54 protein-coding genes, 13 tRNA genes and 1 pseudogene (2 of these 68 cut by a window edge) are annotated in these 54,137 nt (G+C 72.3%); 25 read left to right on the top strand and 43 right to left on the bottom strand.

Going from position 1 to position 54,137, the window contains the following annotated elements; translation table 11 throughout:
* A protein-coding gene (locus ODJ79_RS27715; protein WP_263026520.1) for an MFS transporter crosses the window boundary here: on the bottom strand, positions 1-465 show its beginning. 753 nt of this gene lie to the left of the window's left edge; only the first 465 of its 1,218 coding nucleotides appear in the window; it begins with the start codon at positions 463-465; its stop codon lies beyond the left edge, outside the window.
* Between the two features lie 142 nt (positions 466-607).
* Between ODJ79_RS27715 and ODJ79_RS27710 the strand changes: the two genes are divergently transcribed.
* The 5 genes from ODJ79_RS27710 (at position 608) to ODJ79_RS27690 (ending at position 4,146) form a co-directional block, all read left to right on the top strand.
* On the top strand, positions 608-1,213 hold the full coding sequence (locus ODJ79_RS27710; RefSeq protein WP_263026519.1) for a flavodoxin family protein: 606 nt from the start codon (positions 608-610) through the stop codon (positions 1,211-1,213).
* 51 nt (positions 1,214-1,264) lie between these two features.
* A complete protein-coding gene (locus ODJ79_RS27705; protein WP_263026518.1) occupies positions 1,265-1,669 on the top strand; it encodes a hypothetical protein in 405 nt (134 codons plus the stop codon).
* Between the two features lie 85 nt (positions 1,670-1,754).
* Entirely contained in the window at positions 1,755-2,426 is a 672-nt protein-coding gene (locus ODJ79_RS27700) for a DUF6766 family protein (protein WP_263026517.1), read from the top strand.
* A 49-nt stretch (positions 2,427-2,475) separates the two neighbouring features.
* Positions 2,476-3,552 carry an NAD-dependent epimerase/dehydratase family protein gene (locus tag ODJ79_RS27695; RefSeq protein ID WP_263026516.1) on the top strand — a complete coding sequence of 359 codons (1,077 nt, stop codon included), beginning with the start codon at positions 2,476-2,478 and terminating at the stop codon, positions 3,550-3,552.
* Positions 3,553-3,621: 69 nt separating this feature from the next.
* Positions 3,622-4,146 (top strand): DUF6328 family protein, encoded by a 525-nt coding sequence (locus ODJ79_RS27690; protein ID WP_263026515.1) that lies wholly within the window; start codon positions 3,622-3,624, stop codon positions 4,144-4,146.
* Between the two features lie 4 nt (positions 4,147-4,150).
* On the opposite strand, the gene ODJ79_RS27685 is transcribed toward ODJ79_RS27690, so the two are convergent.
* The gene (locus ODJ79_RS27685; protein ID WP_263026514.1) at positions 4,151-4,462 is read right to left on the bottom strand and encodes a hypothetical protein; all 312 of its coding nucleotides are present in this window, start codon (positions 4,460-4,462) and stop codon (positions 4,151-4,153) included.
* Between the two features lie 60 nt (positions 4,463-4,522).
* On the opposite strand from ODJ79_RS27685, the gene ODJ79_RS27680 reads away from it, so the two are divergent.
* Together ODJ79_RS27680 and ODJ79_RS27675 are read left to right on the top strand one after the other, a co-directional pair.
* Positions 4,523-5,461, top strand: coding sequence for a TIGR03557 family F420-dependent LLM class oxidoreductase (locus ODJ79_RS27680; RefSeq protein ID WP_263026513.1), 939 nt, complete (start codon positions 4,523-4,525; stop codon positions 5,459-5,461).
* Positions 5,462-5,616: 155 nt separating this feature from the next.
* A complete protein-coding gene (locus ODJ79_RS27675) occupies positions 5,617-5,856 on the top strand; it encodes a hypothetical protein (protein WP_263026512.1) in 240 nt (79 codons plus the stop codon).
* Positions 5,857-5,908: 52 nt separating this feature from the next.
* On the opposite strand, the gene ODJ79_RS27670 is transcribed toward ODJ79_RS27675, so the two are convergent.
* The 3 genes from ODJ79_RS27670 to ODJ79_RS27660 form a co-directional block, all read right to left on the bottom strand.
* A complete protein-coding gene (locus ODJ79_RS27670) occupies positions 5,909-6,328 on the bottom strand; it encodes a VOC family protein (protein ID WP_263026511.1) in 420 nt (139 codons plus the stop codon).
* A gap of 623 nt (positions 6,329-6,951) precedes the next feature.
* Entirely contained in the window at positions 6,952-7,200 is a 249-nt protein-coding gene (locus ODJ79_RS27665; protein ID WP_263026510.1) for a hypothetical protein, read from the bottom strand.
* Positions 7,139-8,320 carry a hypothetical protein gene (locus ODJ79_RS27660; protein WP_263026509.1) on the bottom strand — a complete coding sequence of 394 codons (1,182 nt, stop codon included), beginning with the start codon at positions 8,318-8,320 and terminating at the stop codon, positions 7,139-7,141. Before ODJ79_RS27660 ends, ODJ79_RS27665 begins: the two co-directional genes overlap by 62 nt.
* 52 nt (positions 8,321-8,372) lie before the next feature.
* Here ODJ79_RS27660 and ODJ79_RS27655 point away from each other — a divergent pair, with 52 nt between their 5' ends.
* Positions 8,373-9,155, top strand: coding sequence for an alpha/beta fold hydrolase (locus ODJ79_RS27655; protein ID WP_263026508.1), 783 nt, complete (start codon positions 8,373-8,375; stop codon positions 9,153-9,155).
* Here the strand turns inward: ODJ79_RS27655 and ODJ79_RS27650 are convergent.
* The 3 genes from ODJ79_RS27650 to ODJ79_RS27640 all read right to left on the bottom strand — a co-directional run bounded on the left by ODJ79_RS27650 (position 9,128) and on the right by ODJ79_RS27640 (position 12,446).
* Positions 9,128-10,225 (bottom strand): magnesium transporter CorA family protein, encoded by a 1,098-nt coding sequence (locus ODJ79_RS27650; protein WP_263026507.1) that lies wholly within the window; start codon positions 10,223-10,225, stop codon positions 9,128-9,130. The genes ODJ79_RS27655 and ODJ79_RS27650 overlap by 28 nt on opposite strands.
* Positions 10,226-10,315: 90 nt before the next feature.
* On the bottom strand, positions 10,316-11,575 hold the full coding sequence (locus tag ODJ79_RS27645; protein ID WP_263026506.1) for an MFS transporter: 1,260 nt from the start codon (positions 11,573-11,575) through the stop codon (positions 10,316-10,318).
* Positions 11,532-12,446 carry an alpha/beta fold hydrolase gene (locus ODJ79_RS27640; protein ID WP_263026505.1) on the bottom strand — a complete coding sequence of 305 codons (915 nt, stop codon included), beginning with the start codon at positions 12,444-12,446 and terminating at the stop codon, positions 11,532-11,534. The genes ODJ79_RS27645 and ODJ79_RS27640 overlap by 44 nt, the downstream gene beginning before the upstream one ends.
* 52 nt (positions 12,447-12,498) lie before the next feature.
* On the opposite strand from ODJ79_RS27640, the gene ODJ79_RS27635 reads away from it, so the two are divergent.
* The gene (locus ODJ79_RS27635; RefSeq protein ID WP_263026504.1) at positions 12,499-13,461 is read left to right on the top strand and encodes an RNA polymerase sigma factor; all 963 of its coding nucleotides are present in this window, start codon (positions 12,499-12,501) and stop codon (positions 13,459-13,461) included.
* A gap of 14 nt (positions 13,462-13,475) precedes the next feature.
* On the opposite strand, the gene ODJ79_RS27630 is transcribed toward ODJ79_RS27635, so the two are convergent.
* Positions 13,476-13,934, bottom strand: a complete 459-nt coding sequence (locus ODJ79_RS27630; RefSeq protein ID WP_263026503.1) for a hypothetical protein — start codon at positions 13,932-13,934, stop codon at positions 13,476-13,478.
* Positions 13,935-13,936: 2 nt separating this feature from the next.
* Positions 13,937-16,192 carry a molybdopterin oxidoreductase family protein gene (locus ODJ79_RS27625; protein WP_263026502.1) on the bottom strand — a complete coding sequence of 752 codons (2,256 nt, stop codon included), beginning with the start codon at positions 16,190-16,192 and terminating at the stop codon, positions 13,937-13,939.
* 84 nt (positions 16,193-16,276) lie between these two features.
* On the opposite strand from ODJ79_RS27625, the gene ODJ79_RS27620 reads away from it, so the two are divergent.
* The 4 genes from ODJ79_RS27620 to ODJ79_RS27605 all read left to right on the top strand — a co-directional run bounded on the left by ODJ79_RS27620 (position 16,277) and on the right by ODJ79_RS27605 (position 19,952).
* Complete coding sequence (locus tag ODJ79_RS27620) at positions 16,277-16,735, top strand: SRPBCC family protein (protein ID WP_263026501.1); 459 nt, start codon at positions 16,277-16,279, stop codon at positions 16,733-16,735.
* Complete coding sequence (locus ODJ79_RS27615; protein WP_263026500.1) at positions 16,735-18,315, top strand: phytoene desaturase family protein; 1,581 nt, start codon at positions 16,735-16,737, stop codon at positions 18,313-18,315. The genes ODJ79_RS27620 and ODJ79_RS27615 overlap by 1 nt, the downstream gene beginning before the upstream one ends.
* A gap of 123 nt (positions 18,316-18,438) precedes the next feature.
* Positions 18,439-18,945, top strand: a complete 507-nt coding sequence (locus ODJ79_RS27610) for a SigE family RNA polymerase sigma factor (protein WP_263026499.1) — start codon at positions 18,439-18,441, stop codon at positions 18,943-18,945.
* The gene (locus ODJ79_RS27605; protein WP_263026498.1) at positions 18,942-19,952 is read left to right on the top strand and encodes a hypothetical protein; all 1,011 of its coding nucleotides are present in this window, start codon (positions 18,942-18,944) and stop codon (positions 19,950-19,952) included. Before ODJ79_RS27610 ends, ODJ79_RS27605 begins: the two co-directional genes overlap by 4 nt.
* Positions 19,953-19,956: 4 nt before the next feature.
* On the opposite strand, the gene ODJ79_RS27600 is transcribed toward ODJ79_RS27605, so the two are convergent.
* Positions 19,957-20,244: a hypothetical protein gene (locus ODJ79_RS27600; RefSeq protein ID WP_263026497.1), complete on the bottom strand. Its 288-nt coding sequence runs from the start codon at positions 20,242-20,244 to the stop codon at positions 19,957-19,959.
* A gap of 51 nt (positions 20,245-20,295) precedes the next feature.
* Positions 20,296-22,038: an FAD-dependent monooxygenase gene (locus tag ODJ79_RS27595; protein ID WP_263026496.1), complete on the bottom strand. Its 1,743-nt coding sequence runs from the start codon at positions 22,036-22,038 to the stop codon at positions 20,296-20,298.
* 78 nt (positions 22,039-22,116) lie between these two features.
* Here ODJ79_RS27595 and ODJ79_RS27590 point away from each other — a divergent pair, with 78 nt between their 5' ends.
* The 3 genes and pseudogenes from ODJ79_RS27590 (at position 22,117) to ODJ79_RS27580 (ending at position 23,083) form a co-directional block, all read left to right on the top strand.
* Positions 22,117-22,494: a hypothetical protein gene (locus ODJ79_RS27590; RefSeq protein ID WP_263026495.1), complete on the top strand. Its 378-nt coding sequence runs from the start codon at positions 22,117-22,119 to the stop codon at positions 22,492-22,494.
* A gap of 25 nt (positions 22,495-22,519) precedes the next feature.
* Positions 22,520-22,825: pseudogene (locus ODJ79_RS27585) on the top strand (zinc-binding dehydrogenase); the annotation flags it as partial.
* Positions 22,826-22,888: 63 nt separating this feature from the next.
* Positions 22,889-23,083: a hypothetical protein gene (locus tag ODJ79_RS27580; RefSeq protein WP_263026494.1), complete on the top strand. Its 195-nt coding sequence runs from the start codon at positions 22,889-22,891 to the stop codon at positions 23,081-23,083.
* Positions 23,084-23,245: 162 nt separating this feature from the next.
* On the opposite strand, the gene ODJ79_RS27575 is transcribed toward ODJ79_RS27580, so the two are convergent.
* From ODJ79_RS27575 to ODJ79_RS27535, 9 genes are all read right to left on the bottom strand, one after another.
* Complete coding sequence (locus ODJ79_RS27575) at positions 23,246-23,458, bottom strand: helix-turn-helix transcriptional regulator (protein ID WP_317620708.1); 213 nt, start codon at positions 23,456-23,458, stop codon at positions 23,246-23,248.
* A gap of 260 nt (positions 23,459-23,718) precedes the next feature.
* Positions 23,719-24,675 carry a threonine/serine dehydratase gene (locus tag ODJ79_RS27570; protein WP_263026493.1) on the bottom strand — a complete coding sequence of 319 codons (957 nt, stop codon included), beginning with the start codon at positions 24,673-24,675 and terminating at the stop codon, positions 23,719-23,721.
* Positions 24,676-24,705: 30 nt separating this feature from the next.
* Positions 24,706-26,355 (bottom strand): hypothetical protein, encoded by a 1,650-nt coding sequence (locus ODJ79_RS27565; protein WP_263026492.1) that lies wholly within the window; start codon positions 26,353-26,355, stop codon positions 24,706-24,708.
* Between the two features lie 54 nt (positions 26,356-26,409).
* Positions 26,410-26,757 (bottom strand): hypothetical protein, encoded by a 348-nt coding sequence (locus ODJ79_RS27560; RefSeq protein ID WP_263026491.1) that lies wholly within the window; start codon positions 26,755-26,757, stop codon positions 26,410-26,412.
* Positions 26,758-26,855: 98 nt separating this feature from the next.
* Entirely contained in the window at positions 26,856-27,431 is a 576-nt protein-coding gene (locus ODJ79_RS27555) for a hypothetical protein (protein ID WP_263026490.1), read from the bottom strand.
* Positions 27,432-27,559: 128 nt separating this feature from the next.
* Positions 27,560-28,228, bottom strand: a complete 669-nt coding sequence (locus tag ODJ79_RS27550) for a response regulator transcription factor (RefSeq protein ID WP_263026489.1) — start codon at positions 28,226-28,228, stop codon at positions 27,560-27,562.
* Complete coding sequence (locus ODJ79_RS27545) at positions 28,225-29,484, bottom strand: sensor histidine kinase (protein WP_263026488.1); 1,260 nt, start codon at positions 29,482-29,484, stop codon at positions 28,225-28,227. The genes ODJ79_RS27550 and ODJ79_RS27545 overlap by 4 nt, the downstream gene beginning before the upstream one ends.
* On the bottom strand, positions 29,481-31,661 hold the full coding sequence (locus ODJ79_RS27540; RefSeq protein WP_263026487.1) for a sensor histidine kinase: 2,181 nt from the start codon (positions 31,659-31,661) through the stop codon (positions 29,481-29,483). Before ODJ79_RS27540 ends, ODJ79_RS27545 begins: the two co-directional genes overlap by 4 nt.
* A gap of 53 nt (positions 31,662-31,714) precedes the next feature.
* Positions 31,715-32,344 (bottom strand): hypothetical protein, encoded by a 630-nt coding sequence (locus tag ODJ79_RS27535; protein ID WP_263026486.1) that lies wholly within the window; start codon positions 32,342-32,344, stop codon positions 31,715-31,717.
* Positions 32,345-32,459: 115 nt separating this feature from the next.
* Here ODJ79_RS27535 and ODJ79_RS27530 point away from each other — a divergent pair, with 115 nt between their 5' ends.
* Positions 32,460-33,602, top strand: a complete 1,143-nt coding sequence (locus ODJ79_RS27530; protein ID WP_263026485.1) for a hypothetical protein — start codon at positions 32,460-32,462, stop codon at positions 33,600-33,602.
* Positions 33,603-33,605: 3 nt separating this feature from the next.
* On the opposite strand, the gene ODJ79_RS27525 is transcribed toward ODJ79_RS27530, so the two are convergent.
* Positions 33,606-34,085 (bottom strand): DUF1772 domain-containing protein, encoded by a 480-nt coding sequence (locus tag ODJ79_RS27525; protein WP_263026484.1) that lies wholly within the window; start codon positions 34,083-34,085, stop codon positions 33,606-33,608.
* A gap of 53 nt (positions 34,086-34,138) precedes the next feature.
* On the opposite strand from ODJ79_RS27525, the gene ODJ79_RS27520 reads away from it, so the two are divergent.
* Positions 34,139-34,675 carry a TetR/AcrR family transcriptional regulator gene (locus ODJ79_RS27520; RefSeq protein ID WP_263026483.1) on the top strand — a complete coding sequence of 179 codons (537 nt, stop codon included), beginning with the start codon at positions 34,139-34,141 and terminating at the stop codon, positions 34,673-34,675.
* Between the two features lie 84 nt (positions 34,676-34,759).
* A complete protein-coding gene (locus tag ODJ79_RS27515) occupies positions 34,760-35,533 on the top strand; it encodes a hypothetical protein (protein WP_263026482.1) in 774 nt (257 codons plus the stop codon).
* On the opposite strand, the gene ODJ79_RS27510 is transcribed toward ODJ79_RS27515, so the two are convergent.
* Together ODJ79_RS27510 and ODJ79_RS27505 are read right to left on the bottom strand one after the other, a co-directional pair.
* A complete protein-coding gene (locus tag ODJ79_RS27510; RefSeq protein ID WP_263026481.1) occupies positions 35,517-36,992 on the bottom strand; it encodes a hypothetical protein in 1,476 nt (491 codons plus the stop codon). The two genes, ODJ79_RS27515 and ODJ79_RS27510, sit on opposite strands and share 17 nt — an antisense overlap.
* 141 nt (positions 36,993-37,133) lie before the next feature.
* Positions 37,134-38,771 (bottom strand): PAS domain-containing protein, encoded by a 1,638-nt coding sequence (locus ODJ79_RS27505; protein WP_263026480.1) that lies wholly within the window; start codon positions 38,769-38,771, stop codon positions 37,134-37,136.
* Between the two features lie 181 nt (positions 38,772-38,952).
* Here ODJ79_RS27505 and ODJ79_RS27500 point away from each other — a divergent pair, with 181 nt between their 5' ends.
* On the top strand, positions 38,953-39,555 hold the full coding sequence (locus ODJ79_RS27500; protein WP_263026565.1) for a DUF4360 domain-containing protein: 603 nt from the start codon (positions 38,953-38,955) through the stop codon (positions 39,553-39,555).
* 37 nt (positions 39,556-39,592) lie between these two features.
* Here the strand turns inward: ODJ79_RS27500 and ODJ79_RS27495 are convergent.
* The 19 genes from ODJ79_RS27495 to ODJ79_RS27405 all read right to left on the bottom strand — a co-directional run bounded on the left by ODJ79_RS27495 (position 39,593) and on the right by ODJ79_RS27405 (position 47,256).
* Positions 39,593-39,677, bottom strand: a tRNA-Cys gene (locus ODJ79_RS27495).
* Between the two features lie 5 nt (positions 39,678-39,682).
* Positions 39,683-39,755: transfer RNA gene (locus tag ODJ79_RS27490), tRNA-Arg, on the bottom strand.
* Position 39,756: 1 nt separating this feature from the next.
* Positions 39,757-39,840: transfer RNA gene (locus ODJ79_RS27485), tRNA-Tyr, on the bottom strand.
* Positions 39,841-39,842: 2 nt separating this feature from the next.
* Positions 39,843-39,913, bottom strand: a tRNA-His gene (locus tag ODJ79_RS27480).
* 2 nt (positions 39,914-39,915) lie between these two features.
* Positions 39,916-39,988 (bottom strand) — tRNA-Val (locus ODJ79_RS27475).
* A gap of 27 nt (positions 39,989-40,015) precedes the next feature.
* Positions 40,016-40,103: transfer RNA gene (locus ODJ79_RS27470), tRNA-Ser, on the bottom strand.
* 14 nt (positions 40,104-40,117) lie between these two features.
* Positions 40,118-40,191 (bottom strand) — tRNA-Pro (locus ODJ79_RS27465).
* A gap of 5 nt (positions 40,192-40,196) precedes the next feature.
* Positions 40,197-40,269: transfer RNA gene (locus ODJ79_RS27460), tRNA-Pro, on the bottom strand.
* A gap of 49 nt (positions 40,270-40,318) precedes the next feature.
* Positions 40,319-40,392 (bottom strand) — tRNA-Ile (locus ODJ79_RS27455).
* A 1-nt stretch (position 40,393) separates the two neighbouring features.
* Positions 40,394-40,482: transfer RNA gene (locus ODJ79_RS27450), tRNA-Ser, on the bottom strand.
* 6 nt (positions 40,483-40,488) lie between these two features.
* Positions 40,489-40,560: transfer RNA gene (locus tag ODJ79_RS27445), tRNA-Asp, on the bottom strand.
* 26 nt (positions 40,561-40,586) lie between these two features.
* Positions 40,587-40,657 (bottom strand) — tRNA-Gln (locus ODJ79_RS27440).
* A gap of 128 nt (positions 40,658-40,785) precedes the next feature.
* Positions 40,786-40,858, bottom strand: a tRNA-Trp gene (locus ODJ79_RS27435).
* 342 nt (positions 40,859-41,200) lie between these two features.
* Positions 41,201-41,662, bottom strand: coding sequence for a nitroreductase family deazaflavin-dependent oxidoreductase (locus ODJ79_RS27430; RefSeq protein WP_263026479.1), 462 nt, complete (start codon positions 41,660-41,662; stop codon positions 41,201-41,203).
* 100 nt (positions 41,663-41,762) lie between these two features.
* Entirely contained in the window at positions 41,763-42,248 is a 486-nt protein-coding gene (locus ODJ79_RS27425) for a hypothetical protein (protein WP_263026478.1), read from the bottom strand.
* Between the two features lie 251 nt (positions 42,249-42,499).
* Positions 42,500-44,317, bottom strand: coding sequence for an esterase-like activity of phytase family protein (locus ODJ79_RS27420; protein ID WP_263026477.1), 1,818 nt, complete (start codon positions 44,315-44,317; stop codon positions 42,500-42,502).
* Between the two features lie 155 nt (positions 44,318-44,472).
* The gene (locus tag ODJ79_RS27415) at positions 44,473-45,555 is read right to left on the bottom strand and encodes an acyl-CoA dehydrogenase family protein (RefSeq protein WP_263026476.1); all 1,083 of its coding nucleotides are present in this window, start codon (positions 45,553-45,555) and stop codon (positions 44,473-44,475) included.
* A 28-nt stretch (positions 45,556-45,583) separates the two neighbouring features.
* The gene (locus tag ODJ79_RS27410) at positions 45,584-46,456 is read right to left on the bottom strand and encodes an alpha/beta hydrolase (RefSeq protein WP_263026475.1); all 873 of its coding nucleotides are present in this window, start codon (positions 46,454-46,456) and stop codon (positions 45,584-45,586) included.
* A complete protein-coding gene (locus ODJ79_RS27405; RefSeq protein ID WP_263026474.1) occupies positions 46,453-47,256 on the bottom strand; it encodes an MBL fold metallo-hydrolase in 804 nt (267 codons plus the stop codon). Before ODJ79_RS27405 ends, ODJ79_RS27410 begins: the two co-directional genes overlap by 4 nt.
* A 104-nt stretch (positions 47,257-47,360) precedes the next feature.
* Between ODJ79_RS27405 and ODJ79_RS27400 the strand changes: the two genes are divergently transcribed.
* From ODJ79_RS27400 to ODJ79_RS47040, 5 genes are all read left to right on the top strand, one after another.
* Positions 47,361-47,693, top strand: coding sequence for a winged helix-turn-helix transcriptional regulator (locus ODJ79_RS27400; RefSeq protein WP_263026473.1), 333 nt, complete (start codon positions 47,361-47,363; stop codon positions 47,691-47,693).
* Positions 47,694-47,852: 159 nt separating this feature from the next.
* Positions 47,853-50,546, top strand: a complete 2,694-nt coding sequence (lanKC, locus tag ODJ79_RS27395; RefSeq protein ID WP_263026472.1) for a class III lanthionine synthetase LanKC — start codon at positions 47,853-47,855, stop codon at positions 50,544-50,546.
* The gene (locus tag ODJ79_RS27390) at positions 50,536-50,631 is read left to right on the top strand and encodes a SapB/AmfS family lanthipeptide (RefSeq protein WP_263026471.1); all 96 of its coding nucleotides are present in this window, start codon (positions 50,536-50,538) and stop codon (positions 50,629-50,631) included. Before lanKC ends, ODJ79_RS27390 begins: the two co-directional genes overlap by 11 nt.
* Before the next feature lie 84 nt (positions 50,632-50,715).
* Positions 50,716-52,545 (top strand): ABC transporter ATP-binding protein, encoded by a 1,830-nt coding sequence (locus ODJ79_RS27385; protein ID WP_263026470.1) that lies wholly within the window; start codon positions 50,716-50,718, stop codon positions 52,543-52,545.
* Positions 52,542-54,137: the 5' portion of an ABC transporter ATP-binding protein gene (locus ODJ79_RS47040; RefSeq protein ID WP_317620707.1), read on the top strand. 252 nt of this gene lie beyond the right edge of the window; the window shows 1,596 of its 1,848 coding nt (coding positions 1-1,596); the start codon lies at positions 52,542-52,544; its stop codon lies off the right edge, out of view. Before ODJ79_RS27385 ends, ODJ79_RS47040 begins: the two co-directional genes overlap by 4 nt.

Below are 54,137 nucleotides of genomic sequence, written 5' to 3'. Positions count from 1 at the left end.
CACGCCGCCCAGGGCCATGCCGCCGATCCGGCCGGCCGAGCTGAGCACCGACCCCAGGGCCAGCGCCGAGCCGAGCGCCCCCCGGGGCACCAGCGCCGCGCCGAAACGGCCGAGCATCGGACCCTCGAACGCGCTGATCACCCCGGAGGTCAGCGCGACCGCCACGATCAGCGCGTGGCTCGTGTTCGCGAGCAGGGCGAACGCCAGCGCCGCACGGATCGCCTGGCAGCCGATGAGCGCCGGGCGGGCGGGCAGCCGGTCGGCCAGCGCGCCGCCCCAGCTGCCCAGCAGCAACACCGGCAGCGACTGGAGCATCACGACCGCGCCCATCGTCGCGGCCGAGCCGGTGGTCGCCAGGATGACCCAGTTCAGGCCCAGCACCTGCATCCAGGTGCCGGCGGTCGACACCAGGTCGGCGCCGGCCCACAGCCGGTAGTTGCGCTCCCGAAGCGGCGCAAGCAGCACGCAGAACTCCCCACAAGCCCAAGCGCCGTCTCTCGGCGCGACAGCCTGTTCGGGAAGCGCACCGCCACCGCTTCGCCCACCCGGACACGAACTACCGAAACGCAACCGATTGAGGGGAGGAATCCGGGGCACCCGGGCTGCCATGCGAGCCGTGATTGTCAACTGCACCCTCAAGCCGTCCCCCGAGCCGTCCAACACCGAGGCCCTCGCCCAGGTGGTCGCGGACGCGCTGGAGAAGGACGGCGTGACCGTGGACTGGGTCCGGGCCGTCGACCACGACATCAAGCCCGGCGTCGAGAGCGACATGGGCGACGGCGACGCCTGGCCCGGCATCCGGCGGCAGATCCTGGCCGCCGAGATCCTGATCATCGCGACGCCGACCTGGGTGGGCCGGCCCTCCTCGGTCGCCCAGCGGGTGATCGAGCGGATGGACGCGATGATCTCCGAGACCGACCGGCAGGGCCGGCCCGTCGCGTACGACAAGGTCGCCGGGGTGGTGAACACCGGCAACGAGGACGGCGCCCACCACGTGATCAGCGAGATCGCCGGCGCGCTCGGCGACATCGGCTTCACCGTTCCCGGCCAGGCCTGGACGTACTGGCACCTCGGCCCCGGCGCCGGCCCGAACTATCTGGACGACCAGCGGGGCCACGACTGGGCCGCCAAGACCGGCCGGGCGATGGCCGCCAACCTCGCCACCGTCGCCCGGGCGCTGGCCGCGACCCCGATGCCGGCCCCACCCGACTGACCGGCTCGGGTGGCGTGCTTAGAAGGCGCCGAATCGGGGGAATCTTGGGACGTGCGACGCCTCATCCCGATTCTCGTGCTGCCCGCGCTACTGGCCGCCGTGGCCGCCTGTGGCGACGGCGGCCGCCGGGCGGCGGCCACCGCGGCGGCGGTGGCCATGCTGCGGGCGGTCGCCGACCACGACGGCGAGCAGGCCTGCGCGCTGCTGGCACCGCAGACCGCGAAAGCCGTGGCGCAGGAGCAGGAAGCGACCTGCGCCGACGGGGTGCTGAAGGAGAACCTGCCCGCGCCCGGCGCCGAGCAGGACACCCAGGTGTACGGGCAATGGGCGAAGGTCCGGCTCGACCACGACACGATCTTCCTGGCCACCTTCCCCGGCGGCTGGCGGGTCGTGGCGGCCGGCTGCCGGCCGCAGGAGCAGGACCGGCCGTACGACTGCACGGTGTCGGGGCGGTGAGCCGGGTGCGCTGGCTGTTCGTGCTGTTGCTGGTGGCGATCACCGTCGGGCTCGGCTACGTGATCACGATCGGGGCGCTGCACCGATGAGACGACTACGCGACCACTCCCTCGGCCTGGTCTTCGGCCTGCTGTTCCTGATCGTGCTCGTCGGGCAGGCGCTCTCCGGGCACGCCGACTTCAACCAGCAACAACTCACCGACGGCCTCGAGCCGATCTCGCTGGCCCGCTACGTGACCTCCGCGAGCTTCGCCGTCGACGTCGCCGAGAACTGGCAGTCCGAGTACTTGCAGTTCTTCCTCTACATCTTCCTGACCGTCTGGCTCGTCCAACGCGGCTCCCCCGAGTCCAAACCGGTCGGCGAAGAGGGCCTCGAATCCGATCAAAAACAGAAGATCGGCCCGTACGCCGACGACGACTCCCCGGCCTGGGCCCGCGCCCGCGGCATCCGCCTGTGGCTGTTCGGCAACTCCCTCGGCCTGACCATGGGCCTGATCTTCGTGGCCTGCTGGCTGGCCCAGTCGATCGCCGGCGTGGCCGCCTACAACGAACGCCAACTCGCCGACCTGGAAGACCCGATCAGCTGGGCGCAGTACCTGCGCGCCCCCGACTTCTGGAACCGCACCCTGCAGAACTGGCAGTCCGAGCTGCTCGCCGTGGCCTCGATGGCGATCCTCTCCATCTACCTGCGCCAACGCGGCTCTCCCCAGTCGAAGCCGGTCGGTACCGCACACACCGCCACCGGCGTCGAGGGCTGACCGCGAACCTACCCGGCGTGAACTCTCCGGACCGGGGTATGCGGCCGGCATGCGAGTAGTGATCGTCGGAGCATCCGGGAACGCCGGCACGGCCCTGCTGCGCCGCCTGCGGTCCGAGGCCGATGTCGAGATCGTCGGGGTGGCTCGCCGGCCGCCCGAGTGGGTGGGTGTGTATCGCAACGCCGAATGGCACGCGGTGGACGTCGCCGCGGAGGGGGCCGCCGACCGGCTCGCGGGGGTCTTCCGCGGTGCGGACGCCGTGGTCAACCTGGCCTGGCAGATCCAGCCCAGTCACGACCCGCGGCGGCTGTACCGGACCAACGTGCTCGGCGGTCGCGAGGTGGCCCGGGCCGCGGTGACCGCCCGCGTCGGCGCGCTGGTGCAGGCCTCGTCGGTCGGGGTTTACTCCCCCGGGCCCAAGGACCGGTTCGTCGCCGAGTGCCACCCGCGCCTCGGGGTCCGGGAGTCGTCGTACAGCCGGCACAAGGCACTCGTCGAGCGGATGCTGGACGAGGTCGAGGCGGACCGGCCGGAGCTGCGGGTGGTGCGGGTTCGGCCCGGGCTGATCTTCCAGCGGGCGGCCGGCACCGAGATCGGGCGGTACTTCGCCGGACCGCTGCTGCCCGCCCGGCTGCTGCGCTTTCAGCGGATACCGGTCGTCCCCGCGCACCGGCGACTGCGGCTGCAGGCGGTGCACGCCGACGACGTGGCCGAGGCGTACACGAAAATCCTGCGAAGCGAGGTGCGGGGACCGTTCAACCTGGCGGCCGGACCCGTGCTCGACGCGCGGGTCGCGGCGAGCGTCTTCCACGGCGTGCCGCTGACGCTGCCCTCGGCGGCGCTGCTCGGCGGCGCCGCGCTCAGCTGGTGGCTGCGCCTGCAGCCGGTGGACGCCGGCTGGGTGCACCTGGCGCTGGCGGCGCCGCTGATGTCCTGCGATCGGGCGGAGCGGGAACTGGGCTGGACACCCCGGACGGACGCGGTGTCGGCGCTGCGCGAACTGGTCGCCGGGATGGCCGATCGGGCGCACGCGCCGAGCCCGCCGCTGTCCGGCGATCCCGACCTGCCCGGCCGATTCGCGGGCCTGGCCCACGGCCGGCTGCCCGGAACCGGCGACCCCTACTGAGAGGCCGCATCCAGGCGAGCTTTGACCTGGCCGTTTCGATGATCGCCAGGTGGGGCATTCCGGGAGGTCATGACGTCCGAGAAGCGCCACATCCGCCACGAGGACGAGAAGCACCGCTGGGACCGGAACTTCGGTGACCTGCTGCAAGAGCTACGCGTGGCGCAGACCGGCATCCAGATCCTGTTCGCCTTCCTGCTGACCCTGCCGTTCAGCAACGGTTTCCCCCGCACCACGGCGTTCCAGAAAGACGTCTACATCGTCGCGCTGCTCGCCGCCGCGGCCTCCACCGCGATGATCATCTCGCCGGTCGCGTTCCACCGGGCGCTGTTCCGCCAGGGCCGCAAGCCCGAGCTGGTCCGCTACGCCCATCGGATGGCCACCGGCGGCCTCGCCTTCCTGCTGATCTCCATGGTCAGCAGCGTCTTCCTCATCGTCGACTACCTGCTGTCGCGCCCGATGGCCCTGCTGCTGGGCGGCGCGACCGCCCTCTTCTTCCTCGCGTTCTGGGCCGCCATCCCGTGGTACCGGCACAACTGGATCGACGAGGACGACGAGGAGGAGGACGAACAGGTCAGCGACGGCGAACCCGGCTGACCGGTCAGACCAGCTGCGCCGCCTGCTGGGTGGTGGCGAACCCGTCCCGGCAGGCCTGCTCGTCGCGATACACCGGCGGCGACTCGGCGAGAAGAACACCCTCCGTGCTGACGAACCGCCAGCGGAAGTGCCCGTCCCCGCTCCCGTCGACCACCAGGTGCCCGTCGCCTTCGACGAGCCGCCGGACGGCCAGCCGCAAGGTGGGAGTTTTCTCGCCGGCGACGATCCTCGCCAGCAGGTCGGCGCTCCCGGCGCTCCGGCCGATCAGCCGCCAATCCCGCTCGTGGCCGGCCGGCCCGTCCAACACGGCAATCATGGCTTTACGGATGCCCGCCGCCGGAGGCGTTAACCCTCGAATGCGGGGTAACCGTCGGGCATGCGCATCGGATATTTCCTCTCCAGCGAGGAGTTCACCCCGGCCCAGCTGATCGAGCAGGCGCGCCTGGCGCAGGACGCCGGGTTCCACGGCTTGTGGATCTCCGACCACTACCATCCGTGGAATGACGCCCAGGGGCAGAGCCCGTTCGTCTGGTCGATGATCGGCGCGCTCGCCCAGGCCGTCACGATTCCGGTGACCACCGCGGTGACCTGCCCGATCATGCGGATCCACCCGGCCGTGACCGCCCAGGCCGCGGCCACCAGCGCGGTCTTGCACTCCGGCCGGTTCGTGCTCGGCGTGGGCACCGGCGAGGCGCTCAACGAGCACATCCTCGGTGACCGCTGGCCGTTCGCCGAGGAACGCCTCGAGATGCTCGAGGAGGCCGTCGACGTGCTGCGCAAGCTCTGGGCGGGCGACTACGTCACCCACCACGGCAAGCACTACACCGTCGACCAGGCGAAGATCTACACCCGGCCGGCGCAACCACCGCCGGTGTACGTGTCCGCGTTCGGCCCGAAGGCGATCGAGGTCGCGGCCCGCATCGGCGACGGCTACATCTCCACCTTCCCCGACGGGGACCTGGTCGCCGAGTTCCGCCGGCGCGGCGGCGACGGCAAGACCGTGCAGGGCGGCTTCAAGGGCTGCTGGGCGCCGGACGAGGACCGGGGCGTCGAGATCGCCCACCGGCTCTGGGGCACCTCCGGCATCCCCGGCGAACTGTCCCAGGTGCTGCCCTCGCCGAAACACTTCGAGCAGGCCGCGCAGCTGGTCACCCCGGAGATGACCCGGCAGGCACTGCCCTGCGGCCCCGACCCGGCCGGGCACGCCGAGCAGCTGAAGAAGTACGAGGCCGCGGGCTTCGACGAGGTGTACGTGTCGAACATCGGCCCGCACTACCGGGAACTCATCGACCTCTATCGGCGCGAGTTCCTCTGATCGGCCGCGCTCCGGACGTCCGCGACGGGCAACGGTTCGGGTACCGCCCTTTTCAGTCGAGGTCCGCGACGGCCGCCGGGCGGCTGAGGTTGATCAGGTGGGTGTTCCGAGTCGGCAGCCGGTTTCGGTTGGCCCACGCGGGGCAGTCGGGATACATGGCGGACGACGATCCCAACGCGGCTGCCCAGATCAACCGGGCGGCGAGGCTACGGAACGAGGCGGCCAGACTCGCTCGCGCCATTGTGGCCACCGAGGAGCGGGTGGCGGCGGTCCGGCGGCAGATGGCTGCCGATCAGCCGGAACGCGCCGTAGAGCATCTGGCGGCCGCCGCCCATGCGGAAGAGTTCGCCGCCCGGGAACGCCGCGAGCAGGCCCGCCGATGTCCGGACGGGTAGTACACGACGCCAATAGCGGCGGTCGTCGCCGCGGCTGGTCTGGCCACGGTCGTCAGAGCACCAGGTCATCGTTTGCGTCGAAGATCCAGCCGTCCTCGTACAGCACCTCGAACAGGTGACCGTCCGCGTCGGTGAAATAGCCGCTGTGACCCCATGGGTTGGGGCTCGCCGAGCGTGTGACGGTGGCGCCCAGCTCCGCAGCCTTGGTCATGACTTGATACACCTCATCGGCACTGCGAGCCACATACGCAAGCGCGAAACCGGCGAAACCGCCCGGTCCACGGTCCGGCAGACCGGCGTCTGCCGCGAACGCCGCCCGGGACTGAACGGCCACCGCGACCCCACCCAGCTCGAACAGTGCGAACTCGTCCGAACCCGCTGCTGCCTTCCGCCAGCCCAGCGCCTCATAGAACGCGACAGACGCGGCCACATCGCGCACGCCGAGCAGAATCAGATTGAGCCTTTGTCGCACGGCAGGTCTCCTGAGTAAAGCCGGACCACCAGTCGGCAGAAGGGACACGTAGCCAGCCGGTGCGTGGTTGGACACGGCACCCCCGGTGGCCCTAGGCGAACAGGAAGGGAGCGCCCCACTTTAGCTTTCTGACCGGGTACTGATGAGGCCGGCGTAGGTGCGATGCCGTCAGCCGGCGGCGGATCCGCTGGCGCTGGCCCAGCCCCACCGGCGCGCCACCTCGGCCACGGTGACGCCGGCCGGGTCGGCCGCGCGCAACTGTTACGCGGCCCGATCGAGCCGGACCCGGCGCAGATACTCCATCGGCGTGGTCTGCAGGTAGCGGCGAAACGCCGACTACAACGTCCGCCCACTCGTACCGGCCGCCGCGGCGATCTGCTCCAGCGAGAGCGGCCGCGGCCACCCGGGTCACCGGCAGTTGTACGGCCGGCACACCCAACACCGGGTCGCAGTGGCTCACGACCTGGCGGCGCAAGCCGCCGCCCGAGCCCGAGCCATACGTGACCGTCGGCAACGGCCGGCTTGCACTCAACCATCACCCGCAGCCGGCGACGATCTCACCATCGGAACCGACGCCGACCCTCGCCAAGCGCCCCCGTGAACCTGTTGGAAGTCAGGCACCTCTACCGGCGCGAGTTCCTCTGGTCGGCCGCGCTCAGGAAGTCCCCGAGCGGCAACGGTTCGGGCATCGGCCGGCGTGGCTCGATCCGGCGCAGAGCGTGCTGGAAGAAGAACGAACCGAAGTCCCGCGGATAGCGGCGTGGCGATACGCCGGCGAACTCGCCGCTCGCCTTGGCCCGGTGCAGCAGCTCACGCCACTGCGCGGCGGTGGCGATGCCGACCGACGCGACCCCGTGGCAGAACAGCGCCACCTGCAGATGGTCGTAGGCCTCGACCCCGTCCAAATATCGGTGCAGCTTCTCCAGGGACGGCTGCACCGGAAAGACGCTCCAGTAGGGCACCACACCCGCCCGCAGCGTCCACCACGGATCGAGCAGCATGAACGAGTCCACGAACAGCCGGTTGCCGGGCAGCCCTCGCCGGCGGGTACCAGTCCCGGTACAGGTCGGCGACCGGCGGGCTGAGGTCCTCGGGTTCATCGAACGTGAGCCGGTGCACCCGGAAACCGTGCCGCTCGGCGAAGCCGGCGACGTCCTCGCCCAGCGCCGGCTCGAAGCCCCACTCCGCCTCGGGCGCGTCGCCGTCCGGCTCCGGCGCGTCCCACCGGGTCCGGTCGACACCGTACCGATGCAGGTAAGCGACCAACTCGTCGCCGCCCTCGCGGTACTGCGCCGGTGACATCCCGCCGACCGCGCCGAACTGGAACAGATGCCGCTCCCCCAACCGCGTCACCGGCCATCGTTTGCCGCATTCAGCCACGACGATCAGCCCGCCCGGTTCGAGGCGTTCGGCCAGGAACCGCTCGTAGGCCGGCCCGAGCGTGCGCCGCTTGACCCGGAAGTAGGCGATCCGCCGCAGGGTGAGCCGATCCTGGTTGGGGTCGTGCATGTGGTGCAGCACGTGATCCGGGTTGCGGTCCAGGAAGGCTCGGGCGGTGCCGGCGAGCGCTGCTGCGGCCCGTCGCGGTTCGTCCGGCGGCAAACCCCGTTGCCGTACCGGCAACAGCAAGGTCTGCGGCAACCACGGCACCCCGAGGGCGGCGCACAGGTGCACCAGCGCCCCACCCGACGACCCGATCACGACGGCCGGATACCGCCGCCGTGGATAGGCCCCGGCGATCCCCGCGGAGACCGCATCCATGTCCAGCCGGCCGATCTCGTCCGGCCGGCGACCCTCCGCACCGCTGAAGACGCTGTACAGCGTCTCCTGCGCCGGCGGGGGCAGCCGGGACGCCACCGCGGCGACCGGCCGTAGCGCACGGAACAGCGGCTTGCCGAGCGGCGGCGTGTCCCTCCCGTGCAGGAACCGGGCGAGCGCGACGACCATCGCCGACGCCGAGTCGAACCCGGCGACCTCGGGTGGCAGCTTCATTCCCTTCGGATTCCCGGTATCGGCGCAGCCGAATCCGGGTACCGCTCTGTTCATGACCGAGGTCGAGACCCGGCAGCACGACGGGGTGCTGGGCCGGATCCGCAGCCGCAGCGCCGGTGCCCCGCGCGCCGGCGTCCCCGAGGTGATCCTGGTGCACGGGATGACCGCCTGCGACTACCTGCTGCCCAGCCTCGCGGCAATGTCCGGCTGGACCCGGGCCCACCTGATCGACCTGCCCGGCTGCGGTGGCAGCGGCGACCCGCCGCACGAGCTGAGCGTCGCCGAGTTCGCCGCCGCGCTCGGCGACTGGCTCGACCGGCACGGGCCCGGCCGGGTCATTCTCGCCGGGCACTCCAGCGGCACCCAGGTCGCCACCGCCACCGCGCCGAGCCGCGACGACGTGGCCGCCGTCGTGCTGGGCTCGCCGGTCTTCGACCCCGCCTGGCGAACCCTGCCCGGCGTCCTCACGCGTTGGGCGCTCGATCTGACCCGGGAGCCGAGCGGGCTCGAGCGAGTCAACCGCCGCGAGCGCAAACGGGCCGGCCTCCGGCGGCTCCGGCACGTGCTGCACGAACACCGCGGCTACGACCTCACCTCGGCGGTCGCGGCCCTGCCCGTACCCACGCTGGTAGTTCGCGGCCGCGAGGACGCACTCAGCACGCGCCGATGGACGCGGCGCTTGGCCACCCTCGCTGCCGCAGGCAGCCACGTCGACGTGCCCGGACCGCACACGTTCTGCTGGCCGGACCCACGGGCCTGGTCCGAGCCCGTCCGGGAGTTCGCGCTCAGCCTCGGCACGCGGCGGGGTCAGAGCCACCCGTTGCGGCGCAGGTAGAAGTAGAGGCCGCCGGCGAGGACGACCATCACGACGGTGCTGACGAGAAAGCCGGTGTGGTGGCCGAATCCCGGATACGGCACGTTCTGGCCGTAGAAGCCGGTGACCGCCGTCGGCACGGCGATGATGGCGGCCCACGCCGCCAGCTTCTTGGTGATCTCGTTGAGCTGGGCGCTCTGCTCGTTGAGCTGGGTGGCGGCGATCCGGTCGACCCGGTCGCTCGCCGCGTCCACGGTCTCGCTGGTGCGCAGCGTGTGATCGTGGACGTCCTGGTAGTACGCCCCCAGCTCGGCGTCGACCAGATGACTGTCGGTGCGCATCAGCCGGCCGACCACCTCCTGCATCGGCCCGACGACCCGGCGCAGCGCGGCCAGGTCGGCGCCCAGCTCATACGCCCGGCGGCGGATGTCGATGGCCGTGCGCTGCCGGAACAGGTTGGTCTGCACCTCGTCGATGGCGTCGTCGAGCCGCTCGACGGCCAGGTAGTGTCCGTCTACGACGGCGTCGAGCAGGCCGTACACCAGGATGCTGATCTGGTTGTCGGCGGTGATCAGGTCGGTGTTGAGGTCCCACCGGGCGATCAGCGCGTCGATGTCGAAGTCGTCCTTGCGTACGGTGACCAACGCGCGCGGCGTGATGAACATGCTGATCTCACCGGTGGTCAACCCGTGCGGGTCCCGGCTCGCCGCGACGGCGTACAGGTTGGCGAACAGGTGCGTGCGGTAGCGGTCGACCTTGGGACGCTGGTGGGCGCTGATGGCGTCCTCGACGGCGAGCGGGTGCAACCCGAACTCGTGCGTGACGATGCCGAGATCGGCCTGGGTGGGGTCGTACAGGTCGAGCCAGACGACCGCGGCGGGGTCGGCCGCGAGCCGTTCGCTCATCTGCTCGGCCGGGAACCCTTCCTCGAGCAGTCTGCCGGCGCGGTACAGCCGCGTCCGGGTCGGACACCGCGGCGGGACGGCGGTGGAGACGCTCGGCGCGGACGGGCCCGGCGTCTGCGGGTCGCCGCCGGCGGTGACCGGCTGAGCGAGCAGGTCGTCGGCGTTCGGATCGTCGAGATCGGGCAACGGTTCACATCCCCTGCGGCGGACGAATGCTTCGTGCCCCCTCCCGCGTCCGGTCAAACTCGTACGCTCCGATGTCGACAGCACGCCGCTCTACCCAGCCGGCCGGCTCTCGGCGAAACGCCCGGCGAACGCGACGATCAGCAGCGGGAGGGCCAGCGTCCCGAGGGCGGCGATGGCGAGCGGCAGCGTCGCCAGCGCGCTCAGCCCGGCCACCACCAGGGGGCTTGCGACGAAGCCGGAGTAGGACGTGGTCGTGGCCGTGGCGACCACCGCGCCGTCGCTGTCGCGGGTCGCGGCGTAGCTGAGCAGCGCGGGTATCACCGGCCCGAACGCGAACCCGGTGAGCGCGAACGCGGCCAGGCCGAGCGGCGCGTGCGGCGCGATCCCGGCGACCACGATGCCCACCCCGCCGCCGACCGCGCCGAAAGCCAGGATGCCCCTGGTCCGAAGGCGCGGCACGGCCTGCGCGGCCAATCGGCCCAGCGAGAGCGCCAGGTAGTAGACCGCCGGCGCCGAGCTTGCCAGCAAGGGCGAGGCGTGCCGGTAGTCCTCGAGCAGCAGGGCGGACCACTGCTCCACCGCGTTCTCCATGATCAGCATGCAGGCGCCCAGCGCTCCGACGCCGATACCCACCCACCGCAGACGCCTCCGGTGGCGGGCCGCCCGCTCGGCCCGGTCGTCGCCGCCGGTCGGGTGGGCGAGGTTCAGCCCGGCCGGCGCCAGCGCCCCGACGCCGGCCACCAGGAGCCCGACGATCAGCAGGAGGACCGGCAGCGGCACGCCGAGTTGCCGGGTCAGCCCGGCCAGCGGTGCCGCGACGACCACCAGCAGCGGGAACGCCGCGTGCACCGGCTGGAACAGCCGCGCACCGGTGGACCGCTCGGCCCGGGCGATCGCCAGGCTCAGGCACACGTCCAGCATGCCGCTGGTCATGCCGACCGCGACCAGGCAGAGGCCGAGCAGGACCGGCGAGGACGCCGCGGCCAGCGCCGCGATCGTCACGCCGAACGCCATCGTGCCGGCCGCCAGCGCGGCGGGCTCGCGGCCGCGGGCAAGCCGGCCGGTGAGTGCCATGGCCGGAATCGCGCCGACCGCGACGAAGGTCAGCAGCAGGCCCAGCGTTCCGGCGGTGACGCCGACGCGCTGCTGCACCGCCGGGATGAGCCCGCTCCAGGCGCCCCAGAACAGGCCCCATGCCGCGCAGACCGCGGTCAGCCGCCACCGGGCCGAGCGCGCCCGCGCAGCGGCAACCGGCCCGACGGCCGTCAGCAGATCGATTTCCCGGACCGCAGTTGCCGTTCGTCGGTCATTCGCATCCTCCCGCGCCGGCCGCGTACCCGAGCCGCGCACCGGCAAACGCCGGATTGCTCATGAGAAACCTACCGACGGCGGCCCGGAACGCCGCCGGCTCCTCGGTGAACGGGAAGTGCCCGGACTCCGCGAACTCGACCAACTCGGCGTCCGGGATGCCGGCGGCCAGGACGCGGCTGCCGGCCGGCGGGCACACCCAGTCGTACCGGCCGACGACGACCAGCGTGGGCACGCCGATCCGGGCGAGGCCGGGCCGCAGGTCGTAGTCCGGGGCGAGAGTGCCGAAGAAGTGCTGGGCGACCTCCCCGGCGAAGCTGCTGAGCGGGAACAACCGGCCGGGGACGTCCATGTGCCCCGGCCCGGCGTACGCGGGCGCAACGTGTTCCGCGAAGGCGCGCATCGTCCCCGCGGAGAAGTCCCCACCGAACATCCGCGCGGCGAGTGCGGCCGTCTCGGGCGAGGTCCGTTCCGCCAGGCTGGGCGGTGGGTCGTCGTCGGTGAGCGGCCGCAGCGTCGCGGTGGTGTCGCAGAGAATCAGGCCGCCTGCCACGCCGGGGTGGCGCAACGCCAGGTGCAGCGCCACGAACCCGCCGCCGGAGTGACCGAACACCACCGGTCGGGCGATGCCGAGCCCGTCGCAGAGGCCGGCCACGTCGTCGGCCATCCGTTCCAGCGTGCAGGTCTCCACCGGCGGCCGCCCCGAACGGCCCTGTCCTCGCAGATCGATGAAGATCAGTTGAGCGTACGCGCTGAGCGCTCCCAGTCCGGGCCGCAGATAGCCCTGGTCGAAGCCGGGGCCGCCGTGCAACACGACGACGGTCGGCCGTTCGGCCAGCCGGGCGCCATCCACCGCCAACTGCGCGCCCTCGACGTCGAAGTAGAGACTGACGCCGTCCACGATCATTCGCATCGGGTCCTCCGATCGTCCGCCCCGCCGGGTCGGCGGGCGTGTCGGTTACCCGATGCTCGGGCTCGTTGGAAAGTTCGAGGTCCGGCTCGAGAATGTGGTCGTGGACGACGGCGAGCTCGTGGCCGCGGCCCGCGGCGGTGAGCCGGCCGCTCTCGGCCTGCTGCTGGAGCGGCACCGGGCGGCGATGCGGGCTGTGGCGGTCAGCCTGCTCGGCTGGGGTCCGGACGCCGAGGACGCGGTGCAGGACGCCATGCTGGTGGCCGTGCGCCGGATCGGCGACCTGCGCGACCCGGCGGCGGCCGGCCCGTGGCTGCGGGCGGTGACCCGGAACGAGTGCCGTGCCCGGCTGCGCCGGCATCGCGAGGTCGGGTGGGGCGACCTCGACGCCCTGCCGGCCCGGTCGGCCTCACCGGAGCAGACGATCGAGGAGAACGCGCTGCGTGACTGGGTGTGGTCGGCGATCGACTCCCTGTCGGAGCCATTGCAGGTCGCGGTGCTGTTGCGATATTTCACCGAGGCCCACTCGTACGAGCAGATCGCGGCCGCGTGCGACGTACCGGTGGGCACCGTCCGCAGCCGGCTGCACGAGGCGCGCCGCCGGCTCACCGGCCGGCTGCTGGCCGAGCGGCCGGCTGCGGATTCCGCGGCGTGGGCGGCCCGGCGCCGCCGCGAAGCCGAGGATCTGCTGGCCGCCGCGCCGCGCGGCGGCTTTCGCCGGGCGTTGGCCGCGCTGGCGGTGCCGGACCTGCGGTTGATCGGCCCGCAGGGTCAGGAGGCGTACGGGCACGACCTGCTCGTCCACATCATGGAGAGCGACCTGCGGGCCGGCGTGAGCCAGCGGCTGACCGCGGTGACCGCCGGCCGGCGAGTGACCATCCTGGAGTGCGACCTGCACAGCCCGCCAGGGGATCCGGGGCATTGCCCGCCGGGCGTGCTGTGGTTGATGCGGATGTCCGGAAGCGGCATCGAACAGATCCGCCTGTTCCATCCTCAGCCCCACACCGAGCCCGCCTAGCGGCTCCGCCTCGGTCATTCGGCGACCACCAGGGCCTGGGGTGCGGCCTGCTTCATCCGGGTACGCAGCCAGGCCTGCTGGACGGTCGTGGCCGCGGCGGCCTCGTCGACGAGGTCGACCAGGTCGGTGTCGCGCACGGCCTCGGCGGCCTGGCGGACCAGGGTCCAGCAGATGTCGCACTCGGCGGCCATCAGGTAGAGGTCCTGCAGGTCGCGGAGCAGGCCGAGGCCGCCGGTGCGGGCGCCGCGGAACAGTTCGGAGTGCAGCCGTTCCGGCTCGTCGGGGGCGTCCTCGGCGTACCGGTCGGCGAACGGGCGCAGCGCGGCGGCGCGCCGGTCGCACTGGCCGGCCTGCTGGTCGCAGAGGTGGGCGACGTCGGCCTCGTCGGCGTGCGCGGCGCCGACCTCCCGCAACGCGTTCGCCAGGGTGTCCTGGGCGCGGTGCAGCAGGCCGAGGTAGTGGGCCAGGTGCATGGTCAGGCCTCGATTCGGCGTACGCGGACGGCGGCGAGCTTGAACAGCGGCTGCTTGGAGACGGGGTCCCAGGCGGTGATGGTGAGCTCGTTGGCCGCCTGATCGGCGTAGTGGAACGGGACGAACACCGTGCCCGGCCGGATGTCCTCGATCCGGGCCGGCGCCTCGATCCCGCCGCGCGGCGACTCGATGCGGACCAGGTCGCCGTCGCCGATCCGGTACGTCTTGGCGTCGTCGGGGTTGAGCTCGACCCACACCTGCGGCGCGGCGTCGTCGAGCTGCCGGACCCGGCCGGTCTTGGTGCGCGTGTGGAACTGGTAGATGGTGCGCCCGGTGACCAGCCGCAACGGGTAGTCGTCGCCGGGCTCCTCGGGCGGTGGCTGGAAGTGCGCGGCGAGCAGGAACGCCCGGCCGTCCGGCCGCTTCGCGCGGTGGCTCTCCGCGGTGAGCTCGGCGCCGGTGGTCAGGTCCTGACCGTACGTCTCGCAGTAGTCCGAGTCGGTGTGGAACCGGCCGTCGGGGTAGAGCCGCTCGCCGCCCCACTGCACGCCGCCGTCGTGGCGCAGCCGCTCGTACGAGATGGCGGTGTAGTCGCACGGCCGGCCGGCGGAGCAGCGCTGCCACTCGCGATACGCCGACTCGGGGTCCGTCCAGGTGATCAGCGGTTTGCCGTCCCGGTCGCGAAAGCCCATCCGGCGCGCGTAGTCGAGGAAGATGTCCAGGTCGGCGCGGGCCTCGCCGGGCGGGTCGACGGCCTTCTCGCAGAGGTGGACGGTGCGGTCGGCGTTGGTGCAGGTGCCGGTCTTCTCGCCCCACGTCGCGGCCGGCAGCACCACGTCGGCGAGCTCGGCGGTCTCGGTACGGAAGATGTCCTGCACGATCACGTACAGGTCACGCCGGGCCAGGATGCGGCGGATGCGGGCCAGGTCGGGCAGGGACACGGCCGGGTTGGTGCCGCTGATCCAGAGCAGCTTGATCGAGCCCTGCTCGGCGTACCGCCAGATCTGCATGGCGTGCGTCGGCGGTGACCAGTGCGGAATGGTGGCGGCGTCGACGTTCCACAGCTCGGCCAGCTCGCGTACGTGATCGGGGTTGTCCCAGTTGCGGAAGCCCGGCAGGTCGCCGTCGGCGCCGGTCTCCCGGGTGTTCTGCGCGGTCGGCTGGCCGTTCATCTGCAGCACGCCGGCGCCCGGCCGGCCGATCATGCCGCGCAGCAGGTGCAGGTTGTTGACCGCCACCGCGGCCGCGGTCGCCTGGTTCGACTGGTAGAAGCCCTGCAGCACGGTGGAGAGCAGTCGATGCGAGGTGCCCAGCAGCTCGGCGGCCCGCTCGATGTCGGCCGGCTTCAGATCACACACTTCGGCCACCCGGTCCACCGGATAGTCGGCCACCACCTTCTCGAGGTTCTCCCGGCCGAGCGTGTGCGCGGCGACGTACGCCTCGTCGGCCCAGCCGTTCTCCAGGATCAACCGCAGCAGGCCGTTCATCAGCGCCAGGTTGGTGCCCGGCCGGATCGGCAGGTGCACGTCGGCCTCCCGGGCCACCGGCGTGGGCCGCGGGTCGACCGCGAGCATCGCCGGCGGGTTCGGGCCGCGGCGCCGGTCCAGCATCCGCATCCAGAGCACGGCCTGCGTCTCGGCGACGTTGTGCCCCCACAACGCGATCGCGTCGCAATGATCAACATCGGCGTACGAGGCGGGCTGCCCGTCGGTGCCGAAGCTCGCCTTGAGCGCCGAGCCGGAGGTCGCCGTGCACAGCCGGGTGTTGCCGTCCATGTGCGGCGTGCCGAGGCCGGCCTTCCCGATCACGCCGAGCGTGTAGTACTCCTCGAGGAACAGCTGGCCGGTGGTGTAGAAGCCGAAGTGCCCCCAGCCGCCGGGACCGGACCGCAGCTTCCGCGAGCGGGTCACGATCCGCTTCATCGCGTCGTCCCAGCCGGTCTCGACGAGCTTGCCCCGCTTGCGCACCAGCGGAACGGTGAGCCGGTCCGGGCTCAGGCCGGCCTGCCAGCCGTACACGTCCTTGGGGTCGAGCCGGCCCCGGTTGACCCGATCGGTGGCCCGGCCACGCACCCCGACCATGCGCCCGCCGCGCACCCCGATGTCGATGGCGTCGCCGTTGGAGTGCAGCAGCGAGGCCGACCGTACCCACCGCTCGGGTTCCTCGACGGTGTACTCGTCCACCCGCGCCGGCCACCGGTCACCGCGGGCGTAGGGCGTCCGAGCTCCCCACGGGTCGCCGATCCGGTCCTGATCCATGCCTCACCAATACCGCTCCCACCGGCGCATCAAACAGTTTTCGGCCGCGCGTTAGCCCGGATGCGGTGCGGGTATTCGCAGGTCATGGCAACCGTGACCCGCACGATGCGAGCCCCCGCCAAGCAGGTGTACGCGATCCTGGCCGACGGCTGGACCTACAGCGACTGGGTGGTGGGCACCGCGCACATCCGCGACGTCGACGCGTCCTGGCCAGCGGTCGGATCCCGGCTGCACCACAAGATCGGCCCGTGGCCCCTCTCGCTGCGGGACACCTCGACCGTCGTCGCCGCCGACCCCGCCCGTTCCCTCACCCTGCGCGCCGGCCTCTGGCCGCTCGGCGAGGCAACGGTCCGCTTCGACCTCTCGCCGGTCGACGACGAGAACACCCGGGTGACCATGTACGAGGACTTCCACGCCGGACCGCTGCACTGGATCAAAAACAAGATCAACGACCTGATGCTGCACGGCCGCAACACCGAGGCGCTGCGCCGCCTGGCCGAACTCGCCGAGAACGCCCGGCTGCCCGGCTCCGTCGCCCGCTGATGGCCGCATCCGACGCGATCGTCATCGGGGCCGGACACAACGGCCTGGTCGCCGCGAACCTGCTCGCCGACGCCGGCTGGTCGGTCGTGGTGCTGGAGGCGACCGCGCACCCCGGCGGCGCGGTCCGCTCGGGCCACATCACCGCCCCCGGTTACCTCAGCGACCTCTTCAGCGCCTTCTACCCCCTCGCGTACGCCTCCCCCGTCCTGGGCGCGCTGGACCTGCCGATCGAGTGGACGCACGCGCCCGCCGTCTTCGCGCACCTGCTGCCGGACGGGCGGGCCGCCACCGTCAGCCGTGACCTCGCGACGACGATGGCCTCGATGGAGCAGTTCGCGCCCGGCGACGGCGAGCGGTGGAAGGCCGTCTACGACGAGTGGGCCGCGCTGTCGCGCCCGCTCCTGGGCGCCCTGCTGACCCCTTTCCCGCCGGTACGGCACGGACTGCGCCTGCTCCGCGGACTGGGTACGGCAGGAGCCCTGCGCTTCGTCCGCCGCCTGCTGCTGCCCGCCCGCGAGCTGGGCCAGGAGTGGTTCGACGGTGAGGGCGCGCCCCTCGCCCTGGCCGGCTGCGCCCTGCACACCGACCTGTCGCCGGAGCAGGCCGGCGGTGGCGTCTACGGCTGGCTGCTCGCCATGCTGGGCCAGCAGGTCGGCTGGCCGGTCCCCCGCGGCGGGGCGCAGAGCATCACCGACGCGCTCGTCCGGCGCCTGGAGTCCCGCGGCGGCCAGATCCGGTACAAGGAGCCGGCCGAGCGGATCCTGATCGCCCGCGGCCGGGCCATGGGCGTACGGACCGCCGGCGGAACCGACCATCGAGCCCGGCGCGCCGTCATCGCCGACGTGCCCGCGCCTGCTCTCTTCCTCGACCTGGTCGGACCGCGGTGGCTGCCGCCCCGGATGATCGAGGACCTGGACCACTTCCGCTGGGACGGGGCCACCGTGAAGATCGACTGGGCGGTCGACTCGAAGATCCCGTGGAGCAACCCGGCCGCCGCCGGCGCGGGCACCGTGCACCTGGGCGCCGACCTCGACGGGCTGACCCGGTACGCCACCCACCTGGCCCTCGGCGAGGTTCCGCCGCAGCCGTTCCTGCTGCTCGGCCAGATGACCACCGCGGACAGCACCCGCTCGCCGGCCGGTACCGAGTCGGCCTGGGCGTACACCCACCTGCCGCGGCGGTCGAGCTGGCCGGCCGACGAGATCGCCGAGCACGTCGAACGGATGCAGGCAACGGTGGAAAGGCACGCGCCCGGCTTCGGCAAGGCCGTTGTCGCCCGCCACGTGATGTCCCCGGCCGATCTCGAGGACGCCAACCCGTCGCTGTCCGGCGGCGCGCTCAGCGGCGGCACGGCGGCCGCGTTCCAGCAGCTCGTCTTCCGCCCGATCCCGGGGCTGGGCCGGCCGGACACCCCGATCGACCGGCTCTACCTGGCCAGCTCGGCCGCCCACCCCGGCGGCGGCGTGCACGGCGCACCGGGCGGCAACGCCGCCCACGCCGCCCTGACCCGCGACGGTGGCCTGACCGGCGAGGCCTACCGGGCGGCGATCACCGCGGCCCACCGGGCGATCTACCGCTGAACGGAGGTGGCGTCCCGCCGCTACCTTCGCTGTCGCGCCGGGAAAGTCGTCTCGTCCTCAGGTACGCGGATCGGCCCGCTCACGGCGTCCTTATGAGCAGGACTGCCGGGACGGGGGGACGCAGTGCACATCGGGTTCGAGGAGTACGTCCGCGCCCGCGGGGACACCCTGCGGCGGTTCGCCTACCTGCTCTGCGGCGACCAGCACCTCGGTGAGGACCTCGTCCAGGAAGTGTTGATCAAGGCGTACCGGAGATGGCCGCGGATCGAGCTCGAGCAGCCGGACAGCTACCTGCGGACGGCGCTGGTCCGGTCGCACGTCTCCTGGCTGCGCCGGCGGGCCAGCCGGGAACAGGTCGGCGTCCCGGCCGACGCCGGCACCGGCCAGACCGCGGACTTCGCCGTCCGGCACGCGATGCGCGACGACCTCTGGACCCGGCTGGGCCGGCTCACCCGGGCGCAGCGCGCGGTGCTGGTGCTCCGCTATTACGAGGATCTCGACGACCGGCAGATCGCCGAGGTGCTGCGGTGCAATCCCAGCACCGTACGCGTGCACGCCGCCCGCGGCCTGGGTCGCCTCCGGGCCGATCTCGCGTCGCCCACCACGAACGTGTCGGGAGCAGCACAATGACGCTCGAAGAAGACCTGCAGCGGACTTTGCGGGAAGAAGCGGCAAAGCCGGCAATCCGGCCGGACCTGCTGGACCGCGTACGTGTGGGGGTGCGCCGCGACAAGCGCAGGCGAACCGCGATGCTGGGTGCCGCGGCTCTGCTGACGGCCGCGGTGGCCGTGCCGGTGGTGCTGGTCGGGCGTTCACCGTCGGGGCCCGCGCGGATTCCCGCCCCGCCGAGCTCCGCGATCGCCAGTCCGCCCACGCCGTCGCCGTCGGTCACGCTGCCGTCCACGGTCGTCTGGGAGAAGCCACGGCTGGCGATGCCCGCCTTTCCCCTGACCCCCGGCTGGCTGCCGGCCGGGCTCGGCCCCCGGCGGGTCGACCAGCTCGGCCGCAACGTCCTGCTGATGTACGAGGACGGCCGCGGGGACGTCCTCTCCGTCGAGGTGGGACCGGTTCCCGGGGACTGGGAGGTGGAGGGCGAGGGTGACCACCGGTCGACCGTCGGCTCGGCATCCGCGACGGTCCGCACGACGAGCAGCTACGACGGCGCACGCCCCGGCGACCGCTATGTGGGTGTCCGCTGGAAACTGGCCGACGGGCAGTGGGCTCAGGTGCTCAGCTTCGGCCCGCGCACGGAGTCCCAGGTGCTGCGGTTCGCCCGCGGCCTGCACCGGCAGACGCTGCCGGCCTCACCGGCGCCGTTCCGCATCGCGGAGGTGCCGCACGGCCTGACCCTCGGGCAGGTGTCGGGGCAGTTCCTGTGCCTGGTGCCGCCGCCGGTCACCCGCGACACGATGCAGCAGGGCCTGTGCGTGCACGTGGAAGCGGCGCCGGCGGAGAAGCCGTCCGGGGTGAGCGTCACGGTCGCCGGCCGTCCGGCGACCTTCACGGGCGACTCTCAGCTGCAGATCGATCTGGGACAGAAGCGAGTGCTGATCGTCGAGTCGGACCGCAGCGCGGTCGGGCTCACCGCCGACGAGCTGGTCCACTTCGCGTCCGGGATAGAGGTCGCCGGCCCCTGAGCCGTCACAGGCACGTCAGGTCGATCGTCGGCTCAGCGTTGCAGTCGTGGAAGCCACCTCCGACATTTCGCCGGTCACCGCCGTGCTCGCTCATGACCTCCTTCCACGCCACCCCGATCGCGGAGCCCACGATGCCGAGCGTGCCGCCGACCACCACGCCGACGCCGATCACTCCTTTGACGGTGCCCGGCTCGACGAGCAGGGCAATCGCCATCGCGACGAGTACCGTCAGGACGAGCGCCCCGTAGTAGATCAGCCATCGGCGGGCGAGCACCGGCTTTTTGCGGGGCATGGCGGCCTCCTCACGTCCTCCTCGTAGTGTCCGTTTACTTCAGACGGCGCCTCAACGCCGCTCGCCGATGCTGCGAAAACCAACGAGCACTCCGCTCAGGAAGACATCGAGTTCCTCGTACGCGTCGAGCGGGAGCACGTTCGCGACGTACTGGTCCGGGCGCACCACCACGACGCAGCCCTGCTCCCGGTCCACGCCGCGGGCCGTGAAGATGTCGTCGCCGGCGAAGACCTTCTCGTAGTCGACGAGCCGGTACGGGCCCTTCCGGGGTTGCAGGACCGGCGGCAGTTCGTCGACCGCCACCTCCCGATGCGGCTGCTGGAGTATCGCCCGGACGTCGATCACCGCGTCCGGGTCGGCGTCCGGCGGCGTGAACCGGGTCAGCGGCGACCCGTCGGAGGTCAGGAAGTCGCAGAACCCCAGGAACCGGGCACGGGACCGGTCGGCGAAGGCGTAGAGCCGCCAGGCGCCGTCCGCGCGGGCGGCATGCCCGAGGTGCATCGGCTTGGCGTCGGCGACGCGGACGACCGGGGCGGAGTGGAAGCGCATGCCGATCGGGAAGCCCGAGGCGAGGTGCTGGTGGGCCGGCGGCGCGGTGAGCATCGACGGCTCGTAGCGGACCGAGAGGCCGGCGGTGAAGCGGCCCTGCTCCCGGAAGTACTCCTGGAAATCGTCCGGCCGGGCGCTGAAGCTGCCGGCGAACTCGCGGTCGAAGTCGATGAGCTGCCGGGCGACCCGCTGCCGTTCCGCCGAGTACGTGCGCAGGATCGCGGGCGGGGCGGTGCCGCGCAACACCGCGCCCAGCTTCCAGCCGAGGTTGAAGGCGTCGGCCATCGACACGTTCATGCCCTGGCCGGCCTTGGCGCTGTGGGTGTGGCAGGCATCCCCGGCGATGAAAACCCGCGGCTGCTCGCCCCCGTCGTCGAAGCCGTCGCAGAGGCGCTGGCCGATCTCGTACACGGTCCACCAGCCGACGTTCTTCACTTCGATCGCGTACGGCTGCAGGATGCGGTTCGCCACCTCGAGGAGCGTCTCGGGTGACGGGTTCGGCGGGCGCTCGGCACCCAGTTCGATGTAGAGCCGGACCAGGTAGCCGCCCTCGCGCGGGATGACCAGGATGCTGCCCCGCGAGGACTGGATCACGGACTTGAGCCGGATGTCCGGGAAATCGGTGACCGCGAGGACGTCGAGCACCCCCCAGTACTGGTCGGCCGAGTCGCCGACCAGCCGCCGGCCGATCGCCTCCCGGACCGTGCTGTGCGCCCCGTCGCAGCCGACGACGTACGAGGCCCGGATCTGCCGGCCCGGCTCGACCGTGACGGTGACACCGCCGGGGTCGATGTCGACGCCGGTCGCCCGCAATCCGTAGAAGAGGTCGCCGGGCCGCAGGCGATCGCGCAGGTATCCCAGCATCCGCGCCTGGTTGACGATCATGTGGGGCATCTCGGAGATGCCCTCCTCGACGTCGTCGATCCGCCCGGTCCGCACGATCCGCGCCGGGTCCTTCGGGTCCGGCCGCCAGAACGCCACCTCGTTGACCCGGTATCCCTCGTGGATCAGCCGCTGCGCCAGCCCGAACGTCTCGAACATCTCCACCGTGCGGCAGGCCACCCCGTCGGCCTGCCCGACCTCCAGGGGACCGTCCCGACGGTCGATCACGACGCAGCGGACGTCCGGGAAGGTGGCCAGCTGGGCCGCGAGGAGCAGGCCGGCCGGCCCGGCGCCGACGATCAGCACGTCCGTCGTCGCGGGCAGGCGAGGTGGCTCCGGATAGCCGTTCAAGTAGAACTGCACTACCTCATCGTGCCCGCCTGACGAGCCGGCAAGAAACGCGACTGACGGGGTGAACCGTCGCGGGGAGAATCGGCGGCTGTGGGGATTCGGCAGGGAGGCGGGTGCGGGCTCGCCGTACTCGGGGTGATGGTCGTTCCGCTCGGACTGCTGTGGCTGGTTCTGCATGGGGCCGGCGTCGACGGGTGGCTGCCGCTCAGCACCGCGGCGACCGTGGTGGTACTTCTCGCCGCGCTCGGGCTGGGCGTGGTCGCGCTCCTCACCGACCAGGTTCCGCGGCCGCTGCCCCGCCGGGTCTACCTGGCCTGGCTGCTGCCCGTCATTCCGGTCGTGGCCCTGGCGTCGACCGTTGCCGCCTGGATCACCCGGGACTCGGACCTGGCCTGGATACCGTGGCTGTCCGGGGCGGTCCTGGTGGTCACGGCCGCGATCGTGCTGAGCGGTCTCGCCACCGAATGACCCGCTCTCAGGAGTCGGCAACCATTCACTGGCGCGATGCCGCCGGGTTCTCACCCCGAACGGCCGGCTCGTGCTCTCCGCCGGGCCGCCCGCACCGTGGCTACGCCGCCGGCTCACCGCGCTCGCCCTGTCACCACTCATGAGCCGCACGATGGTGGCGCTCGACGCGCGGCCGAACGCCGCCGACCTCGACACCCTCCGCGCGATGACCGAGGCGGGACAGGTCACCCCCGTGCTCGACCGGGTCTTCCCGCTGGCGGCCGCCGCCGACGCCCTGCGTCACTACGGCTCCGGCCACGCCCGCGGCAAGACGGTGCTGACGATCCCGTAGAGGGCGGCGGCTCCCGCCGTCCTCTGCGACAATGACAAACTCGCTCTACTCAGGAGAACACGCATGGCCACAGGCAGCATGACGGTTGCTGAGCTGCGCCGGATCCTGATCGCGGCCGGTCTCGCGGCCGCCACGGTGCTGTCGCTGGCCGGGTGCCCGTCGTCCAGCGAGTCGGACCCGGCGTGTGCGCAACCCACGGCCGGCAGCACCGCGTCCCCCGACGACTGCGCGGACACCGACACGGTGGTCTACCCGTAGTCACGGCAGACGTCCGCGCGGAGCGCCCCACCCAGCACCGTCTCCCCCGACCGGTCCGGGTGGGACACCACCGTTGATGTCAGCCGAGTCTGTCGCGATCGGTCACCCGGCCTCGCCACCCCGGTTGAGCAAACCGGTCAAGGGGAACCGGTCGCGCGCCGGTCACCGGAGGTCACCCGCCCGGAACCCGGCCGCCACCGCCTGCGCCCTGCTGTTCACCCCGTAGCGGGCGAAGATTGCCTTGACGTGCGATTTCGCCGTCGCCGGTGAGATGTAGAGCGCCGCGCCGATCTCGCCGTTCGACATGCCATCTGCGATCAAGGCGAGAATCTGCCGTTCCCGCCCCGTCAACACGGACCTTGCCGCTTCTGTCATGGCCGTCCTCCCTCGAGTCGAGTGCCGATCGGCTCCGGACCGCGCGTCAGCCAACGGTGCAGGCAGGTGCGTGCAGCAGCACCTCCGGAGCCTTGACACGGACGCGAGCCGCACACCGTTCCGATGCGCGTCCCGGTCCTCCTATCAGTGCAGGATCAGGCCATCCCCATCCTTCTGCCGAGCGACGCGGATCGATCGGCATCCCGGTGGGTCAGGTGCCCTCGGCCGGCGCCACCGGCACCGAGCGGACCGGTCGAATGTCAGTTCTGCCCGATTTGGGCGAGCGTGGCGGAGGCGACGTTCCCGCCGGACAGGACGAGCGCAACCCGCGCCTCGGGGACCGTCTCGACCAGACCCAGGCGCAGGGCGGCAAGCCCGACCGCAGCGGACGGTTCGACCAGCAGTTTGGTCGCGTCCAGCAGCTCCCACCAGGCCCGCGCGATGACCTGTTCCGGCACCTCGACGATGACGTCGACATGCGCCTCGATGTGCGCCAGGGTGTGCTCGCCGGCGTACGGCGCGGTCAGCCCATCGGCCAGTGAGACCGGGCGTCGCGGCAGCGGAACCAACGCGCCGTGCCGCAGGCCGTGGGTGACCGCGTTGGCGGTGACCGGCTCGACGCCGACCACCCGGGTAGCCGGCGACACCGCCTTCACCGCGGCGGCGATCCCACTGATCAACCCACCGCCTCCGACCGGTACCAGCACCAGCTCCAGCGAGCCGGCGTCGGCCGCCAACTCGGCGCCGACGGTACCGGCGCCGGCAATGACGTCCAGATCATCGAACGGGTGCAGCAGCGCGTACCCGCGCTCGGCGGCCACCGCGTGGCACGTGCCCGCCAGATCGTCGGTGAAGACCACCTCGCCGCCGTACCGCTTGACCGCGGCCACCTTCACGTCGACCGCGCCGGGCGGCATGCACACCACCGTCGGCAGCCCCAGCACCCAGCCGGCGTACGCGGCCGCGGCGGCGTGGTTGCCCGCCGAGAAGGTCGCTATGCCGGCGGGGAGTTGCCCGCGCTCGGCACGGGCGAGCAACGCATTCTGCGCACCGCGGACCTTGAAACTGCCGGCGTGCTGGAGATTCTCCGCCTTCACCAGGACGTCCAGACCAAGGTCGTCGGAAAGCCGCCGGCAGGACAGCAGAGGCGTACGCACGATCCGCCCGGCCAGGCGTCCCGCGGCGGCGGAAATGTCGTCACCTGTCACCAGCGACATGGTCGTACCTTACGACCGAGCCGCCCGCCGTCAGCCTCTGGCGGGGCAGACGGTGAACGGGGGCGGGGCCGGTATCCGGGCCGCCGGGGAGCAGTCGAAACGTTCGGCGACCAGGGACTGCACCTCGGGCGACAAGTACTTGAGATTGAACCAGTCGTTCTGCACGATCACGTACCTGGCGTCGCGGTTGTCGCTCAGGCAGCGCAAGTTGTCGGCGTAGCTGGGGCGGGTGCGCACCCGCAGGGCGGCCGAGCGCTGCAACCACAGCGGCGAGGGGTATCGGCAGGTCGTCGGATTGCCCATGTCGTGGTTGACCGTGCCGTACGTCAGGTACAGCACCGGGGTGTCCGCGCCGAGCCGCTTACCGAGCTCGACCAGGGCCGGATTGTCCGATCGGCCGTTGTGGACGTTGTAGTCGTAGGCGCTGAACGCGTACGGTGCGCCTTGCAGCACGGGCGGCAGCAGCGCGAAGCAGAGCACGACCACGCCGGCCGACCACGGCAGAGGCAGCCTCGTCCGGCCGGCCAGGAACCAGGCGGGGACGGCGAGGACGACCGCGGTGATCTCGTACGCCCAGATCACCGGCGTGGCGTTCGCCAGTCGCCAGTCGGCGGGCTGGCGCAGCAGCACGAGGCTGGCAACGGTGACGAGCACCGCGGTGACGGCCAGCGGGAGCCGGAACCCCGGCGTGAGCGCGAAGGCAGCGCCGCACACCCCCGCGGCGAGCACCACGCCGGCCGCGAAGTGGTACAGGTAGAACTCGGCCTGCCCGTACGCGGGAGCCACCGCCATCCCGATCGCGGCCACCGCGACCCCCGCGCCCGCCCATCGCCGGCGGCCCGTGCAGCGGCGGATGAGCACCGCCGCCGCGGCCGGCGCCAGCACCACGACCGGGCTGAGCACCGCCACGTCGCCGACCGTGGCGCGCAGCCTGAGCAGGTCGCCGGTCCGGATTCCCTGCGGCGCTTCGTGCACGAGGTTCGCCAGGTCCCGCAGCCACGTCCATTCCCAGGGCACGTAGTGCTTGGTCAGCACGTACCAGAGCGCGACGCAGAGCACCGTGGACAGGGTGGCCCACGCGGCGCGGCGCCGGTCGAACACGCCGACGACGAGCAGGGCCAGCAGCGCGATCGGGAAGGTGGAGAGCTTGACCGCCACGATCAGCATCGCGGCCGGGCCAGCCAGCAGCGCGCCGAGCCACGGGCGCCGGGGCAGGCACGCGACGCCGACCGCCAGCGCGGCGGCGAGCGCGGCGACCCAGTCGGGCTCGAGGAAGTGCCAGGGCGGCGCGACGATCAGCGCCAATCCGGTGGCGATCGCGATCCCGGCCGCCGCGAGCGGCCCGCCTACCCGCCGGACACCCAGGTACAGCACGACGGTCACGGCGACGACCAGGACGTCCGTCTCGATCCGGATCACCAGGTGGCTCGTGTCCAGCGAGGAGTCCCCGACGAGCCGGGCACGGCCCGCGTCCAGCCCCGCCATCAACAGTTTGTAGGCGAGCGGCCGGGAGACGAAGATGTCCCAGATGCTGACGCCGCCCTTGCCGGCCGTCTCGAGGCAGCCGAGGGCGTACCACACATCGCCGTTCAGGTTGGACAGACTGGCCACCACGATCGTGGCCAGCGCCGCAAGTGCGGCCACCGCCACGCCGACCGTCCGCCCTATTCCCCCGCGCATGCTCAAGACCCTAGCCGGGGCGTGCACGGCCGAGGGCGCCTCGACCGCGGGTGATCACTTTCGAGGTCGGCGGCCCAGCAACGCGTCACGGTAGACGAGGCGGTTGACCGCCCTCGAGAGGTGTGCCCGTTCGAAGAACCCCTGAATTTCCAGGAACCGCCTCAACTGGTTGAGCACGATCGTGTACAGGACGCCGCCGACCAGAGTCAGCGGAAGGTAGAGCAGGAGTGCCGCCGCCATCAGCGGCAGGCTCGAGCCGGTGGCGAACAGCGCGAACATGCACGCGAAAACGCCCAGGTTGAGACGGTAGGTCCACACCGCCCACGGATACAGCGGCAGGCCGCGCAGATAGGTGCGCTGCCCATCGGTCAACTCGCGGTCGGCGGTCATGCGTCCTCGCATCAGTCTCCTCGTGGTTCACGAGGATAAAGACCGCTATCAAATCAGGGCCGCGCCTCGGTGAGCTCCGAAGCGCGGCCGTGGCCTTCCGGGCCGTCGCGTCACCCCATGTTGCGCTGGACCTGCACCGGTGCGGTGTTGGTGACCTGCTGCAGCGTCACCGGGTGGGCGGGCGAGCCGGTGGCGCCCGGGTTGACCGCGGTGACCACGAATGCGGTTCCCAGCGAGGCGCCGGGGAAGGCGCCGCTGGTGATCGAACCGCCGGCGGTGTAGTGGCCGGCCGCGTCCGGGCCGGTCAGGGTGAGCGTGCCGTTGGACGGGTTGAGTCCCGAGCCGGCCGGCCAGTTGATCGTGAAGGTGCCGCGCTGCGAGACCCCAGCGGTACTGGACGTACCGGACAGGGAGGCGGTAAGCAGACCCGTTCCGGGAGTGCTGCCGGAGTACAGACTGCTGCAGCCGGCGAGTGTCACCGACAGGGTTCCGGTCTCGGACCGGGCCACGTTGGTGAGCCCGGGCTGGTAGCTCACCGAGCCCATGGCCGAGGTGCAGCCCTCGACCGTGCTCCAGCCGAGTGTGGCGGCCTTCGCCGGCGACCCGATGGCGACTGCGGTGGCGGCGGCCGCGAACGCGACGGCGGCGGCAGCGTGGATCATGCGCTGGGTGGTGTACGTCTGCATGGCTCTGCTCCTTGGTCCTCGGGCCGCCCGATGCGGCCTCGCACCACCAACGATCGCGGAACGGGCGGCCCGGTACGAGGGTGCACGCCTGCCTCCTGGGCAGGTGGTGCAGGCACCACCTGCCCAGCTCAGGGTGCGTCGCCGGCCAGGTACGTGAGCACCGCCTGCACCCGCGGGTGCAGGCCGCCGTCCTGTCCCAGCTGAAGCTTCGCGAAGATCGAGTTGATGTGCTTCTCCACCGCCCGCTGCGTGATGACCAGGGCGTCGGCGATCGCGGCGTTGTTCAGGCCGTGTGCCATCTCGGCGAGGACCTCACGCTCGCGCGTGGACAGTCGGGCCAGGCCGACATTGCCCCGCCGGTCCCGGCCGCGGACCAGAGCCTCGACGACCTTCGGGTCGAAGACCGAGCCGCCGCCGGCCACCGCACGGATGGCCGAGACCAGTTCGCCCACGTCGGCGACCCGTTCCTTGAGCAGATAGCCGCGGCCGTCGGTGCCCTGGCCGAGCAGGGCGCGCACGTACCGGGCATCGACGTACTGGCTCAGCAGCAGCACCCCGATGGCGGGATGGTTCACGCGGCAGTGCTCCGCGGCCTGGATCCCCTCGTCCGTCCGGCTCGGCGGCATCCGGATGTCGGTGAGCACGACGTCGGGCCGATGGTCGCCGATGGCCGTCAGCAGCTCCGGCAGGTCCGCGCAGGACGCGACAACCTCCAGGTCCGTCTCGTTGCGGATGAGGCCGGCCACCCCTTGGCGGAGCAGGACGCTGTCCTCGGCCAGCACGACCCGGATGCTCATCGGCGCGGCCCGGCCCCGACGGGAATCGGCAGCTCGGCCGGCGCCACCAGCGGCAGCACCGCGCTCACGACGGTCCACTGCGCCGGTCCCCCGACCTCCAGGGCGCCACCGAAGGCTTCCACCCGGTCCCGGATGATCTGCTCGGTGTCCGCGGTGGGCCGCCCGGGCGCGCGGACCTGAAGCCGCATCCGACCACCGTCCTGGTGCAGCCACACCCCCACCGGCCCGTAGTGGGCCAGGTCGTCCACCAGACCCACCACGCAGAAGTACGCCGCCGCCCGCAACGCCGGCGCGAGCGAAGCCTCGTCGATAGTGTGGTCGAGCGCGACCGGCGCCACCGCGGCGTCGAGGTGATGCTCCAGCGCGTCGATCAGGCCGCCGTCGGCCAGCGCGGGCGGGTAGAGCCCGGTGGCGAGCTCGCGCAGGGCCTCCAGCGCGGCCAGCACCCGGGTCCGTGCCTGCTCGAGCCCCGCCGACGGTGGTCGCCCGCCGTCCGGCAGTCGCTCCAGGGCCTCGAGGACCGCCGCGAGGTGCGGGTCCACCCGCTCGTGGAGCTCGGCGGCGAACCGGCGCCGCTGCGCGTCCCGGGCCCCGATCAGCCGCTCGCGGGACCGGCGCAGTTGCTCGGCCAGTTCGGTGGCCTGCCGCAGGCGATCACGCAGCTCGTAGGTCAGCCGTACGTTGGCCAGGGCCAACCCGGCCGGTCCGGCCAGCCGGTCCAGCAGCTCGCGGTCCGCCGCGCTGAGATGGTCCTCGGCCACCTCCACCGCCAGCTGGCCCACCGGGTCGGTGCCGCACTGCAGGTCCAGCCGGTACCGGGCCTGCACGTCGGCGCGGTCGGGCGGCCAGGTCTGGCGCCACTCGGCGCCGTCGGCGAGCCAGAGCCGCACCTCCGTCCCCGGGCTGTGCGCCACGCGTGAGGCCGTACGGGCGAGGTCGGGCAGGACCTCGTCGACCGCGAGGGTGTCCGAGATGCGCTGCACGAACCGGGTCATGGCGGCATGCGGGTCCCCGTCCGGGCCGTACGCGACGCGGTCGGCGTACCGCTCGGCGCGGCGGCGCGCGGCGGGGGCCAGCGCGGCGACGACCGCGGTGACCGCGAGCCAGACCCCGAGCCCCGGGTCGCCGCGGCCGGCGACCGCCGAGGCCGCCCGCACGAAGCCGTACACCGCGGCCACGAACAAGGCCATCGCGGCCAGGACCGTCACCGCGCGCAGCCGGTCCGGCGTCAGCCAACGGATCAGGCGCCGACTCATGCCGGTACCGCCGCCGGCTCGTCGCTCGCGGGGACCCGGCAGGTCAGCGCGGTGCCGCTCGCCGGGGCGGAGGCGATCTGGGCGGTGCCGCCCAGCACCGCGAGCCGGTCGATGAGATTCGACAGTCCGGAGCCGCGGGCGACGCGCGCCGGGTCGAAGCCCGTACCGTCGTCGATCACCACCAGCACGGCGTCGCCGCCGTCGCGCTCCACCCGTACGGTGATCTCCTGGGCCTGCGCGTGTTTGGTCGCGTTCTGGACCGCCTCGAGGGCGCAGAAGTAGAGTGCGGTCTCCACCTCGGGATCCAGCCGGCCCACCGGCCGGACGTCCACGCCGACGCGCAGCCCGGAAAGACGGGCCGAGGCGGTCGCCGCCTCCAGCGCTGCGGCCAGGCCCTCGGTGGCCAGCAGCGCGGGCGGGTTGCCGGTGCAGATCCCCTCCAGGGTGGCCCGGGTCGCCGCGAGTGCCCGCCGCAGCGGCCCGACCTGGTCGGCGGACGGCATCGTGGTGCGCTGCAGGGTCCGCAGCTGGAGCAGCAGCGCGACGAGTTCCTGCTGCGCGCCGTCGTGCAGGTCGCGTTCCAGGCGGCGGCGTTCGTCGTCGTGGGCGCCCACCACCTGCAGGCGGGACCGGCGCAGGTCGGCCGCCTGCCGGGTGACCTGCTCGACCTGCCGGGTCAGGTTTGCGGTCAGCCGGGCGTTGGCCACCAGCAGGCCGGCGTGACCGGCGAGGTCACCGATCAGCCGCAGGTCCGCGCGGGGCAGGGTGACTCCGGCCGGCAGCCGCAGGGCCAGGACGGCGAGCAGGTCCCCCTCGTGCGTGACCGGGAAGCACAGGTCCGCACCGATGATCGAGCGGTACTCGGCCATGGTCGCGGCCGGCTCGGTCCCGGGACGGCTCGTGGCACCGACGGGCCCGGCGGCGCCGGCCGGGGTGGCGGGCCCGGCCGCGCCGGCAGGGGCGACGGCGCCGACGGGCCCGGCCGCGCCGGTGGGGGCGGCGGCGGCCAGCAGCAGTCGGCCGGACGTGATCAGCCACAGTTGCGCGCCGGAGCACCGGGTGCCGCTGACGACCACGTCGGTCAGCTCGGCGAGCTCGTCGGTGGAAGCCGCATGGTCGAGCCGGTCCGCCAGGGTTCGCATCGCCTCGCGAGGGGTGAGCCGCTGGCCGAAGACGACCCGGTTGGCGAGAGCGCGGAGCCGCCCGCGAACCGGCTCGGCGACCGCGGCGACCACCGCCAGCGCCACGATCGCGGACCAGCCGCGGGGTGCGGCGAGCAACGCGGTGGCCGCGAGCGCCGCCAGGTAGACCAGCCCGATGAACGCGGCCAGCAGGCTGTAGGCGAGCGCCCGGGTGACCACGTGGTCGATGTCCCACAGCCGGTACCGCAGGATCGCGACGAACAGCATCACCGGCACGACGGCGAAGACCACGGGAAAGGCCCGTTCGACTCCGACGGCGAGGCGGGCGGCGTCGGCACCCGGGATCAGCCGGGCAGCCGACCACAGCAGCGCCACCGCCAGCGCGGGGGCGAGCGCCCAGCACAGCAGCCGGGACTGCTGGCGGACCTGCGGCGACTCGGAACCGTAGCGCAGCCGGATGCCTTGCGCGCCCATGCCGAGCACCGGCACGAGGATGCCGAAGAACGCGACGAAGAACGGCGGGTGCGCGACGAAGCTGCTGCGGTAGCACACGAAGGTGATCACGGCGGTGCTCGCGACGGCCGCGACCGCGGTCGCCCGCCGCCCGGCGCCCAGCGGCAGCCGCCCGTCGGGAAAGAGCAACACCGCCCAGACGTACGCGACGCCGGAGACCACGTGGAACGCGAAGTGGAAGCCCGTGATCCCCGGATCCGCCCCGATGAGGTGGAACACCGCGTGGCTCGGGGCGTTGAAGGTCGCCGCGGTGCCGACGAACGCGACCGCCAGCAGCCGAGGCGTCAGGTCATCCGGGCGCCGCAGCACCAGGAACACGCCGAGGGCGATGTTGAGCAGGCTGAAGACGTAGTCCAGGGCCGCCGGGCCGGGGCCGTGCGGCAGCGGCGGCATGGCAGCGCTCAGCAGCCCGACCAGCCCGAGCGACAGCCAGAGCAGCGCACCGCCGAGGTAGACCACGAACGCGGCGAGGAACAGGCGCGTCCCCCACCTGGACCCCGCAGACCTCGCATTCCGGGTCATAGAACCAGTCTGACCTGCCGGGTTCGCTCCCGAAGCCGGCTTGCCGCAGGACGCTACGAAACGCCGGGCGACTCGCCGACCTGCGGCAGGTGCCCGCCATGGGAGGTGACCAGGGCGCCCGCCACGATCGCGGCATCCGCCTCGGCGACGTCCGCCGGGTACTCCGGCAGCAGGTCGTCCCAGACGACCAGCCACGACCCGTACAGCTGCGCCTGCCCCTCCGGCCGGGCGAAGAACCAGAGGTGCAGGTGCGCGCCGCCATCACCGATGCGGTAGACGTGGGCTCGCGAGATGTGCGGCAGGGCCTGGATGTGGCGGACGATGCGAGTGCTCAGGAGTCCCAGCTCGGCGGCCAGCTCGTCGGGCAGGTCCGCCATGTCGTAGTGATCGCGCGGATACAGCATCAGAACCAGCGGCACACCGACCCGGGAGATCCGGGCCAGCCGCCAGTGATCATTGAGCCAGATGCCTTCGTCCCGGTTACGGCAGGCGTTGCAGTCCGCCGGGTCCTCGCCATGCCGTGCCGGCTCGGGCAGCACCGGCGGCCGCAGCGGGGAGACCCGCAGTCCGTCCGGCTCGAACGGGCTGATCTCCCATCCCGTCATTCGTGCCAACGGCAGACGGCGCTCGTCGTCCGCGGCGGCGACTGCTTGGGCATAGAACTCGTCCGGTCGCAAAGCCATGCCCGAACCCTAGTACGAAGAAGATCAATCTCGATCCGGGCGGGCAGGGCTGTCGCCGGCGGCGTGCGGTCGATACTGTGTCGCTCCCGCGTGCGTGATCAAGAACGAGGACACCGTGACCGACAACGACCCCGACCAGTCGCCGGGATCCGAACCCAGCCCCTCCGACGACCCGGTCCGGCCGCCCTCGCCCTTCTCGGAGCGGGCCGAGCCCTCGCAGCCCACGCCTCCGCCGCCCGCCGCGCCGCCGGCCGCCGTCCAGCCACCGCCCGCCGCGCCGCCGGCCGCTGCCCAGTCACCGCAGATCCGGCCGCCGGCTCCGTCCGGTCCGCCGCTCTACGGCCAAGGGCCGGCCGTCGGGCCGGCCCTCCCCCGGCCGCCGTTCGGCTACTCGGTCCCTCCCGCTCGGCCGCCCCTGTTTCCGCCGGCCCCTCCCGGCCTCTATCCCACGCCCGACGATCCACTGGTCAGCGCCGACTACAACGGCTGGTGGAGGCGCAGCCTCCGGCTCCTGAAAGCCGTCTGGCGGCAGGCCGCACTGGTGCAACTCGTGTGGGTGGTGCCACTTGTCGTCGCCGGAGCGCTCGTCAGCGTCCTGCTGAACAGCACCTTCACCGACCTGGCCAACGCATCGGCGGACGTCCGGCCCGACATGCGCCCGTTTCTCCGCTCGCTGTACTACCTGGTCCCGCTCGGCCTGCTGATCGGCCTGCTCAGCCTGCTGGCGTCCCTGGCCACGCTGCACCTGGTGGTACAGGCCGCCGTCGGCCGGCCGCCGTCGGCGGGGCACGCGCTGCGAGCCGCCGCGCCACGCGTCCCGGCGTACCTGGGCTGGGGTTTGGTCGGTGGTCTTTTGACCCTGGTCGGCTTCCTCTGCTGCATCCTGCCCGGCTATTACGTGCTGGCCGTCTTGCTGGTCCTGCCCGCCGTGGTGCTGCTGGAACGAGGTCGCGCGGGTGCCCGCTGCTTCCAGCTGTTTCACGCGAGGCTGGGTGACGCGCTCGCCCGCGTGGCGACCATCGTCGGGCTCGGTATCGCCATCGGCACCGTGCAGGAGGTGATCATGATCGGCCTGTCCGCGCCGTTCGGCCTGTTCAGCACCGACGGGATCCCCTGGGTCGCATTCGTCGTCCTATCGACCGTCTCGGTCGTCCTCACCGCCGCATCGAACATCGCGCTGGCCCCCATGACCGTCACCACATACGCCGACATGCGGGCACGTCACGAGCCGTTCTCCACCGCCTATCTGACCGCCTGACCATCAGGCTGCGGCCAGGGCGAGGGTGAGGCAGAAGCCGAGCAGCGCGACGCCTTGCAGGACCGCGCGCAGATTGATGATCGAGTCCCACCGCTGCTGAAGCTCGCGCGCCCCGGCCGGCACCCGGCCGGTCTCGGCCGCCTCGATGAAGACCTTGTTGATCGGCAGCGAGATCCGGTTGAACAGGACCAGCCAGGCCAGCAGCAGGAGCAGGGCGGACCCGGCAGCGGCACCGGCGGCCGGGCTGCCGAGGAGGAACGCGGTGAGCGTGGTGGCGGCGCCGGCCACCACGCTGAGGGTGCCGGGTATGGGCATGCGGGCGGTGCCGTAGCGGTGGCCCAGGCCGACCACCCGGGTCATCGTGGCGTCGTCGAGCGCGGCGTACGTCGGGCGCATGACCAGCGCGCCAAGCACGTCGGTGCCGAAGATGACGGCCGTGCCCAGCGCGGCGGTGATGGCTAGGACGTCGAGGAGCGCGGTCATGATTCCTCCAGAATCTAGCGTTGCTAGAAATCTAGCACTGCTAGGATGAGGATGTGAAGGCCCCGACGAAAGCCCAGCTGGCCCGCGCCGCCCGGCGCGATCGGATCGTCGACGCGGCGCGGGAGATCGCGGAGGTGGACGGCTGGCCCGCGGTGACCGTGCGACGGCTCGCCGACACGATCGGGTACAGCCAACCGGTCCTCTACGGGCACTTTCCCGACGGCCGGGACGGCATCGTCCGGGCGGTGGCGCTGGCCGGCTTCGCCCAGCTCGCCGAGCTGCTGACCGCGGCGGGCGAGGTGAGCGGGATCTGCGCGGCGTACCTCGAGTTCGCCCGCTCACGGCCCGCGACGTACGAGGCGATGTTCTCGATGCCCACCGACCTGGAGTTCGCCCGGCCGACCACGCCCGAGCAGTTGCGCGCCGGTTTCCGCCCGTTGCTGTCCGCCATGGGTGACGAGACCCGGGCGGAGGTCTTGTGGAGCGCGCTGCACGGCCTGGCCGACCTGTCCCGGCACGGCCGGCTGCGGCCCGACCACGAGACGGCCCGGGTCGAGCTGCTGATCGGCCTGTTGCGGTCCCCCAAATAGCGGCGGCCTCCGGGGCGCTGTACCGCGGGTGATAGCGTCGGCACGCGCCCGCGGCGCCGACGGATCTATCAGTGGAGCGCACGAATGGGCGAGCACACCGGCCCTGTCCTGGCGTACCGGTCGCCGCGCCGCCGGTGGCAGGAGGCCCTGCTCGGGTTCGGCGGCACGGTCACGCTGTACGTCATCACCGCGCTCGGCATATTCGTCGGCCGCCTCGTGCTGCTCGCGAGCATCCCTGGCGCCGTCATCGTCGGGGCCGTCATCGCGTCGCTGTGGATTGCGGTGTGGGTCGCCCGGCGGACGGTGGACCGGGTGCGGATCACCGACCGTCACCACTGGGAGCGAGCCGAGAGCGCCGGAGCCACGGTGGTCCGGCACCTGCCGGCGACCGGCCTGCTGCCGGCTGCCGAGGTACGCGCCATGGTGCGGCGCGAGCTGCACGAGATCCTGGACCTGCTGGTCGAGCAGGACCGGCTCCTGGCGGTGCAACGCGAGGCGCGGAGCGCCGCAGGAGACCTGCCGGCCGGCGAGCCGGCCCGGAGCGAGCTCGACGCCGAGCTGATCGAGTTGGACGAGCGGCTCCGCGGCCTGCTTGCGCTCGTCGGGGCCCGGGTCGCTCGGCTGACCGGGCTGGCGGCCCAGGCCACCGACCTGGCGACGATCGAGGCACGGCGACGGCGAGCACGTCAGGTCACGTCGCGGATTCGCCACGAGCTGGGCAGGAGCGACGCTCTCCCGGACGGACACCAGCCGGCCGATGCGGTCGAACGCGCCGAGTCGGTTCTCGCGGCCTACCGTGAGCTGGCACCGCATGGATCCGTCGTGGACGGTCAGGCACCGCTCAGACCTGCTTCTTGATCCAGGCCAGGCAGGTCTTGTCCACGGTCTTGAAGGGCACCCCGTACGCGTCCCGCGCGGCCTGATCCAGCTCGTTGTCCTCGGTGAGCACCAGCCGGACGAAGGCGAACAGTTTCGCCTCGCCGTACTGGTGCGCCATGCAGTCGACCGCCAAGTGGCTCAGGCCGTAGAAGGCGTCGCCGGCCCGGTCGGGAGCCTTCGGGGACGGCTGGGTCGGCACCATCGACCTCATCGGCGCCCGGTCGAGCTGCCAGCGCACGCTGTACCGACGCAGGCTCTGCGCCGCCGACTTCGGCTTCCAGCCGATGTACTCGGCGATGCCCTCGCTCAGCCAGGTGTCCTCCTCCGCGTCGTCCCGGAACGCCCCGGACAGCGTGACCACGTGCCCGAGCTCATGCTGCACGATGACGGCGAGCTCCCGCGGGTCGTCCAACTTGGCCATCCGGAGGACCACATCGATGCCGCGCTTGTTGAGCGGTATCGCCAGACCGACCACCCATTGATCGTTCTCGCCGCCGTACCAGGTCTTCCACTGCTTCTCCGAGGCCAGGAAGATCCGGTACCGCTTCTGCGGCGTGCCGTTCAGGGCGCCGTAGTGGTCGGCGACGGCCGCCGCGCGCTCGGCCACCGGCAGCACGGTACTGAGGTACTTCTGCTCGCCCGCGCCGGCCGCGACCACCACCCGCTTGCCCTGCGCGAACGTGAGATCCCCGTGCTCCCAGGGCGTCGGCTGACGGCGGTCCGGCTCCGCCGACCGGGCTACCGCCGTGATCACATACGCTCCGCCGACCGGCTTGAGCGTCAGTTCCTGAGCGATCCGGGGAGCCCTGCCCCAGCCGCTCGCCGGGTTCTCCGGGCACATGTCGGCGGTGAAGCAGTAGACGAGATCGGCCCCGATCCTGACCGCGGTGCTGTCGCCCTTGACCGGCAGCCCGATGGATGTCTCGTAGTGCAAGCTGATCACGCCGAGCCCACGCAGGTTCCGGAAAAGCGATCGGTAGCTCGCCCTGAGCTCGGGGTCGACCGCGGCGAGCCAGCCGTTCTCGTCGCCCTTCACGAGGGCGGTGGCCTGCGCATCGAGCGCGGCGACGGCCTTGTCGAAAGGACTCACCGGCGCCGGGGATGCGGCGGTCGGCGCGGGCTGACCGCTGGGCGCGGACCCTGCCGCGCCGTCGGGCGCGGAGCCGGGCTGCAAAACCACAACACCAGCGAGGAGTACGGCGAGGGCCGCGCCGCCGGCCAGCAGCGCACGCATCCGCCACCGCGCCCTGGGCGCCGGCCCCGGATCGGGCCCCGATCCACCCTGCTCGATCTCGGCCGACTCGGCCGGCTCGGCGGGCTCGGCCGGCTCGGCCGCGGTGGAAGCCGCCTCGGTCTCGCCGGCCGGCAACGTGTCGTGCGTGGGGACCCGCTGGGGTGGCGTGGTCGGCGTGGTCGAGAGATCGGGCCCCTCGTGCATGGTGTCTCCTCCGGTGCGCGGCCGGCGTGGGTACGGCCGTCCGGTGATCTAAGCAGTTTCACCTTTGCGGCACGCACCCGATCCAATCGACGGGGCGGAGCTTCGCGTACGACGTCGGTTTGCCCGGGGTGACGGTCGGCGCTAGTAACGGAACTTGTGCCGAGCACTGCGCCGGTTCACCCGGGCCGGCAACTCGTCCAGGTTGTCGCCATGAGGCAGCTGCTCGCCCGGCTCATGGCCCGGGATGAAATCCCGCATGGTCACCACCAAGCCTTGAACCAGGCGGTCCTCGCGCAGGTCGCGATACGTGGCTTCGACCAGCACACGGCCGCCGTCGGCCCGCACCAGCGAGCAGAACACCACACCGTCGCCGGAGCTGCGGAGGGTCTGCCGCAGCTGGTTGCGGTCGTCCGGATGCACCAGATCGCCGAGGGTGGCCAGCGGCGGAAGGTCGTCGATGCCGAGCAGCTCGCGCAGCGAAGGACTGGCGTACCGGATGCGCTGGTCCTCGTCGATCACCACCATGATGTCCGCGCTGTTCGGGATCACCGCGCGTAGATAGAGATCACTGTCGCGGCGGCCGACCGCCTCCTCCAGGGAAATGCGGTCCAGCGCGAGCGCCGCCTGACCGGCCAGCACCTCGAGGGTGTCGCGACTGGCGGTGAGGGTGTCCCGGCGACCCACCAGGATCAGGGCTCCGCCGTTGGGCCGGGCGACGGCGAGCGGTTCCAGCCAGAGCGGACAGACCAGGGTGGCGTAGTTGTGGTCCGCGTTTTCGATCCACCAGCTGCGGGATGGTGGGCCGGCCTCGGGTCGGGGCACCGCCTCGAGCGTCAGCTGGCGGTCGTCGACGGCGAAAACGGTGCTGCGGATGGCCTCCGGTGGCATGAGCTGAGTGATCGCGGCTCGGACGGCCTCGTCCACGGCCGGCGTGTCGGCGGCGGCGACCAGCGCGGCGCTCGCCTGCCGCAAGCCGCGCTCACGCGTCAAGGCCTGGCCGTTCAGGGTCACCGAGTCGGTCAGCCGCGTGATGGTCAGCAGAAGTGTGATCGCACCGGCCACGGCGATCACCACGCCGTCGCCGACCGTGCCGTGGACCGCCTCGATCAGCAGAACGACCGGCGGGGTGGCGACGGAGATGCCCAGCAGCGCCGCCCAGCGCCCGAGCCATGGGCTCGGACGCGGCGCCGCGGGCTCGGTGAGCCGGACCATCGACGGGTGCAGCGCGGAGGCGCCCCAGGCCAGGTAGAGCACCACGAAACCGGTCTCGCTGAGCCGGCCCGGCCACAGCGGCTGCACGATGTCACTGACCAGGACACCCACCGCACCGATGACCAGCAGCACGGCCGAGAGGTTCCGGCCCACGGCGACCAGCAGGCGGGCCACGACCGCCAGGAGCAGCAGGGCTCCGATGACGTACGCCGCCGAGACGTTCCCGATCCGGCCCGCGTCGCCGATGACGAACACCCAGACCACCAGCAGCGTCGAGCAGGCGAACGCGAGCAGATCGATGAGCCGGGCCCGGTCGACGAGAATCGCACCGACGCGGGTCAGCTGCAGCAGACTGCAGGCGACCAGCACGCACATGACGTAGAAGCAGATATCGGCGACGCCGGGCCGGTTCAACGCGGTCAGCACATCGCCGGCGGCGCTCGCCACGATGGCGCCGGCGAGCAGCAGCCAGGGTCCGATTCGGCCGGGTCGGTGACGACGGACGCCGTAGAGGATGGCGGCCGCGCTACCGATGCCCAGCACAACCCATTCGATGGCCCTCAGCACGCCTAACTTAGTACCAGCGGCGTTGCGGTGTGTCCACGTCGCTATATACGTAGCGCTATGACTTGCACCTTCCGTGCATAACAGGGAAGCGGGAAGCGCGCACCTGATCATGCCGAGGAGAGTTAGCTATCAGGTCAGACCACTTGAAATCCGGCCAGTCTTGGAGGCTTGCGTGCTGGGAATGCCAGTGACCGCCGCACTACTTCTTTCCGTCACGACGATGACGCCGGCGACCGGCTCCGCCGACGACCGGGTCACGATCGAGAAGCTGACGGTGAACGGCACCGGCTGCCGGGCCGACACGGTCGCGGTCGCGCTGTCGCCCGACAAGGAGGCGTTCACGGTGACGTACAGCGCCTACGTCGCTCAAGCCGGCGCCGGCACGGGAAACAAGGATCAACGCCGTGCCTGCAGCCTCACCGTCCGGCTCAATGTCCCGGCAACCACGCAGTACGCCATCACCGCCGTGGACTACCGCGGATTTGCCCACCTCGAACCGGCCGCCTCGGCCACCCTCTCCGCGCGCTACCACTTCCAGGGCTCCGGCGCGCCAACCTATACCGTGCACTCCTTCGCCGGCGGCCTCGACGACGACTGGCAGGTCACCGACTCCGCGGGAAGCGGCCTCGTGTTCAGCCCGTGCGGTGCCGGCCGCAAGGTCGACATCGATACCGAGCTCCAGGCGAGGGCGGACCGGGCCGACGCACCCACCAGCATGATCACCATGGATTCCACCGACAGCGAGGTCGCCAGCACGTACCACCTCACCTACCGCACCTGCTGACCGGACGAGGACTCCGCAGCGGAAATGGCATGAGACGTGGAGACCATGGCCGGAATCGAACCGGTGACGTGGTCGTGACCCGCTTTGCAGGCGGGCGGCTCCACCAGGAACCCACCATGGCCGTGCGTACCCTCGGACGGATTCGAACCGCCGGCCTCCAGATTCGGAATCTGGCGCGCTATCCGCTGCGCTACGAGGGTGTGGTGCGGGAGGTGGGATTCGAACCCACTCAGCGTTGCACCTGCTTTACAGGCAGGCCCGACTCTCCGACGTCGGCGCTCCCGCGGGGCGATCGAGCGGAGTTGAACCGCCGCCTCCAGGGCCACAACCTGGCGCTCTACCGTTGAGCTACGACCGCAGTACCCGGCCGCGGGATCGAACCGCGGGCCTCCCCGGTGTGAGCGGGGCGCTCGTTCCGCTGAGCTAGCCGGGCGGGGCCGGCCTCAGAGCTACCGGCGCGTGGCGGAGACGGGGCGAGTCGAACGCCCACGGGAGTGACCCCCAACGGTTTTCGGGACCGCGGCCGGCGCCCATCGGCTGGCGTCTCCAGGGTGGTACCAAGTCTGGGTAGCCGGATTCGAACCGGCGGCCTCCGCGTCCCGAACGCGGCGCGCTACCAAGCTGCGCCATACCCAGTTGAGTCGGGACGACCAGGTTCGAACTGGCGACCTCCGGTCCCCCAGACCGGCGCGCTACCGACTGCGCCACGTCCCGATGCCGGCGTCCACGTCGGGCGACCGAACCCGTTCGGGTGCCGAGCACGTCCTGGCGCACGGAATCGAACCGCGGGCCTCCGCCTTATCAGGGCGGCGCTCTGACCGACTGAGCTACACCAGGGTGGCGGAAACGGAGGGATTCGAACCCTCGGCGGGACCGGCCCGCTCTGCCTTAGCAGGACAGCGCCATAGACCACTCGGCCACGTTTCCGCGAAGCGCCACCGGCGGGAGTCGAACCCACGGCCCTCCGATCGACAATCGGATGCTCTCCCCCTGAGCTACGGCGGCATGCGGTGGCTGTCCAGCCTCCGCCGCTCCCTCGCAAGGACTCGAACCTCAACCTCGGCGTCCAGAGCGCCGCGTCCTGCCATTAGACGACGAGGGAATGGGCCGCCGTCGGTGTGGCGCCGGCGGGCCCTGATCTCATGCCATTTCCACTGTGGAGTTCTCAAGTCCGAGGCCCTCGCGGGTCTCGACGCGTCCATGCCCGCAGGCGTTCTGCGGGGGACGAAGCAGGGGTGACAGGACTCGAACCTGCAACTTTCGGATTTGGAGGCCGCTGCGCTTCCGGTTGCGCCACACCCCTACGAAGTTGGCCGGAAATGCGAAAGACCGCCTTCCCGGGTACGGGAGGCGGCCTGGGCGCTGGGCGCGGGGCTCAGGCGCTGGGTGGGGCCTCCCGTTGTGCGGGCTTGCTGTGCTGGTCTTCGGAGACCCATCGGGTCGTCCGATACGCGCAGGCAGCCACGGCCGACAGCGGATGCTGCGGCTCGGTGACGGCTTGCCGGCGATTCATCGGAGTGCTCCTGGGTCGAGTCGTGGTGGGCGGAAGGGCGGTGGATATGAAGAAGCCGCCCGGTCCCGGCGCGGGTGTTGCCTTGGTGCTGATCACAACGGTAGGACACGCATCCGGCACCGGCAAACACATTTACGGGGTCGGGGTGAGGCGGAATATGGGCAGCCGGCGGTGCGACGCGCGGGTCCGGTAGTTCTGGTATCCCGGCCACTGGTCGACGATCAGTTGCCAGAGGCGGTCGCGGTCGGCGCCGTGGGTCTCGTGCGCCTTCACCGGTAGGTCGCGCCCGCCCAGCAGCACCCGGGCGTTCGCGTCGGAGCGCAGGTTCCAAGCCCAGCCGGGGTCGTTCGTCCCGCCCCAGTTGGAGGCGATGACGATCAGGTCGTCGCCGTCGCGTACGTATTGCAGGGGGTTGCTTCGGGGTTGTCCGGAACGGCGCCCGGTGGTCGTCAGCATGAGCGATGGGGCCATGCCCAGAGCCACCACCCGGCCGCGGGTCAGCCGGCCGAGCCACCGGTCGAGGCCGACCAGGCTGCGGGCCACCGGGGTGAAACCGGGCCAGGCACCGACGGCCCGCCACGTCTTTTTCCACATCTCAACCACTTCCGCTCCGCAGATCGTCCATCCCCGGCGGGAGGGTCGAGGGACAGGATATTGCCGCGGGAGCCCGGCCGCCGCGAAAACGAGCGCGTGGTCAATCCGTACGGCCAATGGGTTGATCGGCGGCGCGAACCAGGTATGGGCGGCGGTCGCGGTCACGAACCTCGAGAACGACGTCCACGACGATGCCGGGTCCCCACTTCGGCCCACCCCGCGCGACAACCGTGAACTGGGACGGATCTCGCATCCGACCTTGGTCCTCCGCGACCGGGGACGTCCAGATCATCGGGCCGTGGACGACCGCGAGCCGGGTCGCCCGTGTCAGCGGCGGCACCACCGACGGCGGATCGGCCACCACCGTGACGCCGGCGATCAGCGGCCGGCCACCCGGCGGGCAAGCCGGCATGAAGTCCCGGTACAGAGAGGTAGAGATCCGAAGCGTGGCACCCGCAACCGAGACCATCACCGGAACGGTCTTGAGGCTGCCCGCATAGTTGCCGACAGATCCGTCTCGTACGGCGGCGGTGTCGAACTCGCCGAGAAAGCGAATCAGCCTGTCAAGTTCCGGCACATCGCCCATGATGACACCCATTAGTCATCGGCGCTTCCGCCGTTGCTTGCGGATCGTCTCCAGTCTGGCCGCCGCGGTCTTTGCCGGGCGGCGGAAGTATTCGAGAGCACGATGCCCGTGTTGGAATGCGGACGCGTGCACCTCGCCACCGCCGCCGCCCGGTGGGACCCACCGGATCCACAGGCCGTCGTCGTCGTGGCCGCACCGGTGTATCTGCGCCAAAGCCGGCCCGCCCCGGGAGGGCGGGCCGTCGCGGTCGATCAGTATCGGATGGTGACCGTGGCGCTGCCGAGCACCACCGGGAGCCTCGACATGTCGACCCGGAGCACCTCGCCGTCGTCCACCACGCCGGCGGCGTCCAGCGTCTTCTGGTGGAGCAGGAACCGTCCGGTGGTCGCGGACCGCACCGGCGTACAGGCGGTGGTGTCGGACAGCCCGGAGGCCTCGCAGGCCGCCTCGTTCTGGCCGAGCAGGTGGTCGATGCCGAAGTCGCTGTCGTTGGCGAGGTACAGCACGCGGCCGCCGTCGGCGGCCGTGATGCCCTCGATCTTGTCGTGGCCGAAGAACGCGCCCGACGGGTCGAGCTGGTTCAGCACGGTACCGAGCTCCAGGTACGGGGTCTTGCTGACCGGGACGATGCCGGCCTGGGACAGCAGCAGCCCGGCCTTCGCGGTGGGTGCGTCGCCGACGTACGCGTCGATCGACCTACCACCCACGGTGTACCCGAGCGGGCCGCCGCTGCCGGTGACGTCGGTCGCGCCGGTCAGGTCGATCTCGTACAGGTTCTTGACGGCCGCCTGGCCCGGCTCGCCCTGCAGGCCGTCCCGCTCGTCGACCAGGAACTTCGTGGCCGACAGCGCGGTGATCTCACTGACCGCGCCCGACGTGGTGGCCGGGTTGGTGAGCAGGTACACGTACTCGTGAATGGTTTTGGTCCGCAGGTCGACCGTGACGATCCGCACCGGCGACACGTTGCCCGGCTTGACGGTCTTGCCCTTGGCGTCGGTGCCGTAGTCGGGCACGGACAGCGCCGACTGCATGATGCCGACCAGGGTCCGCCCGTCCGGTGTGACGGTGAGCCCCTCCATGCCCTTGTTCTTGGTGCGCAGGGTCAGCTCGGCGGGCAGCGGGTGCGCGGTGTCGACGTGGTGGCCGGCGTCGGCGCCCCACGGCGACAGCCGCTCGATCTCCGTGCCGTTGCGGTCGAAGTGGGTGATGAACGGGCCGTACTCGTCGGAGACCCAGAAGCTGCCGTCGGCCAGCGCGACCAGGCCCTCGGAGTCGTAGCCGTTGCGCGGGTCGAGGGTCACCGCCGGGCTGCTGCCGGGCACCGGGTACGGCTGCGCCGGGTCGAGGTACGTGCCGTACAGGTCCTCGGTCTTCTCGGCGCTCGCCGCGGTCTTGGTGACCGGGTTCGGCAGGCCGTTGTAGGGGGTGCCGTCCGGCGCCTTGAGCGCGATCGTCCGCTGCACCACGGCCTTACCGCCCACCAGCCGGAACAGCCCGATCTTCGGGTTGAAGGTGGGATCGGCGAAGGCCTTCTGGCCGGTCGGGCCGTCGTCGTCGGCGTTCGGGCCGCGGTCGGTGACCCCGGCGAACCAGCCGGGCCGGCCGGGCACCGCGACGAAGGAGGAGCCGTAGCCGCCGCCGGAGATCTGCACGGTACTGCCGTTCGGTCCTTCCAGCCCGCCCAGCGGCGGGATCTGGTCGCCGCCCGGTACCGCGCCGGGGTAGACGGTGACGGCGTCGGTGGCGGTGTAGCCGAAGTGCACCGTGCCGTGGCTGCCGGGGACCGCCGGGGTGAAGGTGTACGAGCCGTCGGCGTGTACCACCAGGCCGCCGGCGGACGGGGTGTCCAGGCCGGTGTGGCGAACCACCGCGGTCGCGCCGTAGTCGTTGGCCAGCACATTGCCGGCGACGCCAACGATGTCGGCCGTCACCGCGAACGGGTGCGGCTTGGCGACCCACCAGCCGAACGGGTCAGCCCAGGCGGTACCGACCGAGGCCAGAACTATGACGGCGGCGGTACCGCCGATGACTGTCGCCCGCCTGCGGGCGCGGAAATGATCCAGGTGCATCCCCGCAACCAATCCGCGACAGGTGAACGGCGAATGGCCGGAGCATGAGGTGCGGCGGTCGGATGGAGCAAACCCATCGCGCTTCCCGACAGATCATGCCGAGTGCAGGCGTCGGCGAGGATGTGACCGCTGGGCGACCCAACGAGCCGCGGGGGTCAGAGGCGGGTGGTGTTGACGTCCTCGCCGAGCAGGACGGCGCCGATCGTCTCGCGGACGTCCGGGCCGATCATGGCGTGCTGGGTGGCGGCGTGCACGTCCCGGAAGTGGCGCTGCAGCGGGCTGGACGCGTAGAGCGACGTCCCGCCGGCGGCGTCGTACACGAGATCCACCGCTCGGGCGGCGTTGCGGTTGGCAGTCGCGATGGCCAGGCGTAGCCGGGCCACACCGTCGACGCCGCGCGGGTCGGGCGCGGCCGCCTCGGCCAGCAGATAGGCCAGCGCCGACGCGCGCAGGGCCTCGGCCTCGGCGACCGCGGCCCTGGCCCACCCCTTGCCGGCCAGGGACCGGCCGGTCATCGGGTCGTGCTTGGCTCGGGCGAGTGCGGTGAACTCGCCGATCGCGGCCCGGGCGATGCCGAGCGGCACGGCGCCGATGCCCACGGCCAGCTGGGCGAAGACCGGGAAACCGTCGCGCGGGTCGGCGAGCGAGAAACTGTGCTCCTGCGGCACGAACAGGTCGGCCGCCTCGATGTCGTGGCTGCCGGTGCCGCGCAGACCGGCCACGTCCCAGGTGTCGTGGATGGTCATCGTCCCGGCCGGCATGATCATCATCAGCACCGCGTGCGGGCCCTCCGCGACCCGGCAGCCGCCGACCAGCCAGGTGGCGTGCTCGCAGCCGCTCGCGAACGGCCACCTCCCGCGTACCCGATAGCCCCCGTCCACCGGCGTGGCCAGGCCGAACGGCGCGGCGACGCCCGCGATGCAGAACCGGGGATCGGCCAGCATCGCCGCGACGACCTGCGGGGTGAGATAACGCAACGCGACGCTGGTGGCGCCGGCGATCATGGCGACCCAGCCGGTCGATCCGTCGGCGTACCCGAGTTCCTCACACACCCGGACGAAGGTGACCGGGTCGGCTCGGCCGCCGGGGGCGAGCATCCGGAAGACCCCGAGAGCGGCGAGCTCGTCCACGATCTCCGGCGGCACCCGGCGTACGGCCTCGGTCTCTGCGGCCCGGTCACGAATCCGTTCGCCGAGGCGCTGGACTCCGTGGAGGAGATCGTCCACAGTGTTCGCCACGCGCACGATTCTGTCCTCGCGGAGAACCTCAGTGCAAGGTGGCCGCCAGGTGGTGGTGCAGGAAGGTGGCGGCGGCGTCGGCGGCCTCGGTGACGTACGGCTCGACGTCGTAGAGGTCGATGTGCTGCTCGGCGTCGAGCCAGCGGATCTCCTTCGGTCCCGTCGCCTGGTTGTAGAGCGCCTCGGCGAGTTCGGGCGCGCAGTAGGCGTCGGTGCGGCCGTGCACGACCAGGAGCGGGGTGGCGGCGAGCAGCGGGGCCGCGCCGAGCGCGTCGAAGGTCATGAGGGCGTGCAGCGAGCCGTACGTGACCCGGTTCTCCCAGTGCTCGGCCGTGGACCGGGCCGTGCCGTAGTAGGCGAACGGCTCGTCGCCGGCCATCGCCGCGGTCGCACCGCCGGGGGCGACCGCCGGCAGTTCCTCGTCGTACCGTTCGATGAAGGAGCTCAGCGACCGCCGGTAGCCGTCGGGGCCGGCCGCGCTGAACCGTGCGGGGCTGTTGTAGGCGCCGGCGATGCCGACGACGGCGCGGATCCTCGGGTCGGCGGCGGCCGCCCGGACGGCGTAGCCGCCGCCGAGACAGACGCCGACGGCGGCGAGGCGGGTGGGGTCGACGGCCGGGTGGTCGGCGAGCAGGCCGACTCCCGCGCGCAGGTCGGCGAGCTTGCCCTGGCTGTCCTCGTGGGCGCGGCGGCCACCGCTCTCGCCGAAGCCGCGGTGGTCGAAGGCCAGCGTGGTCAGGCCGCGGTCGTGCAACCGTTCCGCGTACGTGCCGACGACCTGTTCCTTGACCCCGGTGAACGGTCCGGTCAGGACGACGGCGGGTGCCCCGGCGGCCGCCACCCGGAGGTGGCCGGCCAGGGTGAGGCCGTCCGCGGTGAAGGTGACGCGTTCGGCGCTCACGCCGCGATCTCCGCGGCGACGGCGTCGGCGCCCAGGCCGATCATCCAGGTCAGCGGCGCCCCGGGCAGGAAGCGGGTCATCACGGCGGTCAACTCCTCGCGTTGGGCATCGGTCAAGGCGGGCGCCCCGGCGGCGAGGCGGCCGATAGTCGCGCGGTACATCATGAGGTACCGCCGCTGCTCGGCCAGCATGCCCGCGTCCCCGGGCGCGCCGTGGCCCGGATAGAGCGTGGCGCCGTCGAGCTCCTCGGTGAGGGCGTCCAGCGCGGTGAGCCAACGATCGGTGTGCCCGTCCGCCGTGTACGGGTGGGTGCCATGAAAGGCCAGGTCACCGATGAATGCCCGGTCGTCGAGCGTGAGGTAGGAGTCGGCGTGGCTCTCCGCCGCGCCGACCGCGTGCAGCCGGAAGCGCAGCCCACCCAGTTCCACGGTGTCGCCGGTGGACAGGCGCTGGTCGGGAACCCGATGCCGGTCGGGCCATTCGTCGCCGTACACCGGTTGCCATTGCGCCCGTTTCGCGTCGGCGATCCGGGCGATCGTGTCCGCCACGTCGTGCGCCGCGTACACCGGCACGTCGTCGCCGGCCAGCAGCGGCAGGCCGTTGAAGTGGTCCGGGTGTGCGTGCGTGACGAACACCCCGAGCAGCGGCTTGTGCAGCGCCGCGATCCGGGCGGCGAGGGCGCGCACATCGGACAGCAGCAGGTTCGCGTCGATCAGCACGACGCCGTCGGCCGTCTCCAGCAGATAGCTGTTGACCAACAGTCCGGCCTCGGCGGCGGTGTAGGTGTGGATGCGGTACATGACGGCGGCGTTCCCCTCCGGCGTTATCGTTTCGCCTGACGCTAGGTCGCGCGGCGCCCGTCGCACAGAAGGCACTTTCCGGTGCCCTTGGAGGGGGTGTGCTCATGTCGCTGGTGATACCGGACGTGCTGGAGGAGAGCTGCACGACGCGGCAGGCGCTCGAGCGGCTCGCCTCGAAATGGCGCGTCCTGCTGATCTATGCGCTGCTCGCCGGTCCGCAACGGCACGCCGAGCTGCGCCGCCGGGTCGCCGGGATCACCCAGAAGGTCCTGACCGAGACCCTGCGCGACATGGAGGCTGACGGCCTGGTGCAGCGGCGAGTGCTCAAGGAAACACCACCACAGCACGTCGAGTACGCGCTCACCGCCCTGGGCAAGACGCTGCAGGAACCGCTCGCGGCGATCTGCGCCTGGGCAACCGAGCACAGCGCCGGCTGACGACGGGCCTTTGTCCACAGTAGCCCCGCTTAAACCTGCGGTTTGTCATGAGTTTCGAGGCGGTTCGGTGGTCCATCGGGTGACCGGACACACTTCAGCTCATCCTTTCGGTCGGGCAGCCTCTTCGGCATAGGACACGCACGACGCCGGGAGGGGCAGATGGACGAGCGCTACGACTCGTACTGCGCGGTTGATCCGCTCTTCTACGACTCGCTGACCAACACCCGGGCCGAGGTCGCCGGCTACCTAGCCGGGCGGGAACCACCCGCCGGCTGGGAGCGCCTGGCCAAGGACGACTGGCTGATCTGCAGCCCGGTCGGCGACCCGCTCCCGATGCAGGGCTGGAAGATCCACGTCTCCGCCTGCCTGGACAACGCGGAGCGCGTCCTGACCGTCGTATGGGACTACTGCGTGGCCCACGGCCTCGGCTTCAAGTTCCTGCGCGGCCCCAAGATGCTGCTGATGCGCAACGCCAAGTACGCGTCCCGCGGCGCCGCCGGGAAGTTCATCACCGTCTACCCGCACGACGACGCCGAGCTGGAGCGGGTCTGCCGGGAGCTCGACGAGCTGCTCGACGGCGAGCCCGGCCCGTACGTCCTCTCCGACCTGCGCTACGGGCGCGGCCCGGTGTACGTCCGGTACGGCGGATTCGCCAACCGTTTCTGCCTCTCCGCCGAGGGCCTGGTCGTGCCGGCCCTGGCGAACCCGGACGGCACGCTCCTGCCGGACCGGCGCGACCCGGTCTTCCACGTTCCCGAGTGGGTGACGCTGCCCGGCTTCCTCGCGCCCCATCTCGCGGCCCGCAACGCGGTCAGTACCACTCAGATCCCGTACGCGATCGAAAGCGTGCTGCACTTCTCCAACGGCGGCGGCCTCTACGCCGGCAAGGACACCCGCACCGGGCAGGCCGTCGTCCTCAAGGAGGGCCGCCCGCACGCCGGTCTGGACGCCACCGGCGCCGACGCGATCGCCCGGCTGCGCCGCGAGCACGACATGCTGACCGCGCTGGCCGACGTGCCGCAGGTGGTCCGCGCGCACGACATGTTCACCCTGGGCGAGCATGAGTTCCTGGTCCTCGACCACGTCCCCGGCGAGCCGCTGAACCGGGTCCTGGTGCGGCGCTACCCGCTGATCGATGCGGACGCCTCCGAGGAGCGGCTGGCCGGCTTCACCGCTTGGGCGCTTTCCATCCACGCCCAGGTGGAGCGGGTGGTGCGGGAGATCCACCGGCGCGGCATCGTCTACGGCGACCTGCACCTGTTCAACGTGCTGGTCGGCGACGACGACCGGATCACCCTGCTCGACTTCGAGGTGGCCCGGCCGGTCGGCGAGCCCGGCCCACCCGCCCTGCGCAACCAGGCGTTCGCCGCGCCACGTGACCGCACCGGGTTCGCCGTCGACGAGTACGCGCTCGCCTGCCTGCGGCTGGCCCTGTTCCTGCCGCTGACCTCGATGCTGCGACTCGCGCCGGGCAAGGCGGCACACCTCGCCGAGATCATCGCCGAGCGCTTCGGTGTCCCCCGGGACTACCTGGACGAAGCGGTGCGGGTGATCCAGGGTGACGCGGCACCGGCCGAGCCGCTGAACTTCGACCGCAACGACTTCACCGGCCTGCGCCGGCGGCTGACCGAAGGCATCCTGCGCACCGCGACACCCCGGCGCGACGACCGGCTCTTCCCCGGCGACATCGAGCAGTTCCACAGCGGAGGGCTCAGTTTGGGGTACGGCGCGGCCGGCGTGCTGTGGTCGCTCGACATCTGCGGGGCGGGCCGCCGCGCCGACCACGAGCAATGGCTGGTCGACCGGGTGCGGCAACCGGCGTCCGGCAGCCGGCTCGGCTTCTACGACGGGCTGCACGGGGTGGCGTACGCGCTGCATCGGCTCGGCCGCCGCGACGAGGCGACCGCGCTGCTCGGGCTCTGCCTCGCCGAACCGTGGCGCGAGCTCGGCACCGACCTGGTCAGCGGGCTCGCCGGGGTCGGCCTGAACCTGATCTACTTCGCCGAGGCCACCGGCGAGCCGCGGGCCGCGGAAGCCGCCGACGAGGTGGCCCGGCTGCTCGCCGACCGGCTCGATCGCGCACCCGAACCGGCGGAGATCAGCGGCGGCCGGCACCCGTACGCCGGACTGACCCGCGGCGCGACCGGGCCCGCACTGTTCTTCCTGCACCGCTACGAGCGCACCGGCGATCCCGCCCTGCTCGATCTCGCCGCCCGCGCCCTGCGCCGCGATCTGCGCACCTGCGTGGTCCGCGAGGACGGCGGGATGGAGGTCAACGAGGGCTGGCGGACCATGCCGTACCTGGCGCACGGCAGCGTCGGCATCGGGCTGGTCCTCGACCGCTACCTGCGACACGCCCCCGACGACGTCTTCAGCGAGGCCTCCCGGGCCATCCGCCGGGCCGCCGCCTCGCCGTTCTACGCCCAGTCCGGGCTGTTCGCCGGGCGAGCCGGGATCATCGCGTACCTCGCGGCGCGGGTGGCCGCCGGCTCCCCCGACCCGGCCGACGCCGCCGAGGTGGCCCGGCAGGCCGACGCCCTGTCCTGGCACGCTCTGCCGTACCGGGACGGGTTCGCCTTCCCCGGCGAGCAACTGCTGCGGCTGTCCATGGACCTCGCGACCGGCACGGCCGGCGTCCTGCTGGCGCTGGCGATGGCCGAGAACCCGCGGATCGGGCTGCCGTTCCTCACCACCTCCGCACCGGAGCACCGCGCGCGCGGTGCGGAGATCCACGCCGGGGCACCGGCCGACGACTTCCGGCGCGCGGAAGAAGAAGAACCCATCCAGATCCACCAACACGAAAGGGGAGGTGTTGAGCATGACGCTGCTCGACCTTCAGGGCATGGACGTTGAGATGAAGAACGGCGGCGGCGGCGGCAGCCGGGCCAGCCTGCTGCTCTGCGGCGACAGCTCGCTGAGCGTCACCACCTGTAACTGACCGAACGGTACGCCACATGCCCCGCTCCCGGACGGCCACGAGCCGCCCGGGGGCGGGGCAGACCCCGCTCGGGAAGGAGTCGCTGTGCAGCCGTCCAGCCGGGTGCTGATCCGGGCCGTCCGCGACGCCGGCGGCCACGCCGCGCTGCTCGGCGCCGCCTGCCTGGCCGGCGCGGCCGCCGAACTGCTGCTTCCGGTGACGCTCGGCCGGGCCGTCGACGCCTTGCTCGGCACGGCGGACCCGGGCGCGGCGCCGGGCCTCGGTGGCTCGGCCGCGGGCTGGCCGGCCGCCGCCGTGACCCTGATCGCCGTCGCGGCCTCGACCGAGATCCTCGGCGAACTGGCGGGCGGCACCGGCACCGCCCGCGCCACCGCCCGATTGCGGCACCGGCTGCTGCGCCGGGTCTTCGCGATGCCGCACCGCACCGCCGCCCGCTACCCGGTCGGCGACCTCGTCGCCCGGCTGGCCAGTCAGTCGGCGGATGCCGGATCGGCCGTGGCCGCGGTCGTCGGCGGCGCGTTCTCGGCGGTGCCGGCGGTCGGCAGCCTCGTCGCCCTGACCCTGCTCGACCCCTGGCTGGGCGCCGCCTTCGTGCTCGGCCTGCTGCTGCTCGGCCTGCTGCTGCGCGGCTTCGCGGTGGACGCCTCCGCCGCGGCCCGCGGCTACCAGCGTGTGCAGGGCGCGATCGCCGGGCACCTGGTGGAGGCCCTGGACGGCAGCCGGACCATCGCGGCGGCCGGGACGGTCGACCGGGAGATCCGCCGGGTCCTGCGCCTGCGCCCCCAGCTCAGCGCGCACGGCACCGGCACCTGGGCGGCGCTGGCCACCGCCGCGGGTCGTACCGCCCTGGTGGCGCCGCTGACCCAGATCGCCGTGATCGCCGCCGGCGGTGTGCTGCTCGCCGAGGGCCGGCTGACCCCCGGCGAACTGCTCGCGGCCACCCAGTACGCCGCCCTCGGCGCCGGGCTGGGCGCGGTGCTCGCCACCCTGAACCACCTGGTCCGAGCCCGCTCCGGGGCCGGGCGGGCGGCCGAGGTGCTGGCCGAGACGGCGGCCCGGTACGGCACCCGGCCGTTGCCGGCCGGCCCGGGAGAGCTGCGGTTCGAGCGGGTCACCGTGCGCGAGGGCGACCGAACCGTGCTCGATGACGTGGACCTGAGCGTTCCCGGCGGCGCGACACTGGCCGTGGTCGGCCGCTCGGGTTCCGGGAAGTCGACGCTCGCCGAGGTCGCCGGTCGGCTGCGGGACCCCGACGTCGGACGGGTGCTGCTGGACGGCGTACCGCTGGGTGACTGTGCCGCCGAGGCCCTCGGCGACGCCGTCGGCTACGGCTTCGAGCGGCCCACGCTGGTCGGCGCCACCGTGGGCGATGCCATCGCGGTGGGCCGCCCCGGCGGGGAAGCCACGGCGATCTCCGCCGCGGCGGTGGCGGCGGTCGACGGCTACATCGGCCGGCTGCCCGGCGGCTACCGGACACCGCTGGCCGACGCCCCGATGTCCGGCGGCGAGGCGCAGCGGCTCGGCCTGGCCCGCGCCCTGTACGGCGGCGGTCGCCTGCTCGTCCTGGACGATGCCGCGTCCAGTCTGGACAGCGTGACCGAGGCCCGGATCACCGCCGCGCTGACCCGGCACACCGCCGGCCGAACCCGGCTGGTGGTGACGCACCGGCGGGCGACCGCGGCCCGGGCCGACCTCGTCGCCTGGCTGGACGGCGGCCGGCTGCGGGCGGTCGCGCCGCACCGGACGCTCTGGGCCGACCCCGACTACCGCGCTACCTTCGCCGCCTCCGCCGCCTCCGGCGCCCCCGCCACCTCCGATGCCTCCGCCGCCTCCGCCGCCTCCGCCGCCTCCGGCGCCCCCGCCACCTCCGATGCCTCCACCGCCTCCGCCGCCGCCTCCGGAGTGGAGCGGTGAGCGCCGCCACCCGGTTCACCCGGGTCGAGCTGTGGCGGCACCGCGGCGCCGTCGCCCGGCTCGCCGGCTGGTCGCTCGCCGAGGCGCTGCCCGCCCTGTTCTCCGGATATGCCACCGCTCGCGCGGTCGACCACGGCTTCCTCGCCGGCCGTCCGGCGGTCGGGCTCGCGTGGCTGGGCGGCTACGCCGGGGTCGCGGTCGTCGGCGCCCTCGGCTCCCGGGGTGCGTACCGGTGCCTCTCCGGCGTGGTGGAACCGTTCCGCGACACCCTCGTCGCCCGGGTGGTCGCCGGCGACCTGCGCCGGGCCACGGCGCCCGGTGGCCGCCCGGACGGCGCCGCGGTGGCCCGGCTGACCCACCAGGTCGAGGTGGTCCGGGACACCCTGGCCGGCCTGCTGACGGTCGTGCGCGGCTTCGTCTTCGGCGGTGCGGCCGCGCTCGCCGGCCTCGCGCTGCTGGCCCCGGCGCTGGCCGCCCTCGTCGCCGGGCCGCTCGCGGCCGGACTCGTGATCTTCCTCGGCCTGCTGCCGGCCATGGCGGCCCGCCAGCGCCGCTACGTGTACGCCGACGAGCGGCTCGCCCGCACCGCCGGCTCGATGCTGCGCGGTCACCGGGACATCGCCGCCGCCCGCGCCCACAACTGGGCGGTCCGCACCGTCGGCGAGCCGGTCGACGAGCAGGCGCGGGCCGAGCGGGCGCTGGCCCGGATGGGCGCGCTGCGGCGGGTGAGCCTCGCGGTCGGCGGCTGGCTGCCGCTCGTCGCGTTGCTGGCCGGCGCGTCCTGGGCGGTCCGGCACGGCGCCGGTCCGGGCGCGGTGCTGGGCGCCGTCGTGTACGCCCGGCAGGGCCTGCAGCCGGCCCTGAACATGCTGGTCCAGGGCCTGGCCGGCGGCGGCCTGCGGTACGGCGTCACGCTGTCGCGCATGCTGGCCGCCACCGCGGACCCGGCGATACCGGCGGTGCGTCGCGAGCCGCCGGCGCCGCCCGGCGTGCTGCGGATGCGCGGCGTGACCTTCCGGTACGGTCCGGCCGCCGAACCCGTCCTGGACCGCTTCGACCTGGACGTGGACGAGGGTGAACACCTCGCCGTCGTCGGCGCCAGCGGGATCGGCAAGTCGACGCTCGCCGCGCTCATGGCGGGCCTGCTGACCCCGCAGTCCGGCGCCGTGCGGATCGGCGAGGCGCCGGTGCTGCTGCCGCAGGAGGCGTACGTCTTCACCGGCACCGTGGGCGAGAACCTGCGCTATCTCGCGCCGGACGCGGAGCCCGCCCGGGTGGAGGCGGCGGTCGACGCGCTCGGCGCCCGGCCGTTGGTCGGCCGGCTCGGCGGCTACCACGCGCCGCTCGACCCCGCGGCCCTGTCGGCCGGGGAGCGGCAGCTGATCGCGCTGGTCCGGGCGTACCTGGCGCCGGCGCGACTGGCCATCCTGGACGAAGCGACCTGCCACCTCGACGCGGCGACCGAGGCCCGTGCCGAGCGCGCGTTCGCCGGCCGGCCGGGCGCGCTGGTCGTCATCGCGCACCGGATGACCTCGGCCCGGCGAGCGCGGCGGATCCTGCTGTTCGACGGGGCCGGTCCGGCGCTGGGCGAC

Origin of the sequence: Actinoplanes sp. KI2 (assembly GCF_025630775.1) — a bacterium.
GTDB lineage: Bacteria > Actinomycetota > Actinomycetes > Mycobacteriales > Micromonosporaceae > Actinoplanes.
Note: the sequence above shows the minus strand (reverse complement) of the source record. Positions and strands in the feature narration are given on the sequence as shown.

Excerpts from the sequence above, each read along its gene's own strand:
- ODJ79_RS27700 (WP_263026517.1), top strand. The coding sequence starts at position 1,755 with ATGAGACGACTACGCGACCACTCCCTCGGCCTGGTCTTCGGCCTGCTG.
- ODJ79_RS27710 (WP_263026519.1), top strand. The coding sequence starts at position 608 with ATGCGAGCCGTGATTGTCAACTGCACCCTCAAGCCGTCCCCCGAGCCG.
- ODJ79_RS27605 (WP_263026498.1), top strand. The coding sequence starts at position 18,942 with ATGACGCTCGAAGAAGACCTGCAGCGGACTTTGCGGGAAGAAGCGGCA.
- ODJ79_RS27510 (WP_263026481.1), bottom strand. The coding sequence starts at position 36,992 with ATGCACGAGGGGCCCGATCTCTCGACCACGCCGACCACGCCACCCCAG.
- ODJ79_RS27580 (WP_263026494.1), top strand. The coding sequence starts at position 22,889 with ATGGCCACAGGCAGCATGACGGTTGCTGAGCTGCGCCGGATCCTGATC.
- ODJ79_RS27555 (WP_263026490.1), bottom strand. The coding sequence starts at position 27,431 with ATGCAGACGTACACCACCCAGCGCATGATCCACGCTGCCGCCGCCGTC.
- ODJ79_RS27515 (WP_263026482.1), top strand. The coding sequence starts at position 34,760 with ATGGGCGAGCACACCGGCCCTGTCCTGGCGTACCGGTCGCCGCGCCGC.
- ODJ79_RS27655 (WP_263026508.1), top strand. The coding sequence starts at position 8,373 with ATGACCGAGGTCGAGACCCGGCAGCACGACGGGGTGCTGGGCCGGATC.
- ODJ79_RS27570 (WP_263026493.1), bottom strand. The coding sequence starts at position 24,675 with ATGTCGCTGGTGACAGGTGACGACATTTCCGCCGCCGCGGGACGCCTG.
- ODJ79_RS27430 (WP_263026479.1), bottom strand. The coding sequence starts at position 41,662 with ATGTGGAAAAAGACGTGGCGGGCCGTCGGTGCCTGGCCCGGTTTCACC.
- ODJ79_RS27625 (WP_263026502.1), bottom strand. The coding sequence starts at position 16,192 with ATGGATCAGGACCGGATCGGCGACCCGTGGGGAGCTCGGACGCCCTAC.
- ODJ79_RS27640 (WP_263026505.1), bottom strand. The coding sequence starts at position 12,446 with ATGCGAATGATCGTGGACGGCGTCAGTCTCTACTTCGACGTCGAGGGC.
- ODJ79_RS27600 (WP_263026497.1), bottom strand. The coding sequence starts at position 20,244 with ATGCCCCGCAAAAAGCCGGTGCTCGCCCGCCGATGGCTGATCTACTAC.
- ODJ79_RS27540 (WP_263026487.1), bottom strand. The coding sequence starts at position 31,661 with ATGACCCGGAATGCGAGGTCTGCGGGGTCCAGGTGGGGGACGCGCCTG.
- ODJ79_RS27420 (WP_263026477.1), bottom strand. The coding sequence starts at position 44,317 with ATGCACCTGGATCATTTCCGCGCCCGCAGGCGGGCGACAGTCATCGGC.
- ODJ79_RS27545 (WP_263026488.1), bottom strand. The coding sequence starts at position 29,484 with ATGAGTCGGCGCCTGATCCGTTGGCTGACGCCGGACCGGCTGCGCGCG.
- ODJ79_RS27635 (WP_263026504.1), top strand. The coding sequence starts at position 12,499 with ATGCTCGGGCTCGTTGGAAAGTTCGAGGTCCGGCTCGAGAATGTGGTC.
- ODJ79_RS27390 (WP_263026471.1), top strand. The coding sequence starts at position 50,536 with ATGGACGTTGAGATGAAGAACGGCGGCGGCGGCGGCAGCCGGGCCAGC.
- ODJ79_RS27500 (WP_263026565.1), top strand. The coding sequence starts at position 38,953 with ATGCCAGTGACCGCCGCACTACTTCTTTCCGTCACGACGATGACGCCG.
- ODJ79_RS27690 (WP_263026515.1), top strand. The coding sequence starts at position 3,622 with ATGACGTCCGAGAAGCGCCACATCCGCCACGAGGACGAGAAGCACCGC.
- ODJ79_RS27400 (WP_263026473.1), top strand. The coding sequence starts at position 47,361 with ATGTCGCTGGTGATACCGGACGTGCTGGAGGAGAGCTGCACGACGCGG.
- ODJ79_RS27575 (WP_317620708.1), bottom strand. The coding sequence starts at position 23,458 with ATGACAGAAGCGGCAAGGTCCGTGTTGACGGGGCGGGAACGGCAGATT.
- ODJ79_RS27535 (WP_263026486.1), bottom strand. The coding sequence starts at position 32,344 with ATGGCTTTGCGACCGGACGAGTTCTATGCCCAAGCAGTCGCCGCCGCG.
- ODJ79_RS27615 (WP_263026500.1), top strand. The coding sequence starts at position 16,735 with ATGGCCGCATCCGACGCGATCGTCATCGGGGCCGGACACAACGGCCTG.
- lanKC (WP_263026472.1), top strand. The coding sequence starts at position 47,853 with ATGGACGAGCGCTACGACTCGTACTGCGCGGTTGATCCGCTCTTCTAC.
- ODJ79_RS27565 (WP_263026492.1), bottom strand. The coding sequence starts at position 26,355 with ATGCGCGGGGGAATAGGGCGGACGGTCGGCGTGGCGGTGGCCGCACTT.
- ODJ79_RS27680 (WP_263026513.1), top strand. The coding sequence starts at position 4,523 with ATGCGCATCGGATATTTCCTCTCCAGCGAGGAGTTCACCCCGGCCCAG.
- ODJ79_RS27660 (WP_263026509.1), bottom strand. The coding sequence starts at position 8,320 with ATGAAGCTGCCACCCGAGGTCGCCGGGTTCGACTCGGCGTCGGCGATG.
- ODJ79_RS27685 (WP_263026514.1), bottom strand. The coding sequence starts at position 4,462 with ATGATTGCCGTGTTGGACGGGCCGGCCGGCCACGAGCGGGATTGGCGG.
- ODJ79_RS27695 (WP_263026516.1), top strand. The coding sequence starts at position 2,476 with ATGCGAGTAGTGATCGTCGGAGCATCCGGGAACGCCGGCACGGCCCTG.
- ODJ79_RS27630 (WP_263026503.1), bottom strand. The coding sequence starts at position 13,934 with ATGCACCTGGCCCACTACCTCGGCCTGCTGCACCGCGCCCAGGACACC.
- ODJ79_RS27675 (WP_263026512.1), top strand. The coding sequence starts at position 5,617 with ATGGCGGACGACGATCCCAACGCGGCTGCCCAGATCAACCGGGCGGCG.
- ODJ79_RS27425 (WP_263026478.1), bottom strand. The coding sequence starts at position 42,248 with ATGGGCGATGTGCCGGAACTTGACAGGCTGATTCGCTTTCTCGGCGAG.
- ODJ79_RS27525 (WP_263026484.1), bottom strand. The coding sequence starts at position 34,085 with ATGACCGCGCTCCTCGACGTCCTAGCCATCACCGCCGCGCTGGGCACG.
- ODJ79_RS27405 (WP_263026474.1), bottom strand. The coding sequence starts at position 47,256 with ATGTACCGCATCCACACCTACACCGCCGCCGAGGCCGGACTGTTGGTC.
- ODJ79_RS27550 (WP_263026489.1), bottom strand. The coding sequence starts at position 28,228 with ATGAGCATCCGGGTCGTGCTGGCCGAGGACAGCGTCCTGCTCCGCCAA.
- ODJ79_RS27620 (WP_263026501.1), top strand. The coding sequence starts at position 16,277 with ATGGCAACCGTGACCCGCACGATGCGAGCCCCCGCCAAGCAGGTGTAC.
- ODJ79_RS27560 (WP_263026491.1), bottom strand. The coding sequence starts at position 26,757 with ATGCGAGGACGCATGACCGCCGACCGCGAGTTGACCGATGGGCAGCGC.